Here is a 56,567-nt window from a genome sequence, read left to right on the forward strand (position 1 = left end):
AGGAAATCCTCGGCTCCCTCGCCCACTTCTGCCGACGGATCTCTGGCGCAGGACACTAGCCGAGGTCGGGTGCAGACCGTACTTCGATCCGGCTCCCGGTCCGTTCCATCTCCAGCACGACGAGTTCGTTCTGCCCCCTCCGCCATAGATGGCTCGGCGCGTACAGGGTGACCTGCGGACCGAGTGACCAGTAGCGGCCGAGTGCGAAGCCGTTGAGCCAGACCATGCCCTTGTCCCAGCCCGGAAAGGCGAGGAAGCCGTCCGCGGGGGTGTCGACATGAATCCGGGCTCGGTGGAATGCGGGGCCGGTCGGGGTGTCTGCGCTGCCGAATGCCAAAGTGGAGAGGTTTTCCAGGGGCAGTCGGCGGATCTCCCAGTTGCGGAGTTCTTCGTCGCCGAGGAGTACCTTGCCGCTGATTCCCTTCGGGTCGTTGAGGCCCTGGCCGAAGTTGACCCGCCCGGTGGGGTCCACCAGGAGGTCGAGGGTGGTGGTCGTGGCGGCGGCGGTGAATTCGACGGTGTGGTCGGGCTGGTTGCGGTCGAAGGTGCCGATCCGTTTGCCGTCGCCGAAGACCAGCGCTCGGTCGCCCAGCCCGGTGATCTTCAGGCTCTTGGCCCCCTGCGGCCCGCGCACCCGCGTGCGGTAGTGGATCAGCCCGTGCGGCTGCCCGAGGGCCTCCATATGGACGGGTGTGGTACGCCGCACCGGAGTGCTCAGTGTGTCGAGGGCGTGCATCAGCGGCACCGACTCGCGGACTGCGACCTTCTGGGGCGGCATCCGGCGTGGTGTGGGCGGCAGGGGCGCGCTCGGCAGCGTGGTGTACTTGGCGAGCACGTCGCGCACCTTGTGGAATTTCTCGGTGAGTTCGCCGGATTCGCTGATCGGGGAGTCGTAGTCGTAGCTGGTGACGGTGGGCTGATAGGTGCTGCCGCTGAGATTGGCACCGGCAGACCAGCCGAAGTTGGTGCCGCCCACTGCCATGTAGAAGTTGATCGACGCTCCTGCTTCGAGGAGCTTGCCCACGTCGGTGGCGGTCTGTGCCGGGTCGGTGGTGTGGTGCCGCTCTCCCCAGTGGTCGAACCAGCCGTCCCAGAACTCCGTGCAGAACAGCGGCTTGTCCGGCTGGAACTTACGCAACTCCGCGAGGGGTCCGGTGGGATCGCCGTCGAAGTTGACGGTGGCCAGGAGATCCGGAAGGGTGCCGGCCTTCAGGGCGTCCTGGGTGGCTCCGTTGGAGCAGAACAGCAGGCTGTCGATGCCCTGTGCCCGCATGGTGTCCCGCAGATGTCCCAGGTATGCGTGGTCGTCGCCGTAGCTGCCGTACTCGTTCTCGACCTGCATGGCGATGATGGGCCCGCCGCGCGTGGCCTGTAGATCGACGAACCGGGGTAGCAGTTCGGCGAACCAGGCATCAACGGCCCGTTCGTACGCGGGGTCGGAACGGCGCAGCGGAGCGTCCTTGTCCTTGAGGAGCCAGGCGGGCAGGCCGCCGAAGTCCCATTCGGCGCAGATGTACGGTCCCGGTCGCACGATCACCTTCAGCCCGAGCTCGTCCGCGGTCCGTATGAAGGCGGTGACGTCGCGCCATCCGGTGAAGTCTGCTTTTCTCTCGTACGGTTGGTGGAAGTTCCAGGCGACATAGGTCTCCACCGTGTTCAGGCCCATGGCCCGCATGCGCAGCAACCGGTCGCGCCAGTCCTTGGGATGCGTCCTGAAGTAGTGGAAGGCACCCGAGAGGATCCGGAACGGCTTGCCGTCCAGCAGGAATTCGTGACCGTGGACGGTCAGGCCCCTCGGGCTCTGGGCCTGGGCAAAGGTTGTGCGGCTGCCGCCCAGGGCGACGCCTACGGATGCGGCTCCCACCGCAGCCGCGCTCAGGAATCCACGTCGGCTGAACTGCGTCATGTCTGCTCTCCTCGGCTCGACCGGGCGTCGCCCATGACTCGGAAATGTTCAGTGGTGTGTGTTTCTGTTCGTTGAGAAGTGTTGTGTAGAACAGAAACGAGCACAAGGGTTCGTGACCGAACGCGGTGAAACAGGTGCGGACGAGTCGCGGGTGAACTCTCGGGCGAGGCAACGACGTTCATGTCTCCAAGGGCGTCGACGTGCTGTTCCGGTTCTCCGCGACCCCGTTGTCCGGGGGAGACGGGCTCGGAGGTGATGCGCCCTCGCCGTAGGCCATCGTGCCGCCTTCATCGGACGCGGGCAGACACCCGGAGACCGCACATGCCGGCCGGGTCATCCACACGAATAAGCCTGCGCAGCACGGGATGCGGCAGCCGCGGCCAGAGCGCGCGGCAGGGCGAAGTGCGGCATGCGACAGGCGGACGGCACCGTGTTCATGAGGTACGCCGCGTCGCGGTGTCGGCCAACTGCCGTAGCGTCTGCCGGGCCACGGGGCGGATGCTGTGTGCGGAGGCGAGCAGCCGCAGCACCTGCCTACGCCGCTCGGCGATCATCTCCTCGACCTGTGTGCGGGCCCCGGTGACGGTGAGGATGTCGCGGACCTGGGCCGCCTCCGCCACGGTGAGCTGCGGATTGCCGACCAGGCGGCGCAGGATGGCCGCATGGCGGGGTGCCGCATCGCGCAGGGCCAGGGCGACGAGCACGGTGTGCTTGCCCTCGCGCAGGTCCTCCAGATGGGACTTGCCCGTGACCTTCGGGTCGCCGAAAACGCCGAGGAGGTCATCGCGCAGTTGAAACGCCTCGCCCAGCGGCAGCGCGTAGGCGGACAACTCCCGTAGCAGCGCCTGCCGGGCGCCGCCGAGCACGGAGCCGATGTGCAAGGGCCGCTCGACGGTGTATCCGGCCGTCTTGTAGCGGATGATCGCCAGCGCCCGCTCCAGATCCGCGGTCAAGGCTCCGGTGGCGGTCACGTCCAGATACTGACCGTGGATCACCTCGCTGCGCATGGCATCCATGACCGGTACCACGGCGGTGAGTTGACGACTGGTCAGGCCTGCGGTGTGGAGGAGCTCATCACTCCAGGCCAGGGCGAGGTCGCCGATGAGGAGAGCGCAGGCGGTGCCCAGGCGCTCGGCGAGCGGGCCGGGCCGGCCGGCGCCGTACTGTCGGGCGAGAGCGCGGTGGACCGTGGGGTGGCCGCGGCGGGTGTGGCTCTGGTCGATGATGTCGTCGTGGATGAGGCAGAAGGCATGGAACATCTCCACGGCAGCCGCCACCCGCACCACAGGCTCGGGCGGCGGTGCACCGCTCGCCGCTTGCCAGCCCAGCGCGCACAGCACGGGCCGCAGCCGCTTCCCCCCAACTACGAGGAATTCGGCCAGCACATGGGCGCCTTCCTCGGGCAGGTTCCGGGCCGCTGCTTTGACGGCTTTGGCCTGAAGGAACTGATGGAGCACGGCGTCGACCCGGCAGCGCAGGTCCGGAAGGTCCAACGGCTCGGCCACGGACTGGACGGGTGCGGTGGTCAAGGCTGTTCACCTGCCCTGGCGGTGTCGAGGGGTGATCTCTGCCGCGGGCTCGGCCATCGCCGTGAGGGCATGGGCTTCGTCGAGGAGTGCGTCGACGATGTGGGATTCGGGGACGGTCTTGACGACCTGGCCGCGTCGGAAGATCTGCCCCTTGCCGTTGCCGCAGGAGACGCCGAGGTCGGCTTCCCTCGATTCGCCCGGACCGTTGACGACGCACCCCATCACCGCGATGCGCAGCGGGTGCGGGAAGCCGTCGAAGGCGGCTTCGACCTGGGCGGCGAGTCGGTGGATGTCGACCTGGAGACGTCCGCAACCGGGGCAGGAGACGATCTCGAGCCTGCGGGGGCGCAGATCGAGCGAGGCCAGGATGTGGCAGCCCGCCTTGACCTGCTCGATCGGATCGGTCGACAGGGAGACCCGGATGGTGTCGCCTATTCCCTCCGACAGCAGGACACCGAAGGCGACCGCGGACTTGATGGCTCCTTGAAACGCGGGCCCTGCCTCGGTGACGCCCAGGTGCAGGGGATAGTCGCAGCGACTCGCGACGCGGACCCCGGCACAGCCGGCGTCGAGCGCGGCGAAGACGTAGCGGGGCTGGAAGTGAATGTCGGCGATCACCGGGATCGGCGACTTGGCCACGATCCTCGGCAGGGCCTCGGCATCATCGGCGGAGGGCACGGCGACCCGGACGATGTCGCACCCGGCCGCCGTCACCGCGGCGATCTGCCGCAGTGTGGCGTCCACATCGGCGGTGTTGGTGGTGGTCATGGTCTGCACGCTGACCGGTGCGCCGCCGCCGACGGGCACCGTCCCGACGCGGAGTTGACGGGTGGGGCGGCGGCGCACCGGAGTCCGGGGCGCGGGCAGGGCGGGCAGGCCGAGAGCGACGGCGGTCATGGGATCCCTCCCAGGCGACGAGCTGTGGCAGGGGCCGGATACCGGTGGCCGAGGGAGGCCAGGACGGCACGGACCAGGCCCGCGGCGTCCAGCCCCGCCTCGGCCAGCAGCCCTGGGCGAGAGCCGTGTGGGATGAAGGCGTGGGGCAGGCCGAGGACCTGAACGGGAGTCGTCACGCCCTCGTCCTGGCACCGCCCGGCCAGGGCCGCGCCCGCGCCGCCGGTGCGAACGCCGTCTTCCACGCTCACCACCAGCCGATGGCGGGCCGCCAGTGACGCCAGACCCTCATTGACGGGGAACACCCAGCGCGGGTCGGCAACCGTCACCCCGACACCGTGCTCGGTGTCCAGCACACCGGCTGCCTCCAGGGCCGCCTGGGCCAGCGGCCCAACGGGCACCATCAGCACATCCAGCGGACGACCCTTGCTGCGGTACAGGATGTCCATGCCGTCCATACGCGCCAGGGCCCCCATACTCACCCCGGCGGCGGCCCTGGGCAGCCGCAGCACAGTCGGGCCCTCGCCCCAGGAGACCGCCTCCGACAACAGACGACGCAGCTGGGCCGCATCGCGGGGAGCGGCCAGGCGCAGCCCGGGGACCGTGGACAGCAGCGCCAGATCCCACATGCCGTGATGGCTGGGCCCGTCCGGGCCGGTGATACCGGCCCGGTCCAGGACGAAGGTGACCGGCAGCCGGTGCAAGGCGACATCCATCAGCAGCTGGTCGAAGGCCCGGTTCAGGAACGTCGAGTAGATCGCGACGAGAGGATGGAAACCGCCCATGGCCAGGCCCGCCGCCGAGGTGACGGCGTGCTGCTCGGCAATCCCCACGTCGAAGACCCGCCCGGGAAACCGCTCCTTCATCAACCCGAGCCCGGTGGGCAACAGCATCGCCGCGGTGATCGCGACCACCTCGGGATGGTCGGCAGCCACCTCCACCAACGCCCGGCCGAACTCGCTCGTCCACGACGGAGCGGACGGCGTGCAGACGGGCCGTCCGCTGGCCGGGTCCACCGCACCGACGGCATGCAGACAGTCCGCCGTATCCGCCTCGGCGGGCGCATGGCCTCTGCCCTTGACGGTCATCACATGCACCACCACCGGCCGCTTCACGGCACGCGCCCGGCGCAGCACGCCCTCCACCTCCGCGGTGTTGTGCCCGTCCACCGGCCCGAAGTAGACAAACCCCAGGTCGGTGAAGAAGTTTCGGCATGCCTCCGCCCCACCTCCGTACCTGAGCATGTGCAGGTGCCCGGCGAGTGCACCGGTGGTGGGGGCGTACGAGCGGCCGTTGTCGTTGACCACCACCGTCACAGGCCGATCCGGGGCGCCGCCCAAGTTGTTCAGCGCCTCCCACGCCATGCCACCGGTCAGCGCCCCGTCCCCGATGACCGCCACCACGGCACGCTCCTGCTCACCGGCCAGCTGCCGAGCCTTGGCCAGCCCGTCCGCATACGACAGGGCGGTGGACGCGTGCGAGTTCTCCACCAGGTCGTGCACGGACTCCGGACGCGAGGGATACCCAGAGAGGCCGCCCCGTCGCCGCAGCGCGTCGAAACGATCCCGACGCCCGGTCAGCAGCTTGTGCACATATGCCTGGTGACCGATGTCGAAGACCAGCGCGTCATCGGGGGAGTCGAAGACCCGGTGCAGCGCCAAGGTCAGCTCGACCACGCCCAGATTCGGACCCAGATGGCCACCGGCGGCGCACACCTTCGCCACCAGGAACTGCCTGATCTCCTCTGCCAACACGGCAAGGTCCCCGTCCGACAGCGACCGCAGCGCACCCGGGTTGGTCACCTGCTCAAGAACCGACGAGGAGCGTTCCACCGGGGCCGTTGCCATGCCGCTCTCCCTCCCTGACGGCGCGCGGATACCCACCGCACGAACCGGAAAAGGGCCGCAATACCAGCAAGGCAGACACACGGCAGGGAAGGGAAGAGAGAACCGCACCGAAGAGCGTGAAGGCGTTGAAAGGGGGTGCTTCTGTGAACGCGACGGGACCGACGATCCCGCGTGCGTCGCTCAGCTCACCTTCCCCCCCCGAGCGACGCCGGCATCCAGCCTCGGGCCGAACGCCTCCGGCCGGATGCCCGGCTCATCTGTGCTGCACTCGCCGAACCGCCTGAACTCGCCGAACCTCCCGGAGCGCTCGGTCAGCCACGGCAGTACGGCGAGATGTGGAACTCACGGCGTCCGTGAGCGCCCCGGTCAGGCGCCGACGTAGGCCGCGAGGTGTTCACCGGTGAGGGTGGCGCGGGCGGCGACGAGATCCGCGGGCGTGCCCTCAAAGACGATCTTGCCGCCGTCGTGACCGGCGCCGGGACCGAGATCGATGATCCAGTCGGCATGCGCCATCACCGCCTGGTGATGCTCGACGACGATGACCGACTTACCGGAATCGACGAGCCGGTCGAGCAGACCGAGCAACTGCTCGACATCCGCGAGATGCAGACCGGCGGTCGGCTCGTCGAGGACGTAGACACCGCCCTTCTCGGCCATGTGCGTGGCCAGTTTGAGCCGCTGCCGCTCGCCGCCGGACAGCGTGGTCAGCGGCTGGCCGAGGCTGAGGTAACCGAGCCCGACGTCGGCGAGCCGCTGAAGGATCTTGTGCGCGGTGGGCGTGCGTGCCTCGCGGTCGCCGAAGAACTCCTCGGCCTCGGCCACCGACATCGCCAGCACCTCGCTGATGTCGCGACCGCCGAGGTGGTGGTCCAGCACCGACGCCTCGTACCGCTTGCCCTCGCACTCCTCGCAGGTGGTGGCGACGCCCGCCATCATCGCCAGGTCGGTGTAGACGACGCCGGCGCCCTTGCAGGTGGGGCAGGCACCCTCGGAGTTGGCGCTGAACAGCGCCGGCTTCACGCCGTTGGCCTTCGCGAACGCCTTGCGGATCGGGTCGAGCAGTCCGGTGTACGTCGCCGGGTTGCTCCGCCGCGAACCGCGGATCGCGCCCTGATCGACCGACACCACTTCCGCGCCCGCAGGGATCGACCCGTGCACGAGCGAGCTCTTGCCGGAGCCGGCGACACCTGTGACCACGGCAAGCACCCCCAGCGGGATGTCCACATCGACATCGCGCAGATTGTGCGTCGACGCGCCGCGGATCGAAAGTCGTCCGGTGGGCTTGCGCACCGTCTCCTTGAGCGCGGCCCGGTCGTCGAAATGCCGGCCGGTGACGGTGCCGCCGGCCCGCAACCCCTCGACGGTGCCCTCGAAGCACACGGTGCCGCCCGCGGTACCCGCCCCGGGGCCCAGGTCGACGACGTGGTCCGCGATCGCGATCGTCTCCGGCTTGTGTTCCACGACGAGCACCGTGTTGCCCTTGTCCCGCAGCCGCAGCAGCAGGTCGTTCATCCGCTGGATGTCATGCGGGTGCAGGCCCGTGGTGGGCTCGTCGAAGACGTAGGTGGTATCGGTGAGCGAGGATCCGAGGTGCCGGATCATCTTGACGCGCTGCGCCTCACCGCCGGACAACGTGCCCGACGGCCGGTCGAGCGAGAGATAACCCAGACCGATCTCCACGAACGACTCAAGACTGTGCAGCAACGTCGCGAGCAGCGGCGCCACCGACGGCTCTTTCAGACCGCGGACCCATTCGGCCAGGTCGCTGATCTGCATCGCGCACGCATCGGCGATGCCGACCCGCTTGATCTTCGATGACCGGGCCCCCTCGCTGAGCCGCGTACCGTCGCACTCGGGGCAGGTGGTGAAGGTGACCGCCCGGTCCACGAACTCCCGGATGTGCGGCTGCATCGCCTCCCGGTCCTTGGAGAGCATCGACTTCTGGATCCGCGGGATCAACCCCTCGTACGTCATGTTGATGCCCGCGATCTTCATCCGGATCGGCTCGCGGTGGAGGAAGTCGTGCAGCTCCTTCTTCGTGTACCTGCGGATCGGCTTGTCCGCGTCGTAGAAGCCCGACTCGCTGTAGAGCCGGTAGTTCCAGCCGCCCGCCTTGTAGCCGGGAACGGTGATCGCGCCCTCGGCGAGCGACTTGGCGTCGTCGTAAAGCTGGGCGAGGTCGAGATCGGTGACCGCGCCCCGGCCCTCGCAGCGCGGACACATCCCGCCGGTGCGGGTGAAGGTCACCTTCTCCGCCTTCTTGGCACCCCGCTCGACGGTGATCGCACCGCTCGCCCGCACCGAGGGCACGTTGAAGGCATACGCACTGGGCGGGCCGATGTGCGGCTTCCCGAGCCGGCTGAAGAGGATGCGCAGCATCGCGTTGGCGTCGGTGGCGGTGCCGACCGTGGAGCGGGGGTCGGCACCCATCCGCTGCTGGTCGACGGTGATCGCGGTCGTCAGCCCCTCCAGGACGTCGACCTCGGGCCGCGCCAGCGTCGGCATGAAGCCCTGAACAAAGGCGCTGTACGTCTCGTTGATCAACCGCTGCGACTCCGCCGCGATCGTGTCGAACACCAGCGAACTCTTCCCCGAGCCGGACACGCCGGTGAACACCGTCAGCCGGCGCTTCGGGATCTCGATGCTGACGTCCTTGAGGTTGTTCTCACGCGCGCCGTGCACACGGATCAGGTCGTGGCTGTCGGCAACGTGCGGCGCAGGCGACTGGGCGTCCGTCCTCTTGGCCTTGCTCATCGGATCTCCCTCTGTCACGCGAGGCCGCCTTCGCGGTCCCCTTCGGCGTCGCCTGGCCCGGTCGACCAGCCACGAGCAGGACGTCTGCTTCTTCTTCATCGACGCGGTCGCGGCAACGGTAGCTGTCTGCGGGCGGCGGTGTCGGCCGGGGCGGTACGACGGCCGTCCGGCTGCCGCCGGCCCGGGGTGCGCTCGGTGTTCGCACCGGGCGTGCATGCGGCTTCGGGCTCGTGGAGCCCGGGGTGCTGTCGTGTGAAAGAGGTCACACCGGCGTTGCCGGGGACCGGGCTGATCGCTTCTGTCGGCGGTCGGGGGAGCGCATCGGATCACTCCGCGACGCGTCGAGCCGCCGATCGCGCCTGCCTGCCGGACGGCTCGGGCCGAGGAGGAGGTCCTTCCCCGTCAGGCAGGGGGAGAGATCCAGTCGACGGCGGCGACACCTCTTCCCCAGAGGGGAAGAGGGTTGTCCACCTGCGGGGGAGGGCGCGACGGGTGTGGGGTGGCGTGTGTCGCGGCAGCGGTCGTCCGTGGCCGCCTACAGCCCAAGTGTCGCCTGCTCGCGCCGAGTCGGAGCGACCGTCGTACGCCGTTCGCCACGCGACTGACCACGACGGTGCCGACCGAGACGGGCGTGATGGAGGGGAGCCCCCTGCCCGAGGAGCCGGCGTGTGTGACGGCGCCGGCGCCGGGCGCGCCGGTGCGAGATGGCGAACGGGCCGTTAATCCTGCGCGGTGGGACGGACGACGATATCGCCCACGTCGACGCCGTCCGGCTGCTCGATGGCGAAGGCGATGGCGCGAGCCACCGCGTCCGGTGAGATCGCGATCTCGTCCATCTTGTCGAGGATCTGGGTCTTTATCTCGGGGTTCGGCATGGCTTCCGCGAAGTCCGTGCGGACGAAGCCCGGTGAGACGACGGTGACGCGCAGGCTGTCGCCGGCTTCCTGGCGCAGGCCCTCGGAGAGGGTACGGACGGCATTCTTCGTGGCGGCGTAGACCGACTGGAGCGGAACGATCCGCAGTCCGGCGGTGGAAACGGTGTTGACGAAGTGTCCGGAGCCCTGCTGCCGGAATACGGGCAGAGCAGCCACGATGCCGTACAGCACGCCTTTGAGATTGACGTCGATCATCTGCTCCCAGTCCTCGACGCGGAGTTCGTCCAAGGGGGAGATCAGGCCGACCCCGGCATTGCTGATGAGGACGTCGATCGTGCCGAACCGGTCGCATGCCAGCTTGACGAGGGCGGCAAGGTCCTCGCGCCGCGTCACGTCCGTGCGGGCCCAGGCGGCTTCACCACCTGCCTTTTCGATGCGGGCGGCCAGGGCTTCCAGGCGGTCGGGGCGGCGTGCTCCGAGGACGACTTTCGCGCCGTGCTCGGCGAGCAGGAGTGCGGTCGCCTCCCCGATGCCGCTGCTGGCGCCGGTGATCGCCACGACCTTGCCTTCGATTCCCAACATGATCGACAGCCCTTTCGGGAGAGGAGTGAGGGCAGGCCGAGCCATGCCCTAGAGTGAAAGTGGAGGCGCCGCCACTTCGTCCAGATTAAATGGCGGCGTCTCCACTTAGCAACGATGGCGAGGGGAGAGCCGCTGATGGCCCCAGACGCAGGACGCCCACGGAGGGCTGATGCGCAGCGCAACCGGGACAAGATCCTGGCCGCGGCGGTGCGCGTCTTCACCGAGGAAGGACTGGACGCGCACTTCGAGCGCATCGCCAAGGAAGCGGGCGTGGGAAGCGGCACCCTGTACCGGAACTTCCCGACCCGAGAGGCCCTGATCGAGGCGGCCTACCGCAACGAGGTGGCTCGCCTGTGCGACGCCGTCCCTGGCCTCCTGGAGACCATGCCCCCAGGTGAGGCCCTGCGTGCGTGGACGCGTCGCTTCATCGACTACGCCACCGCCAAACTCGGCATGGCCGACGCCCTGCGAGCCGTCGTCGCCTCGGGAGCCGATCCCTACGCCGACAGCCGCGAGATGATTCAGGCCGCCCTGTCCTCCCTCATGGACGCCGGGGTCGCTGCCGGCGTGCTGCGGTCCGACATCCTGCCGACCGACATGTTCGCCGCCCTCGCCGGGATCGCCCTCACCTCGGCGAAGCCCGAGCAGCGAGAGCAGGCCGAACGCCTCCTCGACCTCACCCTGGACGGGCTGAGAGCCGAGGCGGCGCCACAGACACCGAAGGCCGGCGGCGCGACCTCGTAGGGAGGCCCCAACTCGGCGTCACCTCAAGGCGAACCGATCCCGGCGCGTGCCGACGACGACGGCCTGGACAGTGCCTGTGGTGGGGTCTGTTCGCTCGGCGAACAGACCCCACATCCGTCTCCCCCCACCCCATCCACCGCCCCTCACGTCGCCGAGACCCAGGCGTCCCGGGTCACCGCGACCGACGGATACCCGCATGCTCGCCCTCGCCCGTGACCTGCGGCGGTGGCCCGCGCCGCGGCGCCGGTCCGGTGGCGAGCGAAGTGGTATCCGCCGCGGGCGGCTGAGCACTCCCCACACAGTGATCCCGGAAGCCGGTGCCGTCGCCCGGCGGTCCCTGGCTCGACGGTTCCGTATGGTTCACGCGGACGCGGGCGGCGTTTCCTGGCTGACTGCGTCGAGGAGCAGTTTCGCGGCCACCGTCGCCCCGTCGGAGCGGATTGTGCCGGCCACGGCCCTCGCGCGTGCGCGGGTCTCAGGCACCAGGGCCGTGGTGAGCGCGGCGGACAGGGAGTCGAAGGTCGGCGTCCGGCCGTCGTGTGCCGCGCCGATGCCCAGCTTGGCCACTCGGTCGGCCCAGTACGGCTGGTCCGCGATCTGGGGGACCACCACCTGGGGCGCCCCGGCCCGGGCCGCCGTCGTCGTGGTGCCCGCGCCGCCGTGGTGCACGACGGCGGCCACCCGGCGGAACAGGGCCTGCTGGTTGACCTCGCCGACGGCGAAGCAGTCGTCGGCGTCGTCGATCGGGGCCAGGTCGGCCCAGCCGCGGGCGAGGAGGACGCGGCGGCCGTGCGCGCGGCTCGCTTCAATGGCCACCCGGGCGATGTCCGCCGGGGCGTGCGCGGCCATGCTGCCGAAGCCCACGTACACCGGCGGTTCGCCGGCGTCCAGGAAGGCCTCCAACCCTTCTGGGAGCGGACGGTCGTCGGGCAGGATCCACGCCCCGGTCTGCACGAGGTCGAGGTCCGTCATGCCCTGCGACGGACACAGCGCCGCGTCTGCCGCCAGCCATGGCTGGTCGGTGAGGACGTAGTCGCGGACGTTGTCCACCGGGGGCAGGCCGATCGCCGCCCGGTGGCTGTTGAGCGCCTCGCCGTACAACGCGTTCACCCTCTGGGCGTCCTGCTCCCACAGCACCCGGTTGTCGGTCTCGTCCTGCGGGGAGGGCTTGCCCGGCCGCACGCCGGGACGGAAGTGCCGCGACGGCAGTCCGGCGATATGGAAGCACGCGCACACGTAGCGGATGCCCAGTTTCTCGGCCACGTCCCGTGCGCCGGCGGGCATCAGGCCGGTTGCCAGCAGCGCGTCACATCCCTGCGCCGCTGCGGTGAGCGTGTCGAACCGCGCGGCGACCAGTTCGGGAGCGAGCCGGAACGCGTCCGCCGCCGACGGCGGCTTCTCGCCGGCCACCACCGAGCGCACCGACGGGCCGAGCGGCACCAGTGGCACACCGACACGAGCCAGCAGTGCCGCGAACTCCTCGTCCGGCGGCGCGCACACCCGCACCTCCGCACCGAGTTCCCGCAACCCCACCGCCAGTCCCGCCAGCGGTTCGACGTCCCCGCGCGATCCCCACGCCGACAACACCACACGCATATCGCACATCCCCCATTCCCATTGGTTCTGGTCTCGGCCGACAATCTTGAGGCACCTCCCGGGCCTTGCCGCAAGCCCCCCGGTGCGTTATAAGTTGAAAGTGGCAAGGAGTGGAATCTCCTTGCCTTTGTCTTTTCAACCTCCACCGTGGACGGACAGTCTTCTCGCGACGCGGCGCCCGCCGCGTACGGCGGTACGACGGGCAGTGCGGATCTCAACTGAGCCGCCCGCCTCTCGCCGCCTCGGAACTCCTGACGCAGTGACGCGAGCCGCCTCCAGCAGATCGGCGTGCATCCGAGGCCGAGGAGAGCTTCGTGCACGTCATCGCGCATCTCCCGGCGGATCCGCAGCCGGCGGAAGGCAGCGCGCTCCTTCTTGGCCGACCCGGCCTCGGCCCGTGCCCGGGACGTCGGGCACAAGGGGTTCGCTCAGGGGCCGCGTCCGACGCCGGAACGCGATTCACCCCTTTGCCCCGGAGCGAGAGCTGGTGCCCGGCTACTCCAGGATCATCGATTTGGGCACCCGCCCCGCACAACCTACCTATGAAGGAGCAATCGCAATGGGGATGAAGGACGAGCTTCAAGCCAAGGCGCAGCAGGCGAGGCAAAAGGCCCAGCAGGCCAGGGAGCAGGCGCAGCAGCGGGGACAGCAGGAAAAGGACAAGTCGCGCCAGCAGCAGGGCAGGCAGCAGTCCCTCGACGACGTTCGGGACGAGTTCGACGACCAGTGAGCTGACGTCAGCCGGGCATCGCGGCGAGCGCCTACACGCGCTGCCGAGACACGACGGCTGAACGCGATGTGAGCGCGGCATCCGGCGAAACCCGCCACGTGCCGCGCTCAGTCACGATCACGGCTGTCAGGAAGTGTGAGGGACGCACCTTGGGCCGTTGACCGTGGCCGCCAAGGGCTTGGGGAAGCGAAGCCCTTGTGGCGACCCCTCGGGCAGGCCGTAGCGTGCTGCCATGCGCGAGATGCCTGACGCAGCGCGCCGTGTCCACCTGAGCCGGATCTTCGACGAGGACGCCGAGCTGTACGACCGGGCCAGGCCCGGATATCCGCGGTCGTCTCGGCGACGGCGTTCCACTGGATCGAGCCGGCGGTGCGGATGGTCAAAGCCGCCGACGCGTTGCGGCCCGGTGGCGCTCTCGCAGTGGTCGCCACGCGTCATGTGGCGGGCGGCAGCGAGGAGTTCTTCGTCGAGGTCCAGGACTGCTACGAGCGTTTTGACCCGGCCACTTCTCCGGGGCTGCTGAGGTGCATCGCCGGGCTGATCGACAGGCGGTACGGAGTCCGGGTCACCAAGCGGTATCTCACGGAACTGCGGGTGTCGCGAACGGTCCCGCGTGTTGGTTGACTGCGGCTGAGTCCTGCCCACTTCGTATCTGACGGATCGCCGGGCCCCACATAGAGCCAGCGGGCACCAGTTGGCCATCAGACGACCCGCCGAACAGCCCCTGGAGGGAGGACCGAGCCGGAGGAGGGCCCTCTCCATATCCACTGTGGTTTTCGCTCTTCGCCCAGCAATACGGCGTGGGGCGGTAGCTCCGAACGTGGCCGAGCCGAGCGGCCGGGACGAGCCGTTCGTCTAGGCTCCGCCTGGATCGGTCGACAGAGGAGGCGACGTGGACATGGACTTCTCGGCAGGGGAGGAGCAGTGGCGGGCTCGTTTGGGGACCTTGCGGCAGGTCGTGCGCCAGGAAGTGGTGTCGCGACAGCTGGTGGCCCACCTGCCGGACCTGCCGTCCCGACGGGTGCTCGATGTCGGTTGCGGTCAGGGCACACAGGCTCTGCGCCTGGCCCGTCGAGGGCACTTGGTCACGGGACTGGACGCCTCGGCCCGGCTTCTTGACGACTTTCGCGCCTCGTTGGACGAAGAGCCGGTGGAGGTCGGCGACCGGGTGCGGCTGATCCAGGGCGACGTCGAGCAGTTGGCCGGCATGTTCGCGCCGTCGAGTTTTGATGTGGTGCTGTGCCAGGGCGTGTTGATGTATTTCCCGGATCCCGGTCCACTGCTGGACGCTGTCGGGCAAGTCCTGGCGCCAGGCGGGATCGTCTCCCTGCTCGTACGCAACGGCGATGCCCTTGCGATGCGCCCCGGGCTGCTGGGCGATTGGGGCAGTGTCGAGAGGGCATTCGAGGGGGAGTCCTACCTCAACCGGATCGGTGTGCATGCCCGTGCCGATCGCCTGGAGGATCTTACGGCGGCGTTGGCCGAGCGTGAGATGTGCGTGCGCCAGTGGTACGGGGTTCGGGTGTTCACCGACACTGTCGCGTCGGATGCGGCACTGCCGGACGCGGAGACGCTCGACGCCATTCTCCGCTCCGAGGAACGTGCCGGTCGTACCGACCCCTATCGGAGGGTGGCGGCCCTGCTGCACTTGATCGCTGAACGCCGGTAGCCGGCAGTGGGCGGGATCAGCACCGCGACCGGCAGGCTGTCCGGCTTTACGGCCCTCGGGCGGTCCATGACCTGTGCGCCGAAAGGCCGCGTGCCGATCACCGTAGCTCTGGCGGGACTGCCATGCGCAGGGCGGCGGTGACGGTGGCAACGGCCGGGTGGTCGTCAGCGCCGGCGCGATGGACGGTGCGAGTGCGGCGGGAGATGGGGAGCCGTGTGAGGGTGAGGCTCGGGGGTGAGGCGGCGATGCCGAGGTGGGGGACCAGAGCGACACCCTGGCCGAGGGCGACCAAGGCGAGGACGGTTGCGAAGTCGTCGACCTCATGGCGCACGTGGGGCGTGAAGCCCGTTGCCTGGCAGGCCCGTACCGTCATAGCGCGGCAGAGCGTGCCCGGCGGGGCCATGATCCACGGGCTGGTGCGGTGGTCGGCCAACGAGCTCGGGGTCCGTGCCGCGAGGTACATCGGTTCGGTGAACAACTCCTGGCCGGTCAGGCCGGGTTGGGGTTCAGACGGGACGAAGTCGTACTCGTGCACCAGGGCCAGGTCGAGTTCCCCGGCCCGTAGCGCAGCGGGGACCCCGGCCGGATCGACATCGGTCACCCTGGCCTCCAGCGCCGGGTGTTCGCGAGCGAGAGCAGCCAAGGCTGCCGGGGCGATCGCGCGGGTCGCAGACGGGTAGCTGCCGATCCGTACCGGTCCGGCCAACCCGGTGCGCACTGCGGCGAGTTCGGCGTCAGCCCGTTCCAGACGCTCCAGCACTGCCTCGGCGTGCCGGACGAGGTTCTGCGCGGCCGGGGTGAGTACAACCCTGCGGCCTGCACGCTCCAGCAACGGCACACCGGCCTCGCGCTCCAGCACGGACAGTTGCTGGGAGACCGCGGAGGGACTGAACGACAGCGCCTCGGCAACAGCGGCGATGGTGCCCCGGTGCGCGAGTTCCCGTAGCAGACGCAGACGTCGGACATCGAGCATCAGCTGAGCTTACGGGAACCATCGGAAATGTGAACTGGACCTGTGCAGTGGCGATCGCCATGCTCAAAGCCATGGAACTGCACGGCATTTACGTACCGCTGGTGACACCGTTTGCCGAGGACGGGACGGTGGCGCTGGAGGCGTTGGAATCACTGGCCCGCTCGGTACTGGCCGAAGGCGCATCCGGGCTGGTCGCACTGGGGACGACGGGGGAGCCGGCCGCACTCTCACCGGAAGAGAAGCGGGAGGTGGTGGAGGTCTGCGCACGGGTGTGCCGGGAACGCGGGGCGACACTGATCGTAGGCGCCGGAGGCAGCGACACGGGACAGAGCGCGGTGGCGCTACAGGAGTTGGCGGGGGTGGCGGATGCCGCGCTGGTCCCCGTCCCCCCGTTCGTCCGACCGTCGGAGGAGGGGGTACTGGCTCACTTCGCGCACCTGGCCGAGCGGAGCCCCGTACCGCTGATGACCTATCACATCCCGTACCGGACCGGTCAGGCACTCGGGGTGAACGCCCTGCGCCGACTGGGTCGGTTGCCTGGGGTCGTCGGCGTCAAGCTCGCGATGGGGGCGGTGGATCAGGACACCGTTGAGCTGTTGGGCGATCTGCCACCCGGCTTCGCCGTCCTGGCCGGGGAAGATGCCTTCCTTGCCCCGCTGCTCGCCCTGGGCGCGGCAGGCGGGATCCTCGCGTCTGCGCACCTGGCCACCGGGCACTACGTCGAACTGGTCGATGCCTGGCAGAAGGGGAACGTGGCGCATGCCCGTCCACTCGGTCACCGGCTGGCGTCACTGGCGCGCGCGGTCTTCTCCGAGCCCAACCCGACGGTGGTCAAGGCGGTACTGGCAGCTGAGGGGCGGATTCCCACAGCGGCGGTACGCCTGCCGTTGCTGCCCGCAAGCGAGACCGCGGTGGCACAGGCGCTGTCCTGCCTCGGTGCGGTGGCACGATGAGGCTGCCCGCCCAGCGGATCCGAGACCGGGTCAGGGCGCGGCTGGGGTTGCGCGGGATCAGTGGCTGAGACAGAGCTCGCAGCCGCAATCGGGGGCTTCTTGGCGGATGTTTGCCGGACTGGGTGCGTATCCGCGATGTGAATTGGTCGCCAAGGCCATCCGAGTGCTGGACTTCTACCAGCGACCGGGACCGCCAAGAGCCGTTTCACACGATGCTGTGGCTGTGACTGAGACGGGACCGGACGAAGGGACCTGTTGCGAGCACGAGCAGCGTGAAGGCAGTGAGCCGTTGCAGGCCCGGCTGTGCGAAGAAGCCGCTGTGTTGGATGCCGTAGACCGCGTACCAGTTGGCCATCAGATCAGTCGCCGTGATCACGCACGTGAGGTCCATCCCCGCTCTCCTCCCGCTGACCAGGAGCAGGGCCGCCAGCGAGTCGAATGCCGCCAGTGAGGACCAGTACAGGTTCAGCCACTCCGGAGCCCATGCGTACGGATGCAGGCCGCTGCGGACAAGGTCGGCGACGTGCGAAGCGGCGCCCACGAAGACCAGCACGACCACGTACACGGCCACCAGAGCCACCACCCACTGTGGGGCTCGACGGGTCCATCGGATCACAGGATCGATTCTCTCAGCGATGTCTCTCAGCGTCTCTCAGCGATGGAGGCCGGGCCGGGTGTGGTTCAGCGTGTGAGGCGGCGGTGGTTGGGCAGATCGCCAACGACTGCACTTCCAACGGCAGTGCCTGTCTGCTGGTTTGGGCGGGGCGGTGCGGATCGTGAGGTCCGTGATTGTCCACGAGAAACAGTAGAGCGGGTGAGCACGCGGTGTGCCGTGCCCGCGGTGTGCGGTTGCTTGGCGTGTGAGCGGGTGAGTCTCCCGTTCCGACCCTGGTCAGCATCTGGCCGAGCGGTGGATGGCTTGTGCCCGTGTCGGCATTCCGCGCGCTGTGCCCGCCCGGTAAGCATCGGTGATCTTCCGGGAGTTGAGAGCGGTTGCAGGAGGGCGCGCGAGGGGTGGAGGGGGGAGAAGGATGTGGAATTACGAAAGATGCAGGTGATGAATGACTTGTGAGGTGGTGTTGGGTGATCGGAGGGTCACCCGGCCAACTTCTTTGTGCCATCTGCCAGTACGGCGGCCAGGCAGGGCGGAGGAGACTTTCTGCCACGAGCGCGACCCGGCGAGCCCTTGAATCCGGAGGGCCGGCGCGGTCGCGTACAAGACGAAGCACAGGAGGGGGCGGCACGTGAGCGTGCAGCAGTACGACGAGATCGGCGAGGCATTCGAGGGGTTCAAGTCCTTGCCGCTGATACGTTACGGAGAGGTGCCGAGCTTCCTGGGCATGGTCGGGGACGTGAGTGGCAAGTCGGTTCTCGACCTGGCGTGCGGCACCGGTTTCTACAGCAGGGAGTTCAAGCGGCGCGGCGCCACGGATGTTCTCGGTGTCGACATCTCCGTCGAGATGATCGCCGCCGCGCGGGAGATCGATCAGCGTGACCCGCTGGGTGTGCGCTATGAGCTCGGTGACGTGGTCGAGCTGCGGCCTCTCGACCAGCGCTTCGACATCGCGGTCGGAGTGCAGTGCCTCAACTACGCCGAGGGCATCGCGGCGATGGAGCGGATGTGTCGCAACATCCACCGGAGCCTGGCGCCGGGTGGAGAGTTCTTCGTGCTCGCCCAGAAGCCCGACTACCGGTTCGACTGTCCGTCCCTGGACAAGTACGGGTTCCGCTGCGAGCCGACCGGCGAGGAAACCGAGACGGGTCCGCGGGCGCGGGTCACGGCCCTCCTTGACCCGCAGCCGATCAGCATTGTCACCACGGCCCCGCGCCGCGAGGTCTACGAGGAGTGTCTGCGGGCGACCGGGTTCAGTGAGCTGGAGTGGGTTCCGCTTCAGGTGTCCGAGGCCGGCCTCAGTGAATTCGGCGAGGATTTCTGGGCGGACCTCCTCGCGAACCCGCCGCTGGAGATGCTGCGCTGCCGTGCCTGACCGGCCGACTGGCCGGACGTCGAGGACGGTTCCGCCCCGCGCAAGACCTCGGGACGCCGCGAAACTCGCTGGAGCGGGTGGCGTGACCAGGGTGATGTCGTCGGCGGTGTCCGGCCGCCGCGCGGCTGCGGGAAGCGTTCGCCCGAGCCGCTGTCGCCGACGGACGGCGCCGTGGCGCCGCGGCGGCGGGTGAGCCGCTGCCGGTGCTGATGACCCGTTCCGGGGGGGCGGCCGGACCGTTCCTAGGCGACCCAGGCGTTCGTCAGCGCCTGCACGGCCGAGCCGTCGAGATCCTTGAGCTTCGTGCCGGCGAAGGCGCGCGCGGTGTCGGAGGTGAGCAGCCGGAAGGCAGGCTGCTCGGCTGCGAGCAGATCGACCATCCGGGCTGCCACGTCCTGCGGCGTCTGCGCGCCGGCGAAGGCACCGCGAGTGCGGTCCAGATAGGCGGACAGAGCCGGCGCGTACGGCCCGGCCTGCTCCAGTGCGTTGTCCGGGAGGCCTACGTTGCTGACGAACTCGCTGGCCACTGCACCCGGCTCGACCACGCTGACGTGCACGCCGGCCGTGGCCGCGACCGGCGCAAGGGACTCCATGAAGCCCTCGACCGCGAACTTCGCGGCGCAGTACGCCTCATTGAAGGGCTGGCCGATCACTCCGCCGACGCTGGTCACGGTCAGCACGCGGCCGTTGCTCGCCCGCAGCAGGGGCAGTGCGGCCTTGGTGACGTGCAGCACGCCGAAGAAGTTGACCTCCATGACAGCGCGCACGTCCTCGACGCTCTCCTGTTCGAGGGTGCCGACGTGGCCCGCGCCGGCGTTGTTGACCAGTGCGTCCAGCCGGTCGAGGCCGGCCAGGCATGCCTCGACCGAGGCCGGGTCGGTCACGTCCAGGGCCCGGACGTCGACGGTGACTCCGGCTTCCTGCGCCGCCGCCAGCAGCGCGCCCGACTTGGCGGTGTCTCGCATGGTGGCGATCACGTGCCAGCCGCTTCGCGCGGCGGCGACTGCGGTGGCAAGGCCGATGCCGGAGGAGGTGCCGGTGATCAGGAGGGTCTTGATGCTCATCCTCGGTTACCTAACTTGATTATGGAACGTAACTAATGTTCTCCATAACTATGTGCCCAGACATTTGAACTGTCAAGCAGCCCCCTTAGGCTGGACTCATGTCCAACCCACCGGATGAACTCACCAGGGAGATCGTCGGCCTCTTCGCGGCCATCAACCGCCGCTACACCCAGGAGTCCGAAGCCGCCTCGGCGACCTATGACCTGACCCCGCTCCAAGCCAAGGCGCTGCTCGCCGCCGAAGGCCCGGTCCCGATGCGCCGCATCGCCGACCGGCTGCACGCGGAGCCGTCCAACGTGACCGTGATCATCGACCGGCTGGAGTCCCGCGGCCTGGTCGAGCGCAGCCCCGACCCGGGCGACCGCCGCGTGAAGCGCGTCGCAGCCACCGCAGCCGGCCGCACCATCGCCGCCGATCTCCGCGCACGCACGCCCTTCGCCGCCGCACCCCTGGCCCCGCTCACCACGCAGCAGCGCGAGATCTTGCGCGATCTGCTGCAACTGATCCTGGAGGCATGACGGCGCCCGGCGCGGTGCCCCGCTACGCGACGGCCGACGCGTCAACGGTTTGGACACAGGAGCTGACAGGCCACTCGGCGATGCGGGGGAGGCCGTCTCGGCCGTGAGCGCGACGGTGGGTTGTCGTCATCGCGTGCCCTCGTGGTCGGCGTACCGGGCAGTCTGAGGGGCGGGGCCACATGGTCCGCACGACGAGGCGAGGACGCCGCCCGCCCCGGCCACGCGGCACAGGTCGCGGACAGGCGGCGCGGCGGCACCAGCACCAGGCGCGACAGCCGTATGGCAACGGACAGGAGGGGCTGGGGCCGGCTCTCCGTGCGGTTCGCTCCGGCTCGGAAGGACGCTGTTACCTCGGGGCGGCCGGGCCGGCACCGCTGGACCGTCAAGCGCACCATGCCCTGGCTCGCCGGCCGCCGCCTCCACCGACGCCAAGAATGCACAGCCGAACACTTCCTCGCCGTCACCAGCATCGCCTGCCCCCCCGTCTACTACCGCACGCTCGCCGACCCAAGCACTCACCAATGGCCCTGGCTTGGGGGGAGGAGGGGGTCGTCCCATCGAGCGCTGGGCGCGTGCCAACGGAGCTTGACTGTGGGGACGCCGGACCGCTGGGCGGCCCAGAACAATGCCCCGGGCTCCGCGAAGCGGTGCCCAGGGCATGCGCTGCTGGTGCCGGACGGCACCGGCGGCGACGGCCGTCCCGTCAGTGGACCTGGCCGACCTGGTAGTCGCCGGCGGGCTGCTGGGTCATGACGTTTCCGCGGTTGAAGGCGTTGATGATGGCGATTTGGGCCACCAAGGCGGCGAGCTGGTCCTCGTCGTAGTGCTTGGCGGCATTCGCCCACACCTCGTCCGAGACGCCACCGGCCGCGTCGGCGATGCGGGTGCCCTCCTCCGCCAGCTCCAGCGCGGCGCGCTCGGCGTCGGTGAAGACCGTGGCCTCGCGCCAGGCCGCGACCAGATTGAGGCGCACCGCGGTCTCCCCGGCTGCGGCGGCTTCCTTGGTGTGCATGTCGATGCATCCGGCACAGCCGTTGATCTGGCTGGCGCGGAGCATCACCAGTTCGCGTGTCGCGGCCGGCAGCGTCGAGTCCGAGAGCGCCTTGTGCGCCGCGATGATGTGCTTCATGGCCTTGGCTGCGACCGGGTTGGCCATGATGTTCAGTCGAGCTTCCATGGTGCGCTCCTGTGCCGTTGTTGGTGGTTACACCGTCTTGGACGGAACGGCTCCGCAAGTTGTGACACGCATGAATGTGACCTGCGTCTCCCCCCCTGTTGAACGGCGGCGAAGGCACCCACGACGACGTTCAGGTCCGGTGCCAAGACGTCACCCCTGGCCCCGAGCTCCCCACTCTTCGACGGTACGGACCCGCGAGCCCCGCAGCCACCGCGGCCAGCACCACGATCGTCCACAGGGTGCCGTGGTCCTTCCTCGCGACCTCCGAGCGAGGCAAGGGCGCGGAAGGGAGAGCAGGCGTGAACTCAGGTCAGTTGGTGGGTGCGGCACCGAGCCACTCCCGGGCGGTGGACACCACCGTCGAACCCACGGTGGTGTCCCGCTTCCCGGTCACGAACTCCTTCGCCAACTGCGAGGTCTGGACGCGGCACGGCGGTACCGGAAATCGGTCAGCACAACCAACACGTCCAGCACGGTCGCAGAGAAGGAGGGGTGGTGAGGGGGATCAGCGCCGGCGGCCCTGACCGAGGTTTTGGCATGAAGAAACCAAACGACCCGCACCAGATGGCGCGCTGGGGGTGAGGAGCTCCGGCACCCTTCCTTCACTACATCTCCCCGATCATTTGACAGTCGTCTTACCAGGTCAGGGGCACACTGATCGGAATGATGTTGCCGAGCTGGGCGATCCAGCCGCAACGAAACGTGCAGTACCGGTACTTTCACGATCGCAGTGGGTGACTTGTGGCTGAAGTGGCGCTGTTCCTCCGGGAGTACGCGAGGACCCGTCGGGATGTGGGGGCGATCGCCCCGAGCAGCGACCGGCTCAGCAGAGCTCTCACCCGGTACCTGATCCCCAGCCCTGGGCGCTCCCGCGCGGTACTGGAGGTAGGGCCTGGCACCGGAGCGGTGACCCGCCACATCGCCGGATCACTCGGCCGACTGGACACCCTGGATCTGATCGAGGCCAACCCGCGCTTCGCCGCCCTGCTGCGACAGACGTATGCCGATGATCCCAGGCTCCGGATCCGTACCGGCCTGGTGCAGGAACACGAACTCGGCTCCTACGACACGATCGTGTGCGGCCTGCCGTTCGCCAACTTCGACGCCCGGACAACGGAAGAGATCTTCGACCGGCTGCTCGGGGCGCTGCGGCCCGGCGGCACGCTGTCGTTCTTCGGCTACGTGGGAGGCGAGACGATGCGCCGGACGTTCGCCGACGGGGCGGACCGGGAGCGCACCTTCGCCGGGCTCGGCGTACTGCGCCGCATCCTGCGCCGGCACACCTTCCGTACGGAGACGGTGCTGGGGAACCTGCCACCGGCCCGGGTCCATCATCTGGTGCCGGTCAGCCCACCGGTTCGCTCGGAGCAGGCACGCTCCTGTGACTGCCGCGAGACGTCCTCCTGAGTAATCCGGCGCTACGCGGCCATGAAGGCGTCGCCCACAGGGGCCCGAGCGCCGGGGTCCTCGATCTTGTCGTCAGTGCTCGGGGCGGGTGTGAGACAGACCGGTTCGGCGGCGGCACGGCTCCGCGCCGGCGGTGTGCGCAGGGAGGTGGCGCTCCAGCCCGTGAGTGCGTCGTCGCCCGCGGCATCGGCTGCGGCCGGGATCTGCTGGAGCAGGCGTTCCCCGGTGCCGTCGGCCGGCCACAACCGGTGCCGCCCGTAGACGGTCTGCCAAGGCCCGCAGCGATCGGGCAGGTCACACCACTGCACCCCGATCCGCACCGGGTGAGGGATCTCTTTTATGACCTGTCGGTGACCCCGCCACCGTGTACGGGAGGCTACCTCTGGCCGGAGGTTGGGGCCTGTCCTGAGGCAGCTGAGCGACTCTCGCGGTACGGGCGGTTGAAGTCGTGCACGGTGTCGGGGGCGAGCCAGCCGCGTGATGCCCGCCGCTGAGAGGAAGCGGCGGGCATCACGTCGGCCCTGATTCGAGTCGCGGTCATCCAGAGACGGCCTGGCCCCAGCCCTGGGAGATGGTGAACTCGGCGTTGCTCTGCTGGGACTCGGTCGGGAAGGTCGGCGTGCCGGAGACCTTCGGCAGCTTCGCCGCCGCGGCCTTGTCGAGCGTGCCGGCTTCCTTCATGGCGGTCATCAGAGCAGGTCGGGCGTATCCCTTGAGTCTGAGGTTCTGGCCCTCGGTGCTGTAGAGGTACTCCTGCCACAGGCGCGCGGCTGCGGGGTGCGGCGCACTCCCGTTGATGGCCTGCGAGTAGTACTGGGAGAACTGGCCGTCCGAGGGGACTGCGACCGTCCAGTCGAGGCCCTTGGACTTGAACTCGTCCGTGTACCCGGCGTTGAGGTAGTCCCAGTCAATGCTGATCGGCGTCTCGCCCTTCTCGATGGTGGCTGAGGTGGATTGGACGGACGTGTAGTTGCCGTTCTTCTTCAGCTTGGCGAAGAAGTCTATGCCGGGCTGGATGTCGTCGAAGGAGCCGCCGCTGGCGAGGGCCGCCGCGTACACGGCGCCGAAGGCGGAACCCGACTTGCCGGGGTTGCCGGTGAGTGCGACCTGCCCCTTGTACTCCGGCTTGAGCAGATCCTTGAAACTTGTCGGGCAGGTTTGCACACGCTTGGCATCGCAGCCGAAGGAGATGTAGCCGCCGTAGTCGTTCGACCAACGGCCGATGGAGTCCTTCTGGTCATCGGGGATGTCGGCGAAACCGGCAACCATGTACGGCGCGAGCAGCCCCTGCTGGGCGGCGCTCTGCGCGAAGGAGCTGCCGAGGTCCAGGACGTCGGGCGCGCTGTCCTGTCCCTTGCGCGAGGTGACCGCGTTGATCTCGTCCTGGCTGGCGCCCTTCGGGTTCTCGACCTCGACCTTGATGCCGTACTGCTTTTCGAAACCATCGATCACGGCGCCGTAGTTGGCCCAGTCGCGGGGCAGCGCGATCGCATGCAGCGTGCCCTCCTTCTTGGCCTCCTTGGCCAGGGCGTCGATACCGCCGAATGCCTTGGCCGTGGTCGCGGTGGCCGCGCTCTTTGCGCCGGCGGTGGTCGACGCGTCGGAGGCCGCGCCACAGGCGCTGAGGGCGAATGTGGCGGCGGTGGCGAGGACGCCGGTGAGGGCGGCGGTTCTCGGCAGGGGCACGGTCACGGTCTCTCCAGGGGTACGCACAGAGGTTTGAGGGGGTTCATGCGGGGCCACACAGGGGATGCACGTGGGGGGTGAGCACCTGTTCGACGGTTACTGAACAAGCTGGGCCTCAGTAGGCCCAACTATGGTGTACGCCGGGTAAACATTGGTGAAACTAATGACTTCGATTGCCTCGCAATCGCAGCTCACGGCGGTTGTCACGGCACCGCGTCCGGAGGACTTGTCCGGGCGATCATGTGCGGAGTCGAATGACGAGGGCTGCGGCGGTGGCGGTGCGGAGAACACTTAGCCGTGTTTGTCGTAAGTGCGTGTCTACGGCGCGAGCGTGCTTGAGCCGATTGCTCGTCCGTTTGACCCTGTTGTGTCCGGGATGGTGTGCCGGATACCCCGGCGCCAGGGGTAGTCACGGCAGGGCCCGATGCTGTATGTCCTGTCCGCGGCGAGGCTGTCGGGCCTCTTGCACGGTCCGCTGCGTCCGAGCTGGAGGACGCGAATCTTGTCCAGTACCAGCTTGAACCGGGTGCAGTCCGCCTGCTGCCCGGCCGTCACGACGAAGGACAGTGGCCGGCACCGGCCGCCTGCGCTCAGATGGATCTTGCTGGTGAACTCTTCGCCCACAAGCGAAGCCCGCACTGTCGCGTCTTTCCCTGACACCTGGGACATCATCGGAGGCCACGTCGAGCCTGGAGTGACCTTCCTCGACCTCTCGCGCGAGAGGTCGAGGAGGAAACCGGCTGGTGCTTCCGTCATGTGCGGCGATTTCTGGGCACCACGACCTGGAACGGTGGCGATGGCGCTGGACTCCGTCATGAGGCCGACAATCTTGTCGAGGACGAAGGCGACTTGGACCATCCCACTCTGGAACGGTCCACGCACTCAACCTAAGGTCCGCTGCCGCTGATGCTCGGCATGCTGGCGGAGCCCGCATGTAACCGTGCGAACGACTGGCTCAACCGTGCGAACGACCGGCTCGGGACTACTCGGACAGGACGTGGAGGTGTACGTCACGCTGCCGCCTCGCGAATCGTAGCCCTCGGCCTACGCCTGACCTGCTTCGAAGCGCCGCATCTTTGCGCCGGCGACATCGAAGCGCCAAGCCGTCCGCATGGAGCTCCATCTGTCGTTGGTGTAGTCCACGACCAGGGCCCGTCCGCCGTCCGCCGTCCGACACTGACTCGACATTCATGCGGACATCGGAACCGAAGATCTCGGAACGCACCCAGTCTCGAACCTTGCGGTCGGAGTCATCGTCTGCCCCCGCATGGACCGGGCGCCCCTGCAAGATCTTCGTCTGCCGTCAGGCATTCACTCGCAGCAACAGCTTGCCGGTGGTGGTCCGGCTGCTCAGGAGCTGGTGGGCTTCGGCTGCTTCGGTGAGGGGGAATTCGGCGGTGACGGGGAGTTCCACAGTGCCCTCGGTGACCGTACGGAAGGCTCGTTCGGCCAGTTCCCGCAGCGCGTCCGGGGCGGTTTGCGCCAGGGAGAGGATGGAGAAGCCCGCGACGGTGTGGGCTGTTGGGTAGAGCTCGGACTGGCCGACCTGCCAGGGATCGGCCGAGGAGGCGTTGCCGAAGGAGACCAGTCGGCCGAAGACGGCCAATGAGGCCAGGCTGCGGCGGAGAGTGTCGCCGCCGACCGGGTCGAGGGCGAGGTCGACGCCTCGGCCATCCGTGGCACGGCGGACCTCGTCCGGGAAGTCGACTGCGCTGAAGACCTCGTCGTAGCCGTACTTGAGCGCGTGACCGGCCTTCGCTGGCCGCGAGACGACCCCATACACGGCGCCCGCCCCGGCTGCTCGTGCCAACTGCCCGGCGACCGTGCCGATTCCCCCTGCCGCTCCCTGGACGAGTACGCTCTCCCCCTCTCGCAGCCGTCCCACTTCGTGAAGCAGTGCATGTGCCGTCGGTAGCACGGTGGGCAGGGTCGCGGCGGTGCGCAGGTCCAAGCCGTCCGGTACGGGGAACACGGTCGCGCTGTCGGCGACAACGACGTCCGCGTACGCCCCGCCGGGCGTCAGAGCGGCCACATCCTGGCCGACATGGAACGCCTCCACCCCCTCTCCCACCGCGCGGACCCGGCCGGAGACCTCCAGGCCCGGCACGAACGGCAGCGCGGGCACGCGGTAACCCTCGGCCCGTGCCTTGAGATCGGCGAAATTCACCCCGGCGAAGGCGACATCGATACTCACCTGCCCGGCGCCGGGCTCGGGCACCGCGGCCTCCGCCACCGAAAGGACCTCCGGGCCGCCATACCGCTCAAACCGGATCACACGCATACGGACACACCTCACGGAGTCGAGTGTTCAACGAGTATCGAACACCAGGAGTGTATGATGTTCATCGAACACCAGGCAAGGGGTACGACATGGCAGACCGCACCGCACGGACCACCAGTCACCGTGCCGCCCCGGCGCACACCCACCCCGACGATGTTCCGTTGCAGACCGCGCTGGCCGCGCTGGCCGACCCGGTCCGACTCCAGCTGGTCCGCGAACTTGCCGGCAGTGCCGACTGGACCCGCGCGTGCGGCAGCTTCGACGTACCGGTGCAGAAGGCCGCACTCAGCCACCACTTCTCCGTACTGCGCCAGGCGGGCATCGTCGAACAACGCGACGCGGGTCCGAAACGGGTCAACCGACTGCGCCGCGAGGAGTTCGACGCCCGCTTCCCCGGACTGCTCGACCTGGTACTGCGCCAAGACCCGCTCGACCGCTGAGCCGTCCGGTCGAACGGTGAAGTGTCTGCCCACCCGGTGAACCGTCGGACGGACGTCACAGGGCGCCCGCCGGTCCGACGTGGTTGTCCTGGCCGCCACCCCCTCGTCCCGTCGCCGGCGGCAGCATCACTCCTGGGGCGGAGTGGGTCCCTATGCCCCAACTCGCGGCGTACCGCGGCCATTTCACCGTGAGGGTGCAGTTCAGGGACGCAGTGGCGTGGTGGTAGATCCCACTCTCCCGAAGCTCACACCGCGTCCCTTTTGGTGAGGTGGGCGTCGGCCCGGACCGTTGGGTGCTCGAACGCGCGATGTCGTGGCGTTCCGGCTACCGCAGACGCGGCTTCTGCTACGAACGCGACCTTCGCAACTACCCGGTATTTCTCGGACTTGCCGCAGTCATCTGCGACTCGGGGCATCTGCTCCGCCTCACCACGGAGGACACGGTGTGAACGGTGTAAAGCGTTTGACGTGGGCGGCGTTGGGCGATCGGATGGCGCGTCATGAGCAGAGGGCAGATGCAGCCGGGGCTCCAGCCCATCGACGATGACTTGGTACGGCGGTTGATCGCTGGGCGGTTCCCGCAGTGGGCGGGGATGTCTGTGGAGCGGTTGGCGTCCGGTGGCACGGTCAACGCCATGTATCGGCTGGGCGACGACATGGCCGTACGGTTGCCGCTGGTGGCGGGCGGAGCCCAGGACGTGGTGACGGAGCAGGAGTGGCTGCCCCGGCTGGCGGACCGGTTGCCCGTGGCCATCCCGGAGGTGCTCGGGGCGGGGGAGCCGGCCGAGGGGTATCCGTGGCCGTGGTCGGTGCATCGGTGGCTGGTGGGGGAGCACCCTGATGCGGGGGTGTTGGGCGAGCCTGTGCTGCTCGCGACGGACTTGGCCGGTTTCGTGGCGGCGATGCGGAGTATCACCCTGCCCAGGGCGCCACGCGCCTACCGCGGTGGGCCTCTCGCCGCGCTGGACGCGTCGACGCGGGCGGCCATCGAGGAACTGCGTAGGATCCCGCAGGAGGGTGTCAACTGCGATGCTGCGGTGGCCGTTTGGGAGGAGGCGCTGCGGACCCCGGAGACGGAGGGGGCGTCGGCGTGGCTGCATGCCGATCTGATGCCGGGCAATCTGCTGGTGGACGGTGGCAGGTTGACCGCGGTCATCGATTTCGGATGCATGGGGGTGGGCGATCCGGCGTGCGACCTGTTCCCGGCGTGGAACCTCCTCCCGACCGATGCGAGGCGGGCCTTCCGCGAGGCGCTCGACGTGGACGACGCGACCTGGAAACGCGGACGGGCACGGACGCTCTCGCAGGCGCTGATCGCGCTGCCGTACCACCGCAGGACGAACCCGGCGATGGCGCACAACGCACGGCATGTGATCCGGGAGGTGCTGGGGGAGGGCTGATCGGAAGGTCCACTCCTGGGTGTCCGAGTGATCTGGCTGAAGGGTTCTTCGCATGACCGCGCCCGTCTCTCTCGACGGTCCCACGACCGGGGACCCGCTGCCGCAGTGCCGCGACCCGTGGGCTGCGCTGCCCGCCAGGGGTGGTGCGCACTGGGCGCCGTCCTCCCCGGCAAGGAATCCGTGGCCAAGTACGCCTTCTCCCTGCCGCCCGATGCCGTCGACCGGATCGAGGGCGAGTTCAGCCCCGATGCGAAGCGGTGGGAGGACGACTACGGGAGCGGCCCCGCCTCCTGACGGCGTACCGGGCGGCATGCTGAGACGGTCATCGCGAACCTCTACGACGCGCACGGGCAAGCGGTCAGTCGTGGCTGCCAGTTGTCGCTTCGTTGCCGCCGTAGGGCCGTCGGTCCACGAGTGGGCTCAGCCGGTCGTCCCGTGCCGGGGAATCGTGTCCTTCACGATGCGGCCGGAGGCTTCGGAGACGAACAGAGCATGCTGTGCGCTGTGCTCACCGAAGCCACGGGCGACCCGCACGCTGGTAGGCATGCGGAGGCCGATCGCGAGGGTGCCGGAGCGGCCGGTGGTGGGATTCACCTGGATGAGTTCGCCGTCCCGGAAGGAGGTGATGATCAGGTTCCCGTCGAAGGTGGTGAAGTCGTCAAGGGGCTTGGCATCGAAGGGATTTGGGCTGAGGTTGGCGAGCGTGGTGCGGTGGGTCGGGTCGTTGAGGGGAGTGCGGACGACCGGAGAGGCGGCGTTGGTGAGGACGCTCGCGTAGAGCCGGTCGCCGGCGATGTGCAGGCCGTTGGTGCCGAAGAGGTTCGCGGTCCGTGTCCACTTCTCGTCCTTCGTGCCGTCCGGGCGTATCTTGACGATGCCGGTGGCCAGTTCGCCGCTGAGGTCGAAGCTGCCGTCGGCGTCGATGGCCAGGCCGTTGATGCCGGACACCCCGTCCACGACCTTCACGGGCTTCGGCCTGGCGGCGGTCGGGTCGAAGCGCAGGACGCCGCCGCCCGAGCAGCGGTATGCCGCCCTCCCGGAACACCTCCGTGTGCGCCTGGCGGGCGCACCAGCCCGGTGGCGCCGCGGCTGGTGCGCCGTCGGCTACCTCACCAGCGGTCGATGCCCATGGTTCGCGCTGCGTCGTGGATCGCCGTGTAGTGGGGGATCGACATGCCCGACTTCTTCTTCGGGACGTTGCGATCCTTGGACCGGAACTCGTCCCGCGAGCCGGCCAGCAGGCTGGTGCCGTACCTGACCGGCACGTCGCCGGTGCCGTGGACGGGGTGCGACTTGGCCGCGGTATCGCTGCCGGCCTTTGCCAGGATGCTCCGCGCCTGGTTGTACGCCGCGGCTTTGATCGTATTCGGGTTCGCCGCCAGGCGGGCGCCCATCGCGTGGTTGCCGACGGCAGCCGGCGTGACAGCGGCTGCGGTCGCCCGGAAATGTTCATTCGCCGCCTGGTCGCCCTTGGCGGTGGTGGCGCCGGCGGGAGGGGCGACCACGGCGAAGGCTGCGGCCGTGACCGCGGCGACCAGTCCGGTACGAATGGCTAACTTCATTGCTGCAAGTCCTTTCTGTGTACATTGCTGTCGTCGACGCTACACCTGATGTCATCTGTGATGTCAACGAAGTGCCGTCAGCAGCAACGAAGTTGTGGATCCTGGACTGCGCATGCCCGGGGTGGGATGGGCTGCTACGCTCGGGCCGATGCCAGGGCGCTCGGCGCCCCTGCTCGCTCCTGGGCCGGTGCGGAGCGTAACCGGTCATCGACTCCTTCCGCCGTCGGCGGGGTACCTCGATGAATGACTGGCTCTCGGCACGCTCGTGTCCGCCTCGGCGAGGCCCCGGTACCGCTGCCCCCAGAGGCAAAGTGACCAGCGGAGGGAGGGACTTGCTGCCGTTGCGGTCAGAAGGCTCCCAGGTCGGCGGATACCCAGTGGGCCGGCTGCATGTAGATGGCGATGTGCTCACCGAGCTGGGTACGGTCATATTCCACGAAGTCGGCGACCTTGTCCTGCGGGAGGTACCGAGCGGCCATCTCCCAGGATCGCTCACGGCTGTCTGATTCCATCCTGGATACCGGACCCTCCACCGACACGTAGCGCACCGTCGGCTCGGTCCGCTGCACCATGACGCTGAAGCGCCCTGCGGACCGAATCGCACGCGCCTTCCGAGAATCGGGCCCGGTACGGACCCACAGCTCGCCGCCCGGCGTGTACTGGTACCAGATGGGAACTGTCAGCGGCGCGCGGTCCGGCCGTTCGACCACCGACAGCGCACCGATATGAGGTTCCGCCAGAAACCGCTCTCGTTCCCGCAGCGACAGTGCCATGTGGCCGACCATAGCCCGACCGAAGCTCCTAGATGTGCGGATTCCCTGGCGAGTCCCGAACGCCGAGCACGCCCCGGAGTACAGGCCGACTCGTCCCTGTGGCGAGTTCGTCGCCTACGCCGATGAGGGCGGCCAGGGAGGGGGCGGTGTCTTCGACCCGGTCGCCGTCCTCGTCCTCGCCGGTGAGGTCGAGCAGGAGGTGGGCGCGGGCGGCCCAGATGGCCGGACAGTGATCCGACGACCAGTAGGGCTGCCAGCAGGCCGATCGCGTACGAGGCGAAGGCGACCGTCCGCACCCAGCATGGTCCCGTAGAGGCTTAAAGCAAAATAATGTGCGTTATGGTGGGAGCGTGGTTGCGGAATCGTCGCCGCGGCACCGCACCGCCATGGTGTCGGCGTCCGTCAGGAACGCCGTCGAGGGGCTGATCGCCGAGCAGGGCCGTGGCGCCGTCGCGATCCCCGTGGTCGCGGAGCGTGCGGGGGTGATCACTCGAACATTACCGACGGTGGGGCGATGCGCGGACCATGATCAATAATTTGGCGACTCGCCGGCTCGACCCGGGCGGCGGTCTTCACGACACCGGAGACCTGCGTGCCGACCTGACGGCATGGATGCAGGAAAGACTTCCGCATTCCTGACCTTGCATAGCAGACCATGACAGCCACCCATAAAATGGGCACTGCTGGCGCACTGTCGTGCCGGTCAGGCACGTGAAGTCGGTGCGGAAGGGTGATCGACGCGGGGGTGGGATGCCTATGGATCAGGCTGCCAGTCCGGCGCGGACCGTCATCCTGACTGTGGACGACGACCCGGGTGTGTCGCGTGCTGTCGCCCGCGATCTGCGGCGTCAGTACGGCGAGTCGTACCGCATCGTCCGCGCGGAGTCCGGCGCGTCCGCCCTTGCCGCCCTGCGGGAGCTGAAGCTGCGCGGCGCCCCCGTCGCGGTGATCGTGGCCGACTACCGGATGCCGGAGATGAACGGCATCGAATTCCTGGAGCAGGCGATCGACATCCACCCTGGCGCGCGGCGGGTGCTGCTGACCGCGTACGCGGACACCGGCGCGGCCATCGACGCGATCAATGTCGTCGACCTCGACCACTACCTCCTCAAGCCCTGGGAGCCGCCCGAGGAGAAGCTCTACCCCGTCCTCGACGATCTCTTGTCGGCCTGGCGGGTCGCCGACCACCGGCCGGTGACCGTCACCAAGGTCGTCGGACACCGCTGGTCGGCGCGTTCCTCGGAGGTACGGGAGTTCCTGGCCCGTAACCAGGTGCCCTACCGCTGGTACTCGTCCGAGGATCCGGAAGGCCGGCGGCTGCTGTGCGCGGCGGGCGAGGAGGGGTTGCGGCTCCCGCTGGTGATCACTCCGGATGGAACGGCCCTCGTCGAGCCGGAGGACCGGGAACTCGCCGCCCGGGTCGGCCTCGCGACGACACCGGCAACCGACTTCTACGACCTCGTCATCATCGGCGGCGGACCCGCCGGTTTGGGTGCGGCGGTGTACGGGGCCTCCGAAGGCCTGCGGACCGTCCTCGTGGAACGCTCCGCGACCGGAGGCCAAGCAGGCCAGAGCTCGCGCATCGAGAACTATCTCGGCTTTCCGGACGGAGTGTCCGGGGCACAGCTCACCGACCGGGCCCGGCGTCAGGCGGCGAAGTTCGGTGCCGAGATACTGACCGCGCGTGAGGTCACCGGGCTGGAGATCAATGGTGCGTCGCGCGTCGTCCGGTTCTCGGACGGCTCCGCTGTCGCCGCGCACGCCGTGATTCTTGCGACCGGCGTGTCGTACCGGCAACTGGATGCGCCCCACGTGTCCGAGTTGACCGGCTGCGGAGTGTTCTACGGCTCGGCCCTGACCGAAGTGGCCGCGTGCCAAGGCCAGGACGTGTACATCGTCGGCGGTGCGAACTCCGCCGGCCAGGCCGCGATATACCTGGCCCGCAGCGCCAAGTCGGTCACCCTGCTGGTGCGTAAGCCGTCCTTGGCCACCTCGATGTCGCACTACCTCGTCCAGCAGGTCGAGGAAACGCCCACGATCTCTGTGCGCACGAACACGGTCGTCGACGCCGCTCACGGCGCGCGTCAACTGGAACAGATCACCCTGCGCGACACATCGACCGGCCTCACCGAACGCCTCGACGCCCAGTGGATGTTCGTCTTCATCGGCGCAGCCCCGCTGACCGACTGGCTGGAGGGCTCGGTGCTCCGGGACTCCCGCGGGTTCATCCTGACCGGCCCCGATCTGACCTCGGACGGGCGCCCGCCGGCCGGCTGGGAGTTGGACCGGCCGCCCTACCACCTGGAAACCAACGTCCCCGGCGTATTCGTCGCGGGGGACGCTCGCGCCGAGTCCGCCAAGCGTGTCGCTTCCGCCGTGGGCGAGGGAGCCATGGCGGTCATGCTCGTCCACCGATACCTGGAGCAGTCATGAGCGGTCGGCCGATGCCGTGCAGCCAGGAAGAACTCGGCTCGCTGTTCCTGTTCGAGAAGCTGGCCCCCGACCAGCTCGCCCGGCTCTGTCGCGAAGGCCGGGTGGAGGAGTTCGCACCCGGGCCCGTGTACGGGGAGGGCGACCCGGCCACGTGCTTCTACGTGCTCCTCGAAGGGACCGTCGTTCTCTCGCGCCGCATCGGGGACTACGACGTGGAGACGAGCCGGAGTTCCAGCCGCGGGGTGTATGCGGGAGCCTTCCAGGCCTACCTGGGCGACCGCCTGCGGCAGGTCTACAACAGCTCCCTCCACGTCCTTGAGCCCACACGCTTCTTCGTGCTGCCCGCGGAAACCTTCGCCGCGGTCATGCATGAGTGGTTTCCCATGGCCGTGCACCTGCTGGAAGGCCTCTTCTTCGGAGTCAAGAGCGCCCAGGAGGCGGTCGGCCAGCGAGAGCGGCTCATGGCTCTCGGATCGCTGTCCGCCGGGCTGACCCACGAGCTGAACAACCCGGCCGCCGCGGCCGTGCGCGCCACCTCCGCACTCCGCGAGCGTGTCGCCGCAATGCGCCACACGCTCGGGATCATCGCGGCACGCCCGTACCGGCGCGACACCCTGGAGACGCTCGTCGATGTCCAAGAACGCACGGCCGAGCGCGTTGCCAAGGCCACCGCCCTGAGCCCGCTGGAAGCAGCGGACCGGGAGGACGCCCTCTGCGACTGGCTCGACGACCACGGCATCGCGGACGGCTGGCAGCTCGCACCGACCTTCGTGCAGGCCGGCCTCGACACCGACTGGCTGGACCAGGTCACCGCAGCCGTGGACAGCGACACCCTCGAAGGCGCCGTGCGGTGGCTCAACTACACCGTGGAAACAGAGCTGCTGATGAACGAGATCGAGGAGTCGACCACCCGCGTCTCGGCCCTCGTCACGGCGGCCAAGCAGTACTCGCAACTCGACCGAGCGCCCTACCAGGTCACCGATGTCCACGAACTGCTCGACAGCACCCTGCTGATGGTCTCCGCGAAGATCGGCCCCCACATCACCGTCGTCAAGGAATACGACCGCAGCCTGCCGAAGATCCCGGCCTACCCCGGCGAACTCAACCAGGTATGGACGAATCTGATCGACAACGCAGCCGCGGCGATGAACAGCATCGACGCCGACGGCACGTTGACCGTGCGGACCGCCCGCGACGGAGACCACCTGCTCGTCGAATTCCGTGACACCGGCCCCGGAGTCCCCGCGGACATCCGCGACCGCATCTTCGACCCGTTCTTCACCACCAAACCGGTGGGTGAAGGCACAGGTCTCGGTCTGGACATCTCCTGGCGCATCATCGTCAACAAACACAACGGGGACCTGAGGTTCCACTCCGTCCCCGGCGACACCCGCTTCCAGGTACGCCTGCCGCTGGCCTCCGCCGACCCCCGTTCCCCACAGTAGCCCTCATGAGTTCCCCCCACGGAATCGACCCCGCAGTCCCACCCAGCGGAACCGGATGCGCCGAATGCGCCGCCAGTGGTGGCTGGTGGTTCCACCTCCGACGCTGCGCACAGTGTGGTCACATCGGCTGTTGCGACGACTCGCCCGCCAAGCACGCGACGGCCCACGCCCGGGACAGCAGGCACCCGGTGATCCGCAGCTTCGAACCGGGCGAAACCTGGTTCTACGACTACGAGACCTCGCAGGCGTACGCCTCGGGCCCGCCCCTGGCTCCCCCTGAGAGCCACCCGGCCGACCAGCCCACCCCCGGCCCCGAAGGCCGAGTCCCAAAGGACTGGGCCGACCGCCTGGGATAGACAGGCCCCGAACTCTCGCTGCCGAAGGCGCCGACCGGGAAGATCCTCAAGCGGGAGATCGTCCCGCCGGCCGAGCCGGAAAGGCGAAGAGGCGACCTGGCCGACATGAGCGTGCGTCCCGCGAGCGCCGCCGGTCGATGACCAGCCCCCGGGAAGTTCGTTCCGGCGCCCTCCCAGGTGGACATCGACGATGACCCTGATGATCTGGAAGGCGTCGCACACGCACCCCCTGTCGCGTGGTGTGCACCCGGTGGTGCCATCGTCCGGCATTATGGTTGAAGGTAGAACTAATTTCGGCTGGGAGGCGGTACACGGTGAGTAACACCGAAACGAAACCCATGGAACTCCGATGCGGCGCCGCGGTGGACAGCAGGCTGCTGATCGAGGCGGCACGGGTGGATGTACTGACCGCACGTGACGTGCCTCTTGGCGGCCCCCGGGCGATGACCGTGCGGCGGACACTGCCTCAGCGCGCCCGGACTCTGATCGGCGCGTGGTGCTTCGCCGATCACTACGGCCCCGACGACGTCTCGCTGACGGGTGGCATGGATGTGGCCCCGCACCCGCACACCGGGCTACAGACGGTGAGCTGGCTGTTCAGCGGAGAGATCGAGCACCGTGACAGCCTGGGCAGCCACGCCTACGTACGGCCGGGCGAACTGAACCTCATGACGGGCGGATTCGGCATCTGCCACTCCGAGGTGTCCACGCCGCGGACCACCATCCTGCACGGTGTCCAGCTGTGGGTCGCGCTGCCGGAGGAGCGCCGCAACACCGAACGGGACTTCCAGCACTACGCCCCCGAGTCCGTGCGGATCGACGGGGCCGAGATCAGGGTCTTCCTGGGGTCCCTCGCCGGTGATGTCTCCCCGGTACGGACCTTCACCCCCCTGCTCGGCGCCGAGATTCTCCTCCAGCCCCGCGCGGCTGTCACGCTCGCCGTCGACCCCGGCTTCGAGCACGGCCTCTTGGTCGACCACGGCGACGTACGTCTGGGCGACACCCTGGTCGGTCCCTCGGAGATGGGCTACGTCCATCCGGGCAGCGAGGCGCTGACGCTGGCAAACGATTCGGATGACACCGCACGGATGGTCCTGCTCGGCGGAACCCCATTCGAGGAGGAGATCGTCATGTGGTGGAACTTCGTCGGCCGCAGTCACGAAGACATGGTGAGGGCTCGGGAGGACTGGCAGAACGCCTCCGATCGCTTCGGCGCCGTCGAAGGGTATCCAGGAGACCGTCTTCCCGCCCCTGCCCTGCCGAACGCCATCATCAGGCCGCGCAGGAATCCGCCGCGCCACTGACCTGTTCGACGCGTCACAGACGCCCTCTGAAAGACCCCGATGAACCGCCCTCACAACCACCCTGACGAGAGAGCGGACAGCAGCCACCAGGGTCTTCCTGCCGGCTCGCCGGTGCTACCCCATGGGGCCGCGTCGCGAGCGGCGCGGCCCCGGGGACTCATACGCGTTCGGCGGCGATCAGCAGGTACTGGAAGCTGCCGTTGCGGTATGCGTTGAGGAAGGTCTCCTCGATGCCGGTGACCAAGTGGTCGGCCTGCCTGCGCAGTTCCCAGTACGGCAGGGCGGCCTCCGTCAGGTCCTGGACGTGTACGGGGACGAGCCTGTTGTGGGCCATGGCGCTGAAGTACGCCGAGCGGGGATGGATGTCGCAGATGTAGTGGGCGTTGATGAGGGAGACCTCGCGGGAGGCACGGCCGTAGGCGTCGTTGTAGCAGCCGGTGATGGTGACGTAGCGTCCTCCGCGCCGTAGCAGGCGCGCGTGCTCCGCGAACAGCAGCTCCAGCTCGACGTACATGGTCGACTCGTTGTTCCAGGACGCCGCGTACGCGCCGGAGGTGAAGCCGGTGTCGAGCATGTTGCGGTGGTGGTAGCGCACCTTGTCGTCGATGCCGCGCTTGCGGGCCTGTTCGTTGGCGAAATCGGCCTGCTTGGCGGAGATCGTGGCCCCGTCGGCGTGGCAGCCGTGGCGCAGATGGGCGACCACGCTGCCGCCGCCGCGTCCGCACCCGGCGTCGAAGACGCGGTCGGTGGGGGAGAGGTCGCCGAGGTGCGAGGCGAGGAGTTCGGCCTGGGCGTGCTCCAGGCGGTGCAGTTCGCCGGTGACCCGCTCGCGGCGGCGGTCGGGGTCCGGCTCGTCCAGTACCGACCAGTCGGCGTCCCCGATGCCGTAGTGGTGGTGGTACAGGTCGTCGATCTTTCCGAGTTCGAGGTTGACCGGGTTTTCCTCGGCGTTCCAGTAGTCCGCGACGCGTGACTGGTACGTGGACTGGGTCGGCACCGGTGTGCGGACGGTGTCGGCGTGTGCGATGGTCAACGGTGGCTCCTTGCGATGGGGCGCGGGATCTACCAGTAGTTGGGCAGGTGGTAGCGGTCGGTGTTGGTGGCGTGCCATTCGTGGTTGCCGGCGACCCAGTCGGACAGGCCCCGGACGTACCTTTCGAGAAGGGGCGAGGCGGCAGCCAGCGGGGCTGACTCCGTCTCGAACGCCTCGAAGACCTGGTTGTGGATCTCGACGCTCTTGAGGTAGGCGGCCTTCAGACCGCGCTTGTCGTTGGCGGCAACCACCTGCGGCAGGTTCAGATGGTTCGGGTCGCTCTCCAACTCCTTGGTGAAGGAGTAGAGGTCGTTGACGATGGTCGTGGCGTTGCAGGCCAGGGCGGTGACCCGCTGGACCTCGGGGCGGGCGTAGAGCGCTTCGGGCAGTTCGTAGCCGTCCACGGCGTCGACGAGCGACAGACAAGGGCGGAAGTTGTTGAACTGCCGCATCACCAGGTACTCCCAGACATGCGGTACATGGCGCGTCGCCGCCCAGGATGCCTCGGCGAGATAGCCGAGGTGCAGCCGGGCCATGTCATGGACGAACCGGCCCGTCTGACTGGGAGTCGCGAAGGCCGCGTAGTCCTGCATCGCCCAGTGGTAGGAGCGCAGGGGGCCGTCGGCCTGTATGCCGCGGCGCCACTCCTCCTCCACTGCGGGGGTGCCGTGGAACGGGTCGAGGGCCGACTGGGCAAGGACCAGACGACCGCCCAGGCTGCGGCGCGAGGCGCCGCGGCCTTCGTCCTCCTCGCAGTAGCAGCTGTCGACGATGTTCTCGGCCAGGAGGAACTCGCCCGCGACGGTGAGGCGTTCGAGATCGGCCGCACCGGGATGCTGGAGGACGACGGCCCTGCCGACCTGGAACTGCGCGAAGTCCCCGGTCCACTGCGCGGGGAAGAGATCCAGCCGACGGGCCCAGGACTCCAGCCTGCGGTCGATCTCCCTGGCCTTTTCCGGGTCGGCGGGGGTGGCGGGCCGGTACGTCAGCCCGGGGACTGCTCCGCCGCGTCGGGCCCGCAGGCTGCGGGCGAGGTTCGGCGGGCCGGGCAACGAGTACCCGGCCGCGGTGTCGGGGGGCGTGCTCATGGTTGGGTACTCCACCCGGTCAGTCGGCGCTCCGGCCGATCTGGACGTTCTCCAGGATTCCGGCGGCGTCGGGCACAAGGACGGCCATCGAGTAGTAGGCGGTGACCAGGTAGTTGATGACGGCGGCGGTGTCGATGCCCATGAAGCGGACGTTGAGGCCCGGTTGGAACTCCTCGGGCAGGCCGGTCTGGTGCAGGCCGACGACTCCCTGGTCCGCCTCCCCGGTACGCAGCGCGATGATGCTGCTGGTGTGCTCGCCGGTGATCGGAATCTTGCCGCACGGGAAAATCGGGACGCCGCGCCAGGCGGGAACCTCGTGCCCGTCGACGTTCGCCGAGCCCGGCACCAGACCGCGTTTGTTGCACTGCCGGAAGAACGCGGCGATCGCCTTGGGATGGGCCAGGAACAGCCGTGTCTTGCGGCGCATGGACAACAGCTCGTCCATGTCGTCGGGGGTGGGCGGGCCGGTGTAGGTACTGATGCGCTGGCCGTAGTCGGTGTTGTGCAGCAGCCCGAACTCCCGGTTGTTGACCAGCTCCCACTCCTGGCGCTCGCGGATCTCCTCGACGGTCAGCCGAAGCTGCTGCTGCGTCTGGTCCATGGGTTCGTTGTAGAGATCGGCGACCCGGCTGTGCACCCGGAGCACGGTCTGGGTCAGGGAGAGCTCGTACTCGCGCGGGGTGAGGTCGTAGTCGACGAAGCCGCTGGACAGCGTCGGCTCGCCGACGTGTCCCGCCTGTACCGGCACATCCGCCTCTCCCTTGCGGTTCACCGGGCGCTGCTGCTGCTCCGCGTACGCCGTCAGGTGTGCGGCCAGGGACGGCACGCGATCGGTGAACTCCTGGACCACGTCCCAGGGCAGCACCAGCAGTACGCCCGCCGTCTCGGCCCGTACCGAGCTCTGCCAGCGCGGTTCGGGCCGGCCGATCGCCTCGTCCCCGATCTGGTCGCCGTCCGTGACGACGCCGATGACCTCCTCCTCGCCGTACTTGCCGGCCGCATAGCGCGCGAACCGGCCGTGGACGACGAGGTACGCCTCGGTGGCGAGCTGTCCTGCCTCGAAGAGGACCTGGCCGGCCCGGACCTCCCGGACGCGGAACCGGCCGGCGACCTCCTTGAGGACGTCGATGTCGTCGTAACCGCGCAGGACGGGCAGCTCGGTGAGGGTCTGGGGGATCACCTTGATGTCGTCCGCGCCGTTGTGCTCGAACTGGACACGACCCCGGCCGACACGGAGTTGCAGACGCCGGTTGACCCGGTAGGTGCCACCCTTGACGTCCACCCACGGCAGCGCCTTCAGCAGCCACCGCGAGGTGATGGCCTGCATCTGGGGCTCGGACTTGGTGGTGGTGGCCAGTTGTCGCGCGGCCTGAGTGCTGAGACTGGTGAGCGCGGTGTCTGCGGGTGGTTCGAGTACGGGCTCTTCGGTGGCGGAACCGGTGACGCTGTCCGGTGCGGACACTTTCCCTCCCGGGACGTGAACAGACGTGAGCAGGACGGCCGGTGGTGCGCAGGGCGGCCGTGCGCAGGATCAAGCGAAACAGGCGGGAGATCATCTCGATACGGCGTGAAAGGGGGCGGACTCGTATTCAGGAGTCAAAAACCCCGGAACGAGGTAAACGGACCCCGATCGTGCTTCCGCGCGCCCTCGGTCGGCGGCGTTTCCCGGGAATACACGTCGCCGGAACCGGGAGCGCCATCACTCATCTGCGGCTGGTTCGCACGATGTTCCGAAATGAGCGGGCGGGTCCTGTGGCATCCGGGGCGTGGCAAGGGTGTGGCCAAGGGCGGGGTGGCGGGCACGGGGCGAGGTGATCCAGGGGAGCCGCGGTGCTGCCCGTAGCCGCGGAGTGGGGCTGGGCGACTTGCAGTTGCCCGGGTTGCCCGGCTCCGGGCCGCCCGCGCTGCGGTGGTTGTCGCGCCGTCCACGCGCGGCGGCAGACCGGCTCCCATCGGATCGTTCTCGACTGGATTGACTGGGCCGGTGGGCTACGGCGTCGTCAGGACAGGGACTGGGTGATGCGCCACAGGCGGCGGGGCAGTTCGCCTTCTTCGAAGCCGTGGACCTCGTCCAGGCGCCAGCCGTCGGCGAGGCTGTCGACCAGCTGCCGGGGGAAGAAGTGGACGGCGAAGCCGCCGTGCTCGTAGATGTCGTCGCCGTGAGCAGTGCCGGTGCCGTAGTGGGCGTCGCCGGTGTGCCGCACGGTGTAGACGAAGACCCCGCCCGGGCGGAGCACGCGACGGACTTCGGCGACCAGGGTGCGGATCTCGCGGGTGGACAGCGCCATGCACAGCAGCATGTGCGCGAAGACGGCGTCCACCGAGTCGTCGGGCAGCGGCAGAGGCGTACGGACATCGTGGACGGCGGTGGTGATCCGGTCGGCCAGCCCCTGGGCGCGGGCGGCCTCGCGCAGCTGCCCAAGTCCGGTGGAACTGAAGTCGGTTGCGCGAACAGTGAAGCCCTTGCGGGCGAAGTACAGGGCGTCGCGGCCGTGCCCGGCACCGAGTTCCAGCACCCGATCGGCCCCCGCAGCCCGGAAGACGCCGGCCGCGTGCACGGCCGGGGTGGAGGGCTCGGCACCGTACATGCCGGGGTGCGCTGCGTGGGTGTCCTGCCAGTGCCGCCGCTGCTCGTTGGTCGGTTCCCGGCCGCTGCCCGGTCCCGCTGGAGCATTCCCTGTCTGGCAGACGGCGGCCAGAGCCTGGCGCAACTGGTCGAGAGTGGGCAGGCCGGCAGGCCCCTGCGGCGTCGCGTACATCCGGCACGTCAGCCCAGCTGCGCGACCGGGCTCGGCGAACAGGTCGCGTCCGTCGATCAGAAAGGTGGGCGATCCGGTGAAGCCGATCCGCTCGGCCTCGTCCTGATCGGCCACCACCTGCGTATCCCACGTGACGTCCGTCAGACCGACATCGTCCAGCGCCCGGCGCAGCAGCTCGACTGCCGCCTTCTCGTGCGGACAGTCCGGCACGACCAGAACCTCGATCTTCATGGTCCCAGGATGACGCAGGTGCCGACCCGGCGCGTCTTGGGGCTACCGCCGATGTCGCATCGCCTGGGCCGGTCTGCCAGGGCCTGGCTCTCGGTGCCGAGGTGGGGCAGAATCCGCCGACCCATCGAGGTGTCCACCAGCGGACCTGTGACGCCCACGATGCATCAGCCGCACTGCCCCGGCCCGGCCCCTCCCGCAGACAGCACCAGTTCTCCGGTTCACCTCCGCCAGGCGGAGGTGAACCGAATCCGCCGAGCAGGCAGAGCAGGCCGTTCGCGCCATAGGTACGCGACGCGGTGCGGCGTCACACGGTCTGTCCGGTCTCCGGCCGCCCTCGATCGGCGGCACCTCCGGGTGGCCGAGCCGGAGGACCTCGTCCAGCTCGGCCTGGGGCGTTGCCACGACGTGGCGCACTCCGCCACAACGGCCGACATCTTCGGGCGGCGACTGCGCGCGCTCAGCTGACGGCGGCGCCGAACCACTTGGGCAGCTGGCTGAGAAGGTCCTGTTGATCGTCCCCGACCCACGCCACGTGGCCGTCCGGGCGCAGCAGCACCGCGGGCGCGTCCAGTTCCTCGCTGACGTCGACGACGTGGTCGATTCGGTCTTCCCAGCCTGCCACCGTGAGTCGGCCGGTCTGGTCGAGCAGGAGTCCACGGCCGTGGTGCATCAGCTCGTAGAGGCGGCCCTGCTTCAGTGTCACGTCCCGCAGTCGCCGGCCGAGCAGTTCGTGGCCTTCGCCGAGGTCGTAGCGGACATCGACGGCGGTGATCATCCCGGTCACGTACCGGTTTACCTCCTCGAAGTCCATGAGCTTCGAGAACAGTTCCCGTAGTGCGGTGGCGCCCGGATCGGTTCCCAGCAGCGTGATCTGCGCGCGGGTGTTGTCCAGTACGTGGGCGCCTACCGGGTGCCGTTCGGTGTGGTAGGTGTCCAGTAGTCCCTCCGGTGCCCAGCCGTTGACGTCGGCGGCGAGTTTCCAGCCGAGGTTGAAGGCGTCCTGCACGCCGAGGTTGAGGCCCTGTCCGCCGGTTGGTGGGTGGATGTGTGCCGCGTCGCCGGCCAGCAGCACCCGGCCGACCCGGTAGCGCTCGGCCTGCCGGGTGGCGTTGCCGAACCGGGAGAGCCAGCGCGGCGAGTGCACGCCGAAGTCGGTACCCGCGACGGCCCGCAGCTGCTGCCTGAACTCCTCCAGGGTCGGCGGGGCCGTGCGGTCCTCGGCCACGCCGTCGGCGGGCACGACGATGCGGTACACCCCCTCGTTCCCGTCCATGTTGGGGATCGCACCGAACCGCAGTTGGGTCTTCCGGACTTCCTCGACGACGGCGGTAATCGTCGCCGGGTCCTCGGTCACCTCCATATGTCCCAGCAGTGTCTCGACTGTGGCGGGCTCACCGGGGAAGCCGACACCGAGCTGCTTGCGCACCGCGCTACGGCCACCGTCGCACCCGACGAGGTAGCGCGAGCGCAGGTGCGTGCGGTCCGCCAGCTCGACGGTCACCCCGTCCTCGTCCTGGCTCAGCCCTATGACGTCGCAGCCGCGCCGGATCTCGGCGCCGAGTTCGAGGGCACGCTCGTCCAGCAGCCGCTCGGTGACAGGCTGCGGGGTGGCGAGGCCGTAGGGGTGAGCCGTATCCAACCGGTCCGGCCACGCCTTGTGGATGCCGCCGAAGAAACCGCCGACCTGGAACTTCTCACTGACCGCGCGGAACCGGTCCAGCAGGCCGCGCTGGTCCATCAGCTCGACGCTGCGCGCGTGCAAGCCCCGTCCGCGGGACTCCTCGACCGGCTCGGTCAACTTCTCCAGCACGACCACGTGCACGCCGTGCAGCCGCAACTCGCAGGCCAGCATCAAACCGGTCGGTCCGCCGCCGACCACGATCACGCCAATCATCACCACGCCCATTCAACGAGATTGGATTCGGCCAGCAGCTCCGCGCAGTCAGGCGGCGCGCCCACCCGCACCTTCGCGCCGAGTGCCCGCAACCGGACTGCGAGTCCCACCGTCGCTTCGACGTCCCCGCGATCCATACGTCGACAACAACACATGTCCTTCATGGATCTCTGATTTCCGCAGGTCCTGGCCTCGGTCGGCAATTCTGCGGTACGACCCGGGCCTTGCCGCAAGGCCCCCCATGCGCTATACGTTGAGAAGGGCAAGGAGGGGGGTGCCCCCTTTCCCGCGCCGTGGACAACCATGGCAGGCTTCCGCCGTAGCGAGGAAGCAGCGAAGAAGCCCAGCAGTCCAGTCGCAAGTCCGCCGGAAGCACCGGCGATTGACGCGACGTACCGTCGTCGCAGTCGCCCCGAGATCTGCTGTTGCGGCCGATGACGATGACCTTGCCGTCGAGGTGGTTGTGGGTGTGCTCCCGGCAGGGTGGCGCGGTATGTGCCGTCCGGTGTGGCGGCAGGGCCGGTCGGCCGGGATGTGCCGTGGGATCAACGCCGAACCGCGTGACTCGTGTTGCCGGTCAGACTCCGAACGGGACGCCCGCGACGCCTTGGCCGGACGGGGCAGGACCGGCGCGCCGTCGGCTCTGACATCGGCACGCTCGGCTTGCGTCACTGCGGTAGGCCGGAGCGAGTCGCCGTTCTTCGCCGTCCGGCCACTCCACCGTCGTCATGGAGCCGCAACGACGCGGCGGGCAGGGGTACGTCCTGCCCCGTGCCTCCGCCGCGACGTCCACGACGCTTCCCGCCCACTGCCGCGGGCACCGCCGTCGGGCGTGTCCGAACGTGGCGTCAGCGCCGCTCGGCCAACCCCTGGGTTTTGAGCGGGAGTTTCCACGTGTTGCGGCGATGAACGGCATGGAACGTGCGGTGGAGGGGGGAGGGCGGCACGGCCAGGACGGGGCAGCAGGCGCGTGCCAGGCAGTACCGGGCCACGGAGGGCGACAGTGCCCGACGCAGCCGACTGCGGGTTCCGGCCCCGACCACCAGCAGGTCTTCGGGCTGGTCGGCGACGGCCAGCAGGACTGTGCCGGGTTTGCCGAGTACGACGAGCCGCTCCAGCGGTACCCCGGGTCCGGCGCTGCCGAAAGCAGTGTCGAGAGCTTCGGTGAGACGCTCGACCGCCATGCGGCGCCAGGCGGCCATCGGTGCCGGGCACGGCCCGCCGCGATGGACGATGTCGCCGCCCGGTGGTTCCCAGGCCAGCACGGCCCACAGGGTGGCGCCGGTGGCGCGTGCCTCGGAGGCTGCCCGGTGCAGAGCGGTCAGACTTCCCAGCGAACCGCTCACCCCGGCCACAACGCGGTCGCCCGGTCTGTTCATGGGGGTCAGCCCCTCGCCCAGTTCTACGTTCACATCGCCCATCGAAACGAACCAGACGATGCCATCGCGAGGTGTTGGCGTTTCCTTTGCGTGGGGAGGGGCGGCCCTGACGGTTCCTTGACGCCCGGCGGGCCGGCGGTAGATGTGCGGCGGCTTGCCGAGGCACGGGCACGGGCACGGCGAGCGGCGGCGCGGTTCGCGCGGGCCGTACGGCCCTTGGAGTGGCTGGCGGGAGTGAGTCGGGCGTGTGCCTCGACCGGAAATTCCCGGCTCCTCGACATCTACCGAATCTACAGAATCTACCGAATCTGCCGATCGTGGAACACATGCCTGCTCGCCGGCGACATGCGGGGAGCGGCACGCTTCATCGACCTCCGGGTGTCCCCGGCAATGGTGAGGGCTTGGCCGCTCAGTGCTTTGGTTCGAACACCCTGGGATCTCAGGGGAGTTGGTGAGGGACCCATAGGTAGTGGACGATGCCCTCGCCTCCGTCGGACACGGCAGTCCGGCCGGTGCGTGCAAAGCCCACACCTTCGTAGAGGCGTTGGGCGCGGGTGTTGTCGACGTGTGTGAACAGCTGGAACCGGGTGTAGCCGAGGGCGCGACCGTGGGAGAGCAGTGCCTGGACGAGGTGCTTGCCCACCCCTTCGCCCCAGTGCTCGGGGCGGACGGCGACCATGCTGATGTGGCACAGCCCGGGGATGGTCGGGCCGACACCGCCGTCCTGGCGGCCACTCAAACCGGCTGCAACGCCGATGGGATTGCCGTCCGTGCGCTGTGCGACGAAGAAGAACGCGTCGGGACCGGCGAGTCTCGGGCGCATCCGATCACGGCTCTCCCCCGCGCAGGGCGAACGCCCGCTCCGCCGGGCGTCGGCAGTGTTCAGGATCGTCAGCGCCTCCTCGATATCAGTCGCGGTTCCGGGGCGGACGATGAAGGCATGGTCGGCTGACACAGTGGCACGGTAGCCGTCTACCGACAGGTGTGGTCAACCCCGGGAACGCCTACGGGCCGTGCTTGGTGCCCGGCGCGGGAGGGCGACGGCTCGGAGGGGGGAGTCCGGGTACGGTCGGCCGACGGATCAACTCAGGTGTGGCTTTTACCTGTTGGGGCTGGGGGAGGCCGCGCCGGTTGCCGGCCCGGAGCGTTCGCCGGCCTCGGCGTGGGTGCTTGCCTCGTCGCCGGGAGAGGGGCAGGCGGTGGCGTGCAGGGTGCGGTGGGCGGCGGTGCGCAGGTGGGTGAGGACGTCCGGGTCGGCGTCGAGGGCGTAGTCGGTGTCGAGGCCGGCCAGGGTCTGGGCGATGCGGGGCAGGTGGTCGCCGGAGGCGTCGACGAGGCAGGTGGCCTCGTCGAGGGGCTGGATGCGGGTGGCCAGGCCCCGGGTGCGGGCGCGGACGTGGTCGGCTGAGGCGTGGACGGTGGCGACGGCGCGGTAGCGGGTGGGGGCGGCGGACAGCCGGCCGGCGACGAAGGCGGCGGGGTCGTCGCCGGGGACCGGGCGGGGCGGGACGCGGCGGCCGGTGGGTGTGGCGCTGGTGATGCGGTCGAGGCGGAAGAGGCGCCAGTCGTCTTTGGCGGTGTCGTGGGCGAGGAGGTACCACAGGCCGCCGGAGTCGACGAGGTGGCAGGGTTCTGCGCGGCGGGGGGCGGTGGTGCCGCGGCGGGGGGCGTAGTCGAAGGTGACGATCTCGTGGTCGCGGCAGGCGACGGCGAGGGTGGCCAGGAGGGCCGGGTCGGCGCGCGGCCCCCGGTCCTCCCAGGTGATGCCGTCCAGGGACGTCTGTAGTGCGGTGACCTGCCCGCGCAGGCGGCGGGGGAGGACCTGTTCGAGCTTGGCCAGGGCGCGCAGGGCGGTCTCCTCGATGCGGGTGAGGCCGCCGGCGGCGGTGCGCAGGGCGACGGCGATGGCGATGGCTTCGTCGTCGTCGAGGAGGAGGGGTGGGAGGTCGGTGCCGGGGGCGAGGCGGTAGCCGCCGGAGTGCCCGCGGGTGCTGTCGACGGGGTAGCCGAGCTCGCGCAGCCGCTCGATGTCGCGACGGACCGTGCGGACGGTGACCTCCAGGCGTTCGGCGAGGTCGTCGCCGGACCATTCCCGCCTGGTCTGGAGCAGGGAGAGCAGCCGGAGCATGCGGGCGGTCATGTCGCTGGTCATGAATTCCATGATGCCGCGGTCAAAGGACAGGGCCTGTCCTTAAAGGACCCTATGGTGGACCTGTCCGCACGGAGCAAATCAGGAGGTTTTCCATGAAAGTCGCTGTTCTCGGTACCGGTGGCGGTGCCCGCGCCCACATCGCCAAGCTCGTCGAACTCGGTCACGAGGTCCACGTCGGCACCCGCGACCCGCAGGCCACGCTGGCCCGCACGGAACCCGACATGATGGGCACCCCGCCCTTCAAGCAGTTCCTCGCCGACCATCCCGGTATCGAACTGCACACCTTCGGTGACGCCGCAGCCGCCTCCGACGGCCTGGTGATCAACGGCATCGACGGCCACAACGCCGTGGCAGCCCTGTCCGCCATCGCCGACCGGCTCGCCGGTAAGACGCTGATCGACTATGCCGTGCCGTACATCTACAACCCGGACATCGAGCGGCCGTGGCCCACTCCCTGGGGCGTCAACCCCATCCTCGACCCCTGCGACAGTGACAGCCTGGGCGAGCAGATCCAGCGCGCCCTGCCGCGCACGAAGGTCGTCAAGGCGTTCGTCACCCAGGAACAGGCCACCGTCGTCGACCCGCAGGCCATCGGCGGCGGCGACCACACGATGTTCGTCGCGGGCGAGGACGACGACACCAAGCAGCAGGTCACCGACCTGCTCAAGGAATACGGCTGGACCGACGTCCTCGACCTCGGTTCCCTTATCGCCGCCCGCGCCATGGAGATGTACGCCCACATGCACGGCGCCATCGGCATCGCTCTCGGCTTCGGCACCCACTTCGGCATCAAGGTCGTGCGCTGACCATGACCACCGAGACCGACGCCCCCCTCAACGGCAAGATCATCTGCCACGCGATAGGGGCCCGCGACGGCCGCGCGCTGGCCGACTTCTACGCCACCGCCCTGGGCACCACGGTGTCCCGGACCTACCCCGACGGGCAGGGCAACGAAGCCGCCTGCGCCTGGTACGTGAACGGCGCGATGTACCTCTTTCATACGTCCGAGTCCTTCACCACGCCCGCCTGGCCCGAGGAAGAACTCCCCTTCCACATGGACTTCTCCTTCCCCGACGTCGCGGCGGCGGAGAAGCGGCTGCTGGAGATGGGCGCCACCAAGCCCGACCACCAGCCAGGCGGTCAGCACTGGACCGTCCTGCTCGACCCGTCCGGCCAGCCCTTCTGCATCCACGGCACCTACTGACACCGCATCACACCATGACTGTCCTCACTGTCCTGCCCCGCGTCACCGGCGACCAGCGCCGCGCCCACCTGGTACGCCGTCATCTTCTCGCGCCCTCCGTGCGCGAGAAGACGGCGGAGGCAGTGGCGCAGGCACTGATCGGCCTGCACGCCACCGACCCCGCCACCGTCTTCCTCGCCGCCGCGGCCCGCATGCACGCCCCGACCGCCGCCGGTATCGACCACTCCCTCTACCACGCCCCCGCCGGAGCCCCGGCTCTGGAGCGCATACGGTGCATGCGCCGCACCATGTTCGTCGTCCCGGCCGGCCTGGCCCCGGCCGTACGCTCGGCGACCGTACGCGACCCCCACCGCCACCGTGCCGAGACCCTCATCCACCTGCACCAGACCCTCGGTTGGGACGCACACCGCTACCAGGCCGTGGAGCAGGCCGCCGTGGCGGCGATCGAGGCCCGCGGGCGAGCCACCGCCGCTCAACTCGCCGTCGACGTACCGGACTTGCGCGAGCAGATCGTCACCTTCCCCGGCAAGTCCTACGAGTCCCGCCAGCGCGCCGGCACACCGGTCCTGGGCGTGCTGGCCGCCGAGGGCCGCATCCGCCGGGACCGCCCGGCCGGCTCGTGGACCTCCGCCCAGTTCCACTGGGCACCGGCCCGCCCTCTGCCGGAGATCCCCGGCCCCCAGGCGAAGGCCACGCTCGCCCGCCACTACCTGTCGGCGTTCGGCCCCGTCACCGTGGACGATCTGAAGTGGTGGACCGGCTGGAACCTCACCGACACCCGCAAGGCCCTCGCCGGCACCGGCGCCCGGGCCGTCGAACTCGACGAAGGCACCGGCTACCTCCTGCCCGAAGACCTCGACACCACCCCTGCCGACCCCGAGCCCGCCGCAGCCCTGCTGCCCAGCCTCGACCCCACACCCATGGGCTGGCGCCACCGTGACTGGTACCTCGACCCCGGTCACACCAACGCCCTCTTCGACCGCAACGGCAACATCGGCCCCACCATCTGGTGGAACGGCCGCATCATCGGCGCCTGGGCCCAACACCCTGACGGACACATCAACCACCACCTCCTCACCGACCCCGGCGCCGAGGCCCGCGCAGCCGTGGAGACCCAGATCAGCCGCCTGACCGCCTTCCTCGACGGCACCCGCATCACCCCCTGCTACCGCACCCCTCTCGAACGCCAACTCACCACCCACCCCTGACCAAAACCCCAGTCGGCTCCGACCGGTCCACCGCCATGGACCGAGACGTGATCGTCGTCTGTCACGGAAGGCTGATGACCGGCGAGTTCGTGCCGCCGAAGTCCGAGCGGCATGGAGTACCGGTCCCGTAGGCCAACGCGGGTGCGGCTCGCGCCTCGCCAGGTGAGCATGACGAGAGGGACCGCGCGGCCGGGCCGACGACAGGAGGGCATCGGATGCAACCCAGGAACGTGTTCAAGGCCCTGATCATCGGCGGATCCGTCGGAGGTCTCGCAGCAGCCCACGACATGCGAGCCGTCGGTGCCGTCGCCGCCGTGTACGAACGCTCCGCGGGCGGGATGGAGGCCCGTGGAGCCGGGATCGTCATGCAGCCCGAAGTGGAGTCACTCCTCGTCCGGCTGGGCATGTCCGCCCGATCGGTGGGCGTCGAGCTGAGCGAGCGCCAGCAACTCCACGTCCATGGCGGCGCCACCCGGTATGAGGCCCCCAGCTGATGACCGCCTGGGACACCCTCTACCGGACGCTGCGCGAACCCCTCGGCGGCGTCTGCTACCGCCTGGACAGTGCCCTGCGACGCGTCGGGGTGGAAGGCTCCGCGGTCACGGCCGAGTTCGCCGACGGGTATACGGCACAGGGCAACTTCCTGGTGAGAGCGGCTCTCGCACCTGCTCGCTCTGTCGCATGCCGGGATCGAGCCGGCCAACCGATCAGCACTCGGGACGGTAGCCGGCCGCCGCTTCTTCGCCTCCGCCACATAGCCGGGCGCTCAGCCGCCGTCACGCTTCGCTGCATGCCTCGGCGAACGGCGCCACGGACACCGCTGTTCCCGGCGCCCCGCCACCGAATCCGATCGGCGGATGCGCTGCATCGACGGCGGCCTGCGGGCGGCGACCCGTGCCGATCCCGCTCGCTGACCGCCACCTTCTCCGGAGGAGATGTCATGCCTGCCGAGTCGGCAGCACGATCGCCTGGCGCAGGTTCACATGGCGGGCGCGGCTGGTCGTGTAGGCGATCAGGTCCGCGATGTCGTCCGCCGACAGGCCGATCAGCGCGTCGAACATGCCGTCCAACTGGCCGGACAGCTCCGCGTTGTCGATGTGGCCGCCCAACTCCGTGTCCGTGAGGCCCGGTTCGATGTTGGTGACACGGACATCGCGCGGGCCCAGCTCCGTGCGCAGGGACTGCGAGAGGTACGTCAGGGCCGCCTTCGTCGCGCCGTACACCGCGTAGTTGGGGAACGCGATGTGGGCGCCGATCGACGAGATGTTCACCAGGTCCGCCGTCCGGCCCGCCGCCGCCACCGCGATCAGGTCCGGCGTGAACGCGCGGATGACGCGCAGCGCGCCGGCCACATTCGTGTCCAGCATGCGCTGCCACTCGTCGGCGCGGCCGTCGGTGACGGGGTTCGGCAGCATCACGCCTGCCGCATTGACCACCAGGTCGACATCGCCGTACGCGGCGTGCACCCGCTCCACCGCCGCATCCACGGAGGCCGCGTCGGTGACATCGGTGGCCACCACGAGGGCCTGACCGCCGTCCGCCTCGATCTTGGCAGCCAGCTCCGTCAGCCGCTCGGCGCGGCGGGCGAGCAGCGCCACCCGCACGCCGTGCGAGGCGAGCAACCGGGCGGTGGCCTCGCCCATGCCGCTGGCGGCTCCGGTGACGACGGCGGTGCGGCCGGCGAGGGTGTCGTACGACATGGGAACTCCTGGTTCGGTGGTGTCGTCGCCGGGCGTCTCCCGGTGACGACAACCACTCTGGGCCCGGCCGGCACGCTTACCCAGGGCTGCCGTTTTCCTGGGTCCGGCAGTACCAGGAACGGCTCGGACCCGGGGCCTAGACTCGCCGGCATGGACATACCCATCGGCCGGGAACTCGGCGACTTCCTGCGCTCGCGGCGCGCCCGCATCCAGCCCGAAGAGGTCGGGCTGCCAGGACATGGCAGGCGGCGGGTGCCGGGCCTGCGTCGCGAGGAGGTCGCCCAGCTCGCGGGCGTCAGCGTCGACTACTACATCCGCCTCGAACAGGGCCGCGGCCCCTCCGTCTCGGACGCCGTACTCGACGCCATCGGGCGCGTCCTGCGCCTCGACGACACCGAGCAGGAATACCTGCGAACGGTGGCCCGGCCCGCCTCACGCGGTACGTCCACCACGCGCTGTAGGTCCGCCGCCGGCCCCGTGCCGCAGCAGGTCCGCCCTGGCCTGCGTCTGCTCCTGGACGCCATCGACAAGGTCCCGGCGTTCGTACTCGGCCGCCGTATGGACGTGCTCGCCTGGAACGACCTGGGCGATGCCGTCGTCGGCTTCTCGCAGATGGCGCCGAAGGACCGCAACATGCCGCGCCAGGTGTTCCTCAACCCCCGGGCGCGTGAGCTGTACCCGGACTGGCCGGCGGTGGCCGCGGAGACGGTTGCCCATCTGCGCCTGGACGCGGGCAGCCATCCGCAGGACGGACAGCTGGCCACGCTGGTAGGTGAGTTGTCGCTGGGGAGCGAGGATTTCCGCCGACTGTGGGCGGACCACCAGGTCAAGGAGAAAACCTACGGGGCCAAGCGCATGATGCACCCGGTGGTCGGCGAACTCACCATGCCCTACGAGACGTTGACGGTGTCGGGGGAGCCCGATCAGATGCTGGTGGTCTACACCCCGGAGCCGGGTTCACAGTCGGAGGAACGCCTGAAGCTCCTGGCCAGTTGGGCAGCGACACCGGAGGTCTGACCCGCGCACGGTCCAGCAGGGGACCGGACAGCGCGTCTCCGGGACCGGAAGGCACAGCGCCTGTGACGGCCCGGGCGACGGCCCGGGAGCGCACGGGCGGGGCTTTCGATGACAGCCCGGATCACGCCAGACAGGAATGCGGCGGACACCCAGCGGGTGGTATCGGTGCCAACACCGCCCTACGCGACGCGAGCCTTCTCGCCGCCGCGTTGGAGCAGGCAGCCGACGGCCGCCCGAATGTCGAGACCGTTGCCGCGTACGAATCCGTGATGACCGGATACGGCTTCGACGCGGTGTGCTCGTCTACGGAAAACGGGCAGCGCACGCTGGGCCAGGACCCACTGCCGATGTCCTGAGAGCGCTCCCGCTCACGCGGATACGGCAGCCGCGTCGCTCAGACCGCATCTGCGAACAGCACACCTGGCGCCGCAGGATCGGCCGAGCGCGCCGCCGCTGGTCACGACCGGCTCGCGGCGCGGCGGACAAGAAGGGCGCCGAGGGCGGTGCGGCGGTGGATGACGGCGCGGCCGGCGCGGGATGTGGTGATCAGGCCGGCGCTGCGCAGGGTGGCGGTGTGGGTCGAGGCGGTGGCGTTGCTGACGCCGAGCCGCCGGGCCAGGTCGCTGGTGGTGTGCTCGTGGTCGAGGAGCAGCAGCAGCGCGAGGCGGGTCCGGCCGAGAACCTCGGGCAGTGAGTTCTCGCTTGCGAGCGGGAGCGGCAGGCCAGGGCCGGCCGGATAGGTCAGAGCCACGGGACGGTCGGGCAGGTCGCAGATGAGGGGGTGGCCGGTCCAGTGGAAGGAGGGCAGGAGCAGCAGGCCGCGGCCGTCGGGCCGGATGTCGCGCCTGAACGGCGCGTCCAGCTCCCAGAAGTCGTCGCGCAGCCGGGAGCCGGGGACGAGGTCGGTGAGTGCGGAGACGATGCCGTGCTCGGCGACGGCCACGGCGTAGCGGGTGAACTCCGCGTGGTGCAGGTCCTGTACTGCCGACCAGACCGGCCGCAGCACGGTGTCGAAGGCGGCCCGCTGGGCGCGGCTGAGGATCTGCCAGGCGTCGGTGTCGCCCCGGTGCAGGTCGCGGACCCACGGCGGGGCCGCAGACGAACTCGGGGCGTTGGCATAGATGCGCTCGAGCTCGGCGCGGACCAGCTCCGGGCGCCAGGACCGGGTGGCGTCGAGCCCGTCGTCCAGCGTGTCGTCGAATACGTCGAGGAAACCGGGGGCCTGCCCGGCCGGGACAAGGTCCCTCAGCGGACGCACGGCGGCGGGCAAGGCTCGCAGCAGCTGCCGTCTCCAGTGGCCGAAGAGCAGATCCCCGTCGTGACTGCACGCCATGGACAAGGCGGTGTTCAGCTCCTGCAACGGTGCGGGCCGGGCCGCGAAACGGATGCGGGCGATGTCGGCGACGGTGAGGTGGATCCGGATCACTACACCCCCCTGCCGAGGCGCCGCCATGGTTTCGGGAAGAGCCTAAACGATCGCCCGAGCGCGCCGCCGGGCGCCAGTATCCGGGACATGAGGTCTTCATTTTCGTCAATGGCGGTAACCCGCCGGACAGTTGCCAGGGCGGCGGTGCTGGGGGGGCGCGCTGCTGCTCACGGGCGGCGGCATCGCACGGGCTGCGGTACGAACGCAGGCGCAGCAGCAGGCGGCGGGCGGGGTGACCCTGCGGCTGCCGAGGCCGACCGGGCCGCATCCGGTCGGGTCGACGACGCTCTATCTCGTCGATCCCAGCAGACGTGACCCGTGGGACCCGGCCATCCCTGTCCGGGAGGTGATGGTCACCGTGCTCTATCCGGCCGACCGCCCGCGTATCAGCCGCTACCCGGTCGAACCGCAGATGACCGCGCGCACGGCGGCGGTGTTTGCTCAGCTCGCTCCCCTGGAACACCCGCAGTTGCCGACCGTCGGCGTGGACTGGGCGGCCACCTCGACCCACGCCCGCGCGGGCGCGCCCGCCCAGGCGGTGCGGCGGCCCGTCGTGCTCTACAGCCCCGGTGGCGGCGACCTGCGCACACTCGGAACCTGTACCGCTGAGGAACTGGCGAGCCGGGGCCATGTGGTGGTGACGATCGACCACCCCGGGGACGCTTGCGCAGTCGAGTTCCCCGTCACGACGAACTACCGGCCCGAGCCCGTCCGCACGACGGAGCTTCGAGGCGATCCCCGGACGCAGCCGGACGTGTACCGCACCGTGATCGCTGCCCGCCTCGCCGACACCCGGTTCGTCCTGGACCAGCTCGCGCTCCTGACGGACGGACACAACCCCGACGCGGCCGGCCGCCCGATACCCCAGCACCTTCCCCGGGCCCTTGATCTGGCACGGGTCGGCATGTACGGGCACTCGGTGGGCGGCACGGCGGCGGCCGAGGCAGCGTACGACGACCGTCGGATCCGTGCAGTCGTCAACATGGAGGGGTATCTGGACTACCCGCCCGACCATCCGGGCAAGCCGGGGCCGCTGTTCCCTGTTGCCCGGTACGGACTGGACCGGCCGATGCTCTTGCTCGGTACGGACGGCTTCCGTGACGCGGACATCAACCGGTCCTGGTCGGCCATGCTCGCCCACCCGAACCGGCGCAGCCACTGGCGGCAGATCGACGACTCCATGCACTGGGTGTTCAGCGACTTCGCCGCGTTGGCTCCGCAATTGCAGGCGACGGGGTTGATGACGGTCGAGGGCCGAAGTCAGATGGTGGGCACGATAGCCCCGACGTGCTCGGTGCCGAGGGTGCGCGGCTGCATCCTCAGGTTCTTCGAGCGAAACCTGTCCGGCGCACAAGGGCCCCGGCCCGCGGCTACGAACCGCGCATCATCGTCATCCACGAACCGTGCTTATGGTTACTTCAGCCCTTCTTGCAGTCGCCGCCATCGGGCCACGTCCGCAGTCGAGCCGTACGACTGAACTGTAAGAAGCTGTTGTCTTTCCGATCTTGAGGTCTGCGTTTTGGCTGTTCGGGCATAGGGTCGGCGACCTCTTGGGAGTGGTGACCTGTCGTGTCGTCGCTCTGGTGGGGGTTGTGGATGCCGTCGGTCGTGGGGCTGCTGGAACAGCGCGAGCTCGCTGCTCGCCGTCGCGTGGAAGAGCTGCGAGAGGAGGCCGAGCGCATTCAGGCCGAGCTGGCCGCCGCCGAACAGGACGGGCAGGAATGGGTGATCGCCCGCTCGCGGGTCTGTGAGGTGCTGACGCCCGTGGACGAGAGCGGGCAAGGTCACGCCCAAGCCGCCCGGACGGCGCCGGCCGCCGAGGGGCAGCCCGGGAAGACGTCTTCGGAGCCGGGGGCGGCGAGGCCGACGTCGCAGGTGCCGGTGTGGCGTGTGGGGCTTGCCTGGTCGGTGCTGTCGGTGGACTACCAGCGCATCCTGCGGGCCCTCGCGGACCGGGCCCGGCTCGGCCAAGGTCCGGGGAGCTGCCAGGAGTTGGCCGCCTGCTTCGGTATGGAGATGGTGCCGGCCCGGGTGGAGGCACTGCGGTCGAAGGCCAAGCGCCTGCTGGCCCGTGGGTGGCTGGCCGAGCCCGCACCGGGCCGGTTCACGCTCGCGAAGGGCGTGACCGGGCCAGGCGGCGGGTCATGAGCAGGGGCATCGACCAGTAGACCATCGTCTCGGCGCTGCTGGTGCGGCGCTCGAAGTCGCGCACCAGGCGGCGGGTGCGCATCAGGTGGGCGAAGAACCGCTCGACGATCCACCGCTTGGGCAGCACCACGAACCCCTTCCGGTCGTCGCTTCGTTTGACGATCAGAAGCACCAGGGTCAGTGCGGTGAGGCAGTGCTCGATGAGGCCGCCGGTGTAGCCGCCGTCGGCCCAGACGAGCTCCAGAAGGTGGTGCGCGTCGGCCACCTGGGCGAGCAGTCCCCGAGCGGCGGTGCGGTCGCCGATGTCCGTGGCGGTGACCGTCACCGCCAGCAGCAGGCCGAGCGCGTCGACCACGACTTGCCGCTTACGGCCGTTGATCAGCTTGCCGCCGTCGAAGCCACGGCTGTCGGATCCGACGACGGCGTCCGCCTTGACCGACTG

At 69.3% G+C, this 56,567-nt stretch carries 51 protein-coding genes and 1 pseudogene (1 of these 52 running past the window's edge); 24 read left to right on the forward strand and 28 right to left on the reverse strand.

What is annotated here, in order from left to right; genetic code table 11:
• Window positions 1–55: 55 nt before the first annotated feature.
• The 6 genes from IEZ17_RS31625 to IEZ17_RS31650 all read right to left on the reverse strand — a co-directional run bounded on the left by IEZ17_RS31625 (window position 56) and on the right by IEZ17_RS31650 (window position 10,387).
• Window positions 56–1,906, reverse strand: a complete 1,851-nt coding sequence (locus tag IEZ17_RS31625) for a glycoside hydrolase family 35 protein (protein WP_189306160.1) — start codon at window positions 1,904–1,906, stop codon at window positions 56–58.
• Between the two features lie 434 nt (window positions 1,907–2,340).
• Window positions 2,341–3,435, reverse strand: a complete 1,095-nt coding sequence (locus tag IEZ17_RS31630; protein WP_189306162.1) for a polyprenyl synthetase family protein — start codon at window positions 3,433–3,435, stop codon at window positions 2,341–2,343.
• A gap of 6 nt (window positions 3,436–3,441) precedes the next feature.
• Window positions 3,442–4,332, reverse strand: a complete 891-nt coding sequence (locus IEZ17_RS31635) for a flavodoxin/ferredoxin-dependent (E)-4-hydroxy-3-methylbut-2-enyl-diphosphate synthase (protein WP_189306163.1) — start codon at window positions 4,330–4,332, stop codon at window positions 3,442–3,444.
• Entirely contained in the window at window positions 4,329–6,176 is a 1,848-nt protein-coding gene (locus tag IEZ17_RS31640) for a 1-deoxy-D-xylulose-5-phosphate synthase (RefSeq protein WP_189306165.1), read from the reverse strand. Before IEZ17_RS31640 ends, IEZ17_RS31635 begins: the two co-directional genes overlap by 4 nt.
• 366 nt (window positions 6,177–6,542) lie before the next feature.
• The gene (locus IEZ17_RS31645) at window positions 6,543–8,930 is read right to left on the reverse strand and encodes an ATP-binding cassette domain-containing protein (RefSeq protein WP_189306167.1); all 2,388 of its coding nucleotides are present in this window, start codon (window positions 8,928–8,930) and stop codon (window positions 6,543–6,545) included.
• A 719-nt stretch (window positions 8,931–9,649) separates the two neighbouring features.
• On the reverse strand, window positions 9,650–10,387 hold the full coding sequence (locus IEZ17_RS31650; protein ID WP_189306170.1) for an SDR family oxidoreductase: 738 nt from the start codon (window positions 10,385–10,387) through the stop codon (window positions 9,650–9,652).
• A gap of 135 nt (window positions 10,388–10,522) precedes the next feature.
• On the opposite strand from IEZ17_RS31650, the gene IEZ17_RS31655 reads away from it, so the two are divergent.
• Window positions 10,523–11,131, forward strand: coding sequence for a TetR/AcrR family transcriptional regulator (locus IEZ17_RS31655; protein WP_189306172.1), 609 nt, complete (start codon window positions 10,523–10,525; stop codon window positions 11,129–11,131).
• Between the two features lie 360 nt (window positions 11,132–11,491).
• On the opposite strand, the gene IEZ17_RS31660 is transcribed toward IEZ17_RS31655, so the two are convergent.
• A complete protein-coding gene (locus IEZ17_RS31660) occupies window positions 11,492–12,727 on the reverse strand; it encodes a glycosyltransferase (RefSeq protein ID WP_189306174.1) in 1,236 nt (411 codons plus the stop codon).
• 559 nt (window positions 12,728–13,286) lie between these two features.
• On the opposite strand from IEZ17_RS31660, the gene IEZ17_RS31665 reads away from it, so the two are divergent.
• The 3 genes and pseudogenes from IEZ17_RS31665 to IEZ17_RS31675 all read left to right on the forward strand — a co-directional run bounded on the left by IEZ17_RS31665 (window position 13,287) and on the right by IEZ17_RS31675 (window position 15,126).
• Window positions 13,287–13,457 carry a hypothetical protein gene (locus tag IEZ17_RS31665; protein WP_189306175.1) on the forward strand — a complete coding sequence of 57 codons (171 nt, stop codon included), beginning with the start codon at window positions 13,287–13,289 and terminating at the stop codon, window positions 13,455–13,457.
• A gap of 330 nt (window positions 13,458–13,787) precedes the next feature.
• Window positions 13,788–14,081, forward strand: a pseudogene (locus IEZ17_RS31670) (class I SAM-dependent methyltransferase); the annotation flags it as partial.
• Window positions 14,082–14,355: 274 nt separating this feature from the next.
• On the forward strand, window positions 14,356–15,126 hold the full coding sequence (locus IEZ17_RS31675) for a class I SAM-dependent methyltransferase (protein ID WP_229852850.1): 771 nt from the start codon (window positions 14,356–14,358) through the stop codon (window positions 15,124–15,126).
• 97 nt (window positions 15,127–15,223) lie between these two features.
• Here the strand turns inward: IEZ17_RS31675 and IEZ17_RS31680 are convergent, their stop codons facing one another.
• Window positions 15,224–16,099, reverse strand: a complete 876-nt coding sequence (locus IEZ17_RS31680) for a LysR family transcriptional regulator (protein ID WP_189306180.1) — start codon at window positions 16,097–16,099, stop codon at window positions 15,224–15,226.
• A gap of 59 nt (window positions 16,100–16,158) precedes the next feature.
• Here IEZ17_RS31680 and IEZ17_RS31685 point away from each other — a divergent pair, with 59 nt between their 5' ends.
• Window positions 16,159–17,052, forward strand: a complete 894-nt coding sequence (locus IEZ17_RS31685; protein WP_229852851.1) for a dihydrodipicolinate synthase family protein — start codon at window positions 16,159–16,161, stop codon at window positions 17,050–17,052.
• Between the two features lie 205 nt (window positions 17,053–17,257).
• Here the strand turns inward: IEZ17_RS31685 and IEZ17_RS31690 are convergent, their stop codons facing one another.
• On the reverse strand, window positions 17,258–17,668 hold the full coding sequence (locus tag IEZ17_RS31690; protein ID WP_229852838.1) for a hypothetical protein: 411 nt from the start codon (window positions 17,666–17,668) through the stop codon (window positions 17,258–17,260).
• Between the two features lie 628 nt (window positions 17,669–18,296).
• On the opposite strand from IEZ17_RS31690, the gene IEZ17_RS31695 reads away from it, so the two are divergent.
• Window positions 18,297–19,040 (forward strand): class I SAM-dependent methyltransferase, encoded by a 744-nt coding sequence (locus IEZ17_RS31695; RefSeq protein WP_189306182.1) that lies wholly within the window; start codon window positions 18,297–18,299, stop codon window positions 19,038–19,040.
• Window positions 19,041–19,282: 242 nt separating this feature from the next.
• Here the strand turns inward: IEZ17_RS31695 and IEZ17_RS31700 are convergent, their stop codons facing one another.
• Entirely contained in the window at window positions 19,283–20,104 is an 822-nt protein-coding gene (locus tag IEZ17_RS31700) for an SDR family oxidoreductase (RefSeq protein WP_189306184.1), read from the reverse strand.
• Between the two features lie 98 nt (window positions 20,105–20,202).
• On the opposite strand from IEZ17_RS31700, the gene IEZ17_RS31705 reads away from it, so the two are divergent.
• Window positions 20,203–20,622, forward strand: coding sequence for a MarR family winged helix-turn-helix transcriptional regulator (locus tag IEZ17_RS31705; protein ID WP_189306186.1), 420 nt, complete (start codon window positions 20,203–20,205; stop codon window positions 20,620–20,622).
• Between the two features lie 703 nt (window positions 20,623–21,325).
• Here IEZ17_RS31705 and IEZ17_RS31710 read toward each other — a convergent pair.
• Window positions 21,326–21,799, reverse strand: a complete 474-nt coding sequence (locus IEZ17_RS31710) for a carboxymuconolactone decarboxylase family protein (protein ID WP_189306188.1) — start codon at window positions 21,797–21,799, stop codon at window positions 21,326–21,328.
• Between the two features lie 792 nt (window positions 21,800–22,591).
• On the opposite strand from IEZ17_RS31710, the gene IEZ17_RS31715 reads away from it, so the two are divergent.
• Window positions 22,592–23,206 (forward strand): class I SAM-dependent methyltransferase, encoded by a 615-nt coding sequence (locus IEZ17_RS31715; RefSeq protein ID WP_268249865.1) that lies wholly within the window; start codon window positions 22,592–22,594, stop codon window positions 23,204–23,206.
• 11 nt (window positions 23,207–23,217) lie between these two features.
• Here IEZ17_RS31715 and IEZ17_RS43170 read toward each other — a convergent pair whose 3' ends face one another.
• The 3 genes from IEZ17_RS43170 to IEZ17_RS31730 all read right to left on the reverse strand — a co-directional run bounded on the left by IEZ17_RS43170 (window position 23,218) and on the right by IEZ17_RS31730 (window position 27,173).
• Window positions 23,218–23,751 carry a transposase gene (locus tag IEZ17_RS43170; protein ID WP_189306256.1) on the reverse strand — a complete coding sequence of 178 codons (534 nt, stop codon included), beginning with the start codon at window positions 23,749–23,751 and terminating at the stop codon, window positions 23,218–23,220.
• Complete coding sequence (locus IEZ17_RS31725) at window positions 23,744–24,898, reverse strand: ABC transporter substrate-binding protein (protein ID WP_189306190.1); 1,155 nt, start codon at window positions 24,896–24,898, stop codon at window positions 23,744–23,746. Before IEZ17_RS31725 ends, IEZ17_RS43170 begins: the two co-directional genes overlap by 8 nt.
• Window positions 24,899–26,195: 1,297 nt before the next feature.
• Window positions 26,196–27,173 carry a quinone oxidoreductase family protein gene (locus IEZ17_RS31730; protein ID WP_189306191.1) on the reverse strand — a complete coding sequence of 326 codons (978 nt, stop codon included), beginning with the start codon at window positions 27,171–27,173 and terminating at the stop codon, window positions 26,196–26,198.
• Window positions 27,174–27,262: 89 nt separating this feature from the next.
• Between IEZ17_RS31730 and IEZ17_RS31735 the strand changes: the two genes are divergently transcribed.
• The 4 genes from IEZ17_RS31735 (at window position 27,263) to IEZ17_RS31750 (ending at window position 29,307) form a co-directional block, all read left to right on the forward strand.
• Window positions 27,263–27,613, forward strand: a complete 351-nt coding sequence (locus IEZ17_RS31735) for an ArsR/SmtB family transcription factor (protein WP_189306193.1) — start codon at window positions 27,263–27,265, stop codon at window positions 27,611–27,613.
• 308 nt (window positions 27,614–27,921) lie between these two features.
• Complete coding sequence (locus tag IEZ17_RS31740) at window positions 27,922–28,062, forward strand: hypothetical protein (protein WP_189306195.1); 141 nt, start codon at window positions 27,922–27,924, stop codon at window positions 28,060–28,062.
• A 51-nt stretch (window positions 28,063–28,113) separates the two neighbouring features.
• A complete protein-coding gene (locus tag IEZ17_RS31745; protein WP_229852841.1) occupies window positions 28,114–29,013 on the forward strand; it encodes an aminoglycoside phosphotransferase family protein in 900 nt (299 codons plus the stop codon).
• 105 nt (window positions 29,014–29,118) lie between these two features.
• Window positions 29,119–29,307, forward strand: a complete 189-nt coding sequence (locus IEZ17_RS31750) for a hypothetical protein (RefSeq protein WP_189306197.1) — start codon at window positions 29,119–29,121, stop codon at window positions 29,305–29,307.
• Window positions 29,308–29,433: 126 nt separating this feature from the next.
• Here the strand turns inward: IEZ17_RS31750 and IEZ17_RS31755 are convergent, their stop codons facing one another.
• The 3 genes from IEZ17_RS31755 to IEZ17_RS31765 form a co-directional block, all read right to left on the reverse strand.
• A complete protein-coding gene (locus IEZ17_RS31755; RefSeq protein WP_189306199.1) occupies window positions 29,434–29,979 on the reverse strand; it encodes an SMP-30/gluconolactonase/LRE family protein in 546 nt (181 codons plus the stop codon).
• A 143-nt stretch (window positions 29,980–30,122) separates the two neighbouring features.
• Window positions 30,123–30,575: a hypothetical protein gene (locus IEZ17_RS43175; protein ID WP_229852842.1), complete on the reverse strand. Its 453-nt coding sequence runs from the start codon at window positions 30,573–30,575 to the stop codon at window positions 30,123–30,125.
• 347 nt (window positions 30,576–30,922) lie between these two features.
• The gene (locus tag IEZ17_RS31765; RefSeq protein WP_189306201.1) at window positions 30,923–31,348 is read right to left on the reverse strand and encodes a pyridoxamine 5'-phosphate oxidase family protein; all 426 of its coding nucleotides are present in this window, start codon (window positions 31,346–31,348) and stop codon (window positions 30,923–30,925) included.
• A 756-nt stretch (window positions 31,349–32,104) separates the two neighbouring features.
• On the opposite strand from IEZ17_RS31765, the gene IEZ17_RS31770 reads away from it, so the two are divergent.
• The 4 genes from IEZ17_RS31770 (at window position 32,105) to IEZ17_RS31785 (ending at window position 36,886) form a co-directional block, all read left to right on the forward strand.
• A complete protein-coding gene (locus IEZ17_RS31770; RefSeq protein WP_189306203.1) occupies window positions 32,105–33,781 on the forward strand; it encodes an NAD(P)/FAD-dependent oxidoreductase in 1,677 nt (558 codons plus the stop codon).
• Window positions 33,778–35,226, forward strand: coding sequence for an ATP-binding protein (locus IEZ17_RS31775; RefSeq protein ID WP_189306204.1), 1,449 nt, complete (start codon window positions 33,778–33,780; stop codon window positions 35,224–35,226). The genes IEZ17_RS31770 and IEZ17_RS31775 overlap by 4 nt, the downstream gene beginning before the upstream one ends.
• A 5-nt stretch (window positions 35,227–35,231) precedes the next feature.
• Window positions 35,232–35,582: a UBP-type zinc finger domain-containing protein gene (locus tag IEZ17_RS31780; protein ID WP_189306206.1), complete on the forward strand. Its 351-nt coding sequence runs from the start codon at window positions 35,232–35,234 to the stop codon at window positions 35,580–35,582.
• Between the two features lie 314 nt (window positions 35,583–35,896).
• The gene (locus IEZ17_RS31785) at window positions 35,897–36,886 is read left to right on the forward strand and encodes a pirin family protein (protein ID WP_189306208.1); all 990 of its coding nucleotides are present in this window, start codon (window positions 35,897–35,899) and stop codon (window positions 36,884–36,886) included.
• Window positions 36,887–37,043: 157 nt separating this feature from the next.
• On the opposite strand, the gene IEZ17_RS31790 is transcribed toward IEZ17_RS31785, so the two are convergent.
• The 8 genes from IEZ17_RS31790 to IEZ17_RS31825 all read right to left on the reverse strand — a co-directional run bounded on the left by IEZ17_RS31790 (window position 37,044) and on the right by IEZ17_RS31825 (window position 47,422).
• Window positions 37,044–37,919 carry a geranyl diphosphate 2-C-methyltransferase gene (locus IEZ17_RS31790; protein ID WP_189306210.1) on the reverse strand — a complete coding sequence of 292 codons (876 nt, stop codon included), beginning with the start codon at window positions 37,917–37,919 and terminating at the stop codon, window positions 37,044–37,046.
• Window positions 37,920–37,948: 29 nt separating this feature from the next.
• Entirely contained in the window at window positions 37,949–39,007 is a 1,059-nt protein-coding gene (locus IEZ17_RS31795) for a family 2 encapsulin nanocompartment cargo protein terpene cyclase (protein WP_189306212.1), read from the reverse strand.
• A 19-nt stretch (window positions 39,008–39,026) separates the two neighbouring features.
• Entirely contained in the window at window positions 39,027–40,469 is a 1,443-nt protein-coding gene (locus tag IEZ17_RS31800; RefSeq protein WP_189306214.1) for a family 2B encapsulin nanocompartment shell protein, read from the reverse strand.
• Between the two features lie 538 nt (window positions 40,470–41,007).
• A complete protein-coding gene (locus IEZ17_RS31805) occupies window positions 41,008–41,997 on the reverse strand; it encodes a methyltransferase domain-containing protein (RefSeq protein WP_229852843.1) in 990 nt (329 codons plus the stop codon).
• Window positions 41,998–42,454: 457 nt separating this feature from the next.
• Window positions 42,455–43,891 (reverse strand): rifampin monooxygenase, encoded by a 1,437-nt coding sequence (rox, locus tag IEZ17_RS31810; RefSeq protein WP_189306264.1) that lies wholly within the window; start codon window positions 43,889–43,891, stop codon window positions 42,455–42,457.
• Window positions 43,892–44,739: 848 nt separating this feature from the next.
• Entirely contained in the window at window positions 44,740–45,270 is a 531-nt protein-coding gene (locus tag IEZ17_RS31815) for a universal stress protein (protein ID WP_189306265.1), read from the reverse strand.
• 439 nt (window positions 45,271–45,709) lie between these two features.
• Window positions 45,710–46,225, reverse strand: a complete 516-nt coding sequence (locus IEZ17_RS31820; RefSeq protein WP_189306216.1) for a GNAT family N-acetyltransferase — start codon at window positions 46,223–46,225, stop codon at window positions 45,710–45,712.
• Window positions 46,226–46,369: 144 nt separating this feature from the next.
• The gene (locus IEZ17_RS31825; RefSeq protein WP_189306217.1) at window positions 46,370–47,422 is read right to left on the reverse strand and encodes a helix-turn-helix transcriptional regulator; all 1,053 of its coding nucleotides are present in this window, start codon (window positions 47,420–47,422) and stop codon (window positions 46,370–46,372) included.
• Window positions 47,423–47,514: 92 nt separating this feature from the next.
• On the opposite strand from IEZ17_RS31825, the gene IEZ17_RS31830 reads away from it, so the two are divergent.
• From IEZ17_RS31830 to IEZ17_RS43180, 4 genes are all read left to right on the forward strand, one after another.
• Window positions 47,515–48,228, forward strand: a complete 714-nt coding sequence (locus IEZ17_RS31830; protein WP_189306220.1) for an NADPH-dependent F420 reductase — start codon at window positions 47,515–47,517, stop codon at window positions 48,226–48,228.
• A 2-nt stretch (window positions 48,229–48,230) separates the two neighbouring features.
• On the forward strand, window positions 48,231–48,626 hold the full coding sequence (locus IEZ17_RS31835; protein WP_189306222.1) for a VOC family protein: 396 nt from the start codon (window positions 48,231–48,233) through the stop codon (window positions 48,624–48,626).
• A 14-nt stretch (window positions 48,627–48,640) separates the two neighbouring features.
• Window positions 48,641–49,834 carry a winged helix DNA-binding domain-containing protein gene (locus tag IEZ17_RS31840; protein WP_189306224.1) on the forward strand — a complete coding sequence of 398 codons (1,194 nt, stop codon included), beginning with the start codon at window positions 48,641–48,643 and terminating at the stop codon, window positions 49,832–49,834.
• 215 nt (window positions 49,835–50,049) lie between these two features.
• Complete coding sequence (locus tag IEZ17_RS43180) at window positions 50,050–50,328, forward strand: Rossmann-fold NAD(P)-binding domain-containing protein (protein WP_229852844.1); 279 nt, start codon at window positions 50,050–50,052, stop codon at window positions 50,326–50,328.
• 444 nt (window positions 50,329–50,772) lie between these two features.
• Here the strand turns inward: IEZ17_RS43180 and IEZ17_RS31850 are convergent, their stop codons facing one another.
• Window positions 50,773–51,534 carry an SDR family oxidoreductase gene (locus IEZ17_RS31850; RefSeq protein ID WP_189306226.1) on the reverse strand — a complete coding sequence of 254 codons (762 nt, stop codon included), beginning with the start codon at window positions 51,532–51,534 and terminating at the stop codon, window positions 50,773–50,775.
• A gap of 150 nt (window positions 51,535–51,684) precedes the next feature.
• On the opposite strand from IEZ17_RS31850, the gene IEZ17_RS31855 reads away from it, so the two are divergent.
• Together IEZ17_RS31855 and IEZ17_RS31860 are read left to right on the forward strand one after the other, a co-directional pair.
• Window positions 51,685–52,551: a helix-turn-helix transcriptional regulator gene (locus IEZ17_RS31855; RefSeq protein ID WP_229852845.1), complete on the forward strand. Its 867-nt coding sequence runs from the start codon at window positions 51,685–51,687 to the stop codon at window positions 52,549–52,551.
• Window positions 52,552–52,613: 62 nt separating this feature from the next.
• A complete protein-coding gene (locus tag IEZ17_RS31860) occupies window positions 52,614–52,907 on the forward strand; it encodes a hypothetical protein (protein ID WP_189306228.1) in 294 nt (97 codons plus the stop codon).
• A 101-nt stretch (window positions 52,908–53,008) separates the two neighbouring features.
• Here the strand turns inward: IEZ17_RS31860 and IEZ17_RS31865 are convergent, their stop codons facing one another.
• Window positions 53,009–53,977 (reverse strand): ArsR/SmtB family transcription factor, encoded by a 969-nt coding sequence (locus IEZ17_RS31865; protein WP_189306230.1) that lies wholly within the window; start codon window positions 53,975–53,977, stop codon window positions 53,009–53,011.
• Window positions 53,978–54,107: 130 nt separating this feature from the next.
• Here IEZ17_RS31865 and IEZ17_RS31870 point away from each other — a divergent pair, with 130 nt between their 5' ends.
• Together IEZ17_RS31870 and IEZ17_RS31875 are read left to right on the forward strand one after the other, a co-directional pair.
• Window positions 54,108–55,454 carry an alpha/beta hydrolase family protein gene (locus IEZ17_RS31870; RefSeq protein WP_229852846.1) on the forward strand — a complete coding sequence of 449 codons (1,347 nt, stop codon included), beginning with the start codon at window positions 54,108–54,110 and terminating at the stop codon, window positions 55,452–55,454.
• Between the two features lie 119 nt (window positions 55,455–55,573).
• The gene (locus IEZ17_RS31875) at window positions 55,574–56,125 is read left to right on the forward strand and encodes a hypothetical protein (protein ID WP_189306271.1); all 552 of its coding nucleotides are present in this window, start codon (window positions 55,574–55,576) and stop codon (window positions 56,123–56,125) included.
• Here the strand turns inward: IEZ17_RS31875 and IEZ17_RS43185 are convergent.
• Window positions 56,082–56,567, reverse strand: the 3' portion of a protein-coding gene (locus IEZ17_RS43185; protein WP_308427730.1) for a transposase. The gene runs 96 nt beyond the window's last position; the window shows 486 of its 582 coding nt (coding positions 97–582); the start codon falls outside the window, past its right edge — the gene reads right to left on this strand; the stop codon is at window positions 56,082–56,084. The two genes, IEZ17_RS31875 and IEZ17_RS43185, sit on opposite strands and share 44 nt — an antisense overlap.

It is taken from the genome of Streptomyces albospinus (assembly GCF_014648695.1).
GTDB lineage: Bacteria > Actinomycetota > Actinomycetes > Streptomycetales > Streptomycetaceae > Streptomyces > Streptomyces albospinus.

Bases quoted from the DNA above. Each gene is read 5' to 3' on its own strand.
- IEZ17_RS31625 (WP_189306160.1), bottom strand. From the start codon at position 1,906: ATGACGCAGTTCAGCCGACGTGGATTCCTGAGCGCGGCTGCGGTGGGA.
- IEZ17_RS31635 (WP_189306163.1), bottom strand. From the start codon at position 4,332: ATGACCGCCGTCGCTCTCGGCCTGCCCGCCCTGCCCGCGCCCCGGACT.
- IEZ17_RS31640 (WP_189306165.1), bottom strand. From the start codon at position 6,176: ATGGCAACGGCCCCGGTGGAACGCTCCTCGTCGGTTCTTGAGCAGGTG.
- IEZ17_RS31645 (WP_189306167.1), bottom strand. From the start codon at position 8,930: ATGAGCAAGGCCAAGAGGACGGACGCCCAGTCGCCTGCGCCGCACGTT.
- IEZ17_RS31650 (WP_189306170.1), bottom strand. From the start codon at position 10,387: ATGTTGGGAATCGAAGGCAAGGTCGTGGCGATCACCGGCGCCAGCAGC.
- IEZ17_RS31655 (WP_189306172.1), top strand. From the start codon at position 10,523: ATGGCCCCAGACGCAGGACGCCCACGGAGGGCTGATGCGCAGCGCAAC.
- IEZ17_RS31660 (WP_189306174.1), bottom strand. From the start codon at position 12,727: ATGCGTGTGGTGTTGTCGGCGTGGGGATCGCGCGGGGACGTCGAACCG.
- IEZ17_RS31665 (WP_189306175.1), top strand. From the start codon at position 13,287: ATGGGGATGAAGGACGAGCTTCAAGCCAAGGCGCAGCAGGCGAGGCAA.
- IEZ17_RS31675 (WP_229852850.1), top strand. From the start codon at position 14,356: ATGGACTTCTCGGCAGGGGAGGAGCAGTGGCGGGCTCGTTTGGGGACC.
- IEZ17_RS31680 (WP_189306180.1), bottom strand. From the start codon at position 16,099: ATGCTCGATGTCCGACGTCTGCGTCTGCTACGGGAACTCGCGCACCGG.
- IEZ17_RS31685 (WP_229852851.1), top strand. From the start codon at position 16,159: ATGCTCAAAGCCATGGAACTGCACGGCATTTACGTACCGCTGGTGACA.
- IEZ17_RS31700 (WP_189306184.1), bottom strand. From the start codon at position 20,104: ATGAGCATCAAGACCCTCCTGATCACCGGCACCTCCTCCGGCATCGGC.
- IEZ17_RS31705 (WP_189306186.1), top strand. From the start codon at position 20,203: ATGTCCAACCCACCGGATGAACTCACCAGGGAGATCGTCGGCCTCTTC.
- IEZ17_RS31710 (WP_189306188.1), bottom strand. From the start codon at position 21,799: ATGGAAGCTCGACTGAACATCATGGCCAACCCGGTCGCAGCCAAGGCC.
- IEZ17_RS31730 (WP_189306191.1), bottom strand. From the start codon at position 27,173: ATGCGTGTGATCCGGTTTGAGCGGTATGGCGGCCCGGAGGTCCTTTCG.
- IEZ17_RS31735 (WP_189306193.1), top strand. From the start codon at position 27,263: ATGGCAGACCGCACCGCACGGACCACCAGTCACCGTGCCGCCCCGGCG.
- IEZ17_RS31740 (WP_189306195.1), top strand. From the start codon at position 27,922: ATGTCGTGGCGTTCCGGCTACCGCAGACGCGGCTTCTGCTACGAACGC.
- IEZ17_RS31745 (WP_229852841.1), top strand. From the start codon at position 28,114: ATGAGCAGAGGGCAGATGCAGCCGGGGCTCCAGCCCATCGACGATGAC.
- IEZ17_RS43175 (WP_229852842.1), bottom strand. From the start codon at position 30,575: ATGAAGTTAGCCATTCGTACCGGACTGGTCGCCGCGGTCACGGCCGCA.
- IEZ17_RS31765 (WP_189306201.1), bottom strand. From the start codon at position 31,348: ATGGCACTGTCGCTGCGGGAACGAGAGCGGTTTCTGGCGGAACCTCAT.
- IEZ17_RS31770 (WP_189306203.1), top strand. From the start codon at position 32,105: ATGGATCAGGCTGCCAGTCCGGCGCGGACCGTCATCCTGACTGTGGAC.
- IEZ17_RS31775 (WP_189306204.1), top strand. From the start codon at position 33,778: ATGAGCGGTCGGCCGATGCCGTGCAGCCAGGAAGAACTCGGCTCGCTG.
- IEZ17_RS31780 (WP_189306206.1), top strand. From the start codon at position 35,232: ATGAGTTCCCCCCACGGAATCGACCCCGCAGTCCCACCCAGCGGAACC.
- IEZ17_RS31795 (WP_189306212.1), bottom strand. From the start codon at position 39,007: ATGAGCACGCCCCCCGACACCGCGGCCGGGTACTCGTTGCCCGGCCCG.
- IEZ17_RS31805 (WP_229852843.1), bottom strand. From the start codon at position 41,997: ATGAAGATCGAGGTTCTGGTCGTGCCGGACTGTCCGCACGAGAAGGCG.
- rox (WP_189306264.1), bottom strand. From the start codon at position 43,891: ATGATTGGCGTGATCGTGGTCGGCGGCGGACCGACCGGTTTGATGCTG.
- IEZ17_RS31815 (WP_189306265.1), bottom strand. From the start codon at position 45,270: ATGAACAGACCGGGCGACCGCGTTGTGGCCGGGGTGAGCGGTTCGCTG.
- IEZ17_RS31825 (WP_189306217.1), bottom strand. From the start codon at position 47,422: ATGACCAGCGACATGACCGCCCGCATGCTCCGGCTGCTCTCCCTGCTC.
- IEZ17_RS31830 (WP_189306220.1), top strand. From the start codon at position 47,515: ATGAAAGTCGCTGTTCTCGGTACCGGTGGCGGTGCCCGCGCCCACATC.
- IEZ17_RS31835 (WP_189306222.1), top strand. From the start codon at position 48,231: ATGACCACCGAGACCGACGCCCCCCTCAACGGCAAGATCATCTGCCAC.
- IEZ17_RS31840 (WP_189306224.1), top strand. From the start codon at position 48,641: ATGACTGTCCTCACTGTCCTGCCCCGCGTCACCGGCGACCAGCGCCGC.
- IEZ17_RS43180 (WP_229852844.1), top strand. From the start codon at position 50,050: ATGCAACCCAGGAACGTGTTCAAGGCCCTGATCATCGGCGGATCCGTC.
- IEZ17_RS31850 (WP_189306226.1), bottom strand. From the start codon at position 51,534: ATGTCGTACGACACCCTCGCCGGCCGCACCGCCGTCGTCACCGGAGCC.
- IEZ17_RS31855 (WP_229852845.1), top strand. From the start codon at position 51,685: ATGGACATACCCATCGGCCGGGAACTCGGCGACTTCCTGCGCTCGCGG.
- IEZ17_RS31875 (WP_189306271.1), top strand. From the start codon at position 55,574: ATGCCGTCGGTCGTGGGGCTGCTGGAACAGCGCGAGCTCGCTGCTCGC.